We start from the raw sequence: 41115 nt of genomic DNA, 5'->3' as shown, positions 1-41115 counted from the left end.
CTGAGATCACCTGACTCACCTAAAACACCCGCTAAAGCAATCGCACTTATGCCAGTAATGGCAAGGATTTTGCTCGCATAGGGGATTCATTCAAGTACGGCTTTGGCTTCAGCTTCGATTCTCTGCAGCTGTGTGTTTGCTAAGTCATACTCCTCGAGAAGATGCTCAAGATGGAGTTTGTAAGCATATGTTGCCTGGGTAGACCCAACGCTCTTTTTGGCAAGATCGATGAGCAACTTAGCTCTACGCACACCTGAGTGTCGTTTCATGGACTTTTTCCATCCCGCAATCACATCATTAGGTTCTAATTTAGATAGATCGGCGGGGAGAGGAAACAACCTAAGAGTCTTCAATGCACCTTTGCAAGTTAAGATTTTAAAGACTTGTCTAAGTTCAGGGAACACAATGTCCACCCAGCGGTGAATTTGATTAACTGCGCTTACAAGCCGCTTAACAACGGTCTCTCGATTTGCCATAAGGACTCGCAGCTCTTCGTATTCTGCGGAATGAAAACGGACAGGGGAATAGTAGCCGTTTTTTACCATGTCAGCAATGACAAGCGCATCTTTTTTGTCACTTTTAGATCGTGTATTGTCACGGTTTTCTTTGTTCTTTTTGACTAGGTGAGGATTTACGAGTACAGCCTCGATCTCGGTATCTTTAAGCCAGTGTGCAAGGGCAAGCCAATAATGTCCTGTTGGCTCCATGCCGACGATTATTTGGCTTAGTTTGTACGAAGCCAACAAGTCTCGGATCCAGCGATCAAGAGATCGGAAGCCGACTTCATCATTGCTAAATTCCAGTGGATTACCCAAAGCGATACCACGGAAATTAACAGCTCTAGCAACGTGGGTCTCCTGAGCAATATCTACACCGACAACAAGGTGATTAGCGGTAATGTTTTCAATGAGTTGATTTTGTTTATCTTGTGCTTTAAACTTCATAGTAGAGCGACCTCCTGATGTGGGATTTTAAGGGCTGTAGACCCGTTACGTACTCCCATCGTACAGAGGCGCTCTTTTTTATGCAAACTCCAAATTATTCGTTCCACAGGAATTCTAACGGGAAACGATAGTTGAATACGAATACCACAACAGGCTACCGCAGATTTATCTCAGTAGCCTGTTCCGCTAACGGGCAGATTAATGGAGAAACCTCCATTAATTTGTATTAAGGGAATGCAACGTTTTCAGACACGATACGTCTATATTGTAATACCCCCCAAGAAGGAGATACCCCAATTGTCTAAGAAATATTTCATTGTATTTGCGATATTGATGTTTGCTGTTCTATTGTTCTTTCTCGGGAACACCATAATAAAATCAAGGTTCTACTTACCTGATTTACCAGTCGAGGGCTTAACGAAGAAGGAAGCGTATGAGAAGATATCAAATAGACATAATGATATCAGGTATCTTACTAATAATGACAACTTCAATTGGTATATTTATCAAGGAAGTCAAGAAACTTTTGGGAATGAACTCATAAAACAGTTCAATACATTAGGTGGATTTACTTTTTTAGAGCAAATCGGCTCTGGATATGTATTTGAATCAAAGGGAACAGGAGATAAGCTCATTATTGAATCACAAATGTGGACTGCTAATTACATTATTTTTAAGCTACCTGTTGAATTAAGGTTAGAGCATGGTAGTTCTAAAATGACATGATAGTTAAGAGTCTTGAACTAACGAGAAACGATAGCTCAATAGATGGTGACGTTTATATAGCCGAAAGGATTTCGAATAGGCGTTTTACTAGTTACAAAGGGTTTGAAAAGCAAACTTCCGTTGTTGATTAGAACAGGAACATGTTCAAAATAGTTCAGCTTCTATGTCGTATTTTCGCTTGTATTGAATAAAAAGCGGTCCTATGTTCAGGACCGCTTTATTCCAATTCTATTCTTGAAAATTACCCCAAAGGTTGTCCGGATGCTTTCCGTAAGGCATTTGCCAATCGGTGTACCTCATCCTGGGCTAAACCAGCGTTGTATAGACCCTTTAGTATTTCGATCAGTTTGTTTGCATCTTCAGCTGTCATGGTTTGTACCTCCTCCTTTAAAAATTGATTATAGTACTTGGTTACATCTTGAATTACGTCGGCCCATCTTTTACCGTGTTCCGCCAGATAATCGATGGGGTCAGTATGAGTGCTTTCGTGCCATTTTTCAGTACATTGTAAATGGGAGTTCAGTGTCTCGTTATCTATTACATCCAACGTTCTTTGATATAATTGGTACGCCGCTAACCAAACCCATCTATCATAAGCAGCAAGAAACTTTTTGTGATCATGGGTTTGACAAAGTTCATTACCCAGGTACCGCTCGTTTGCAGTATGTCCCGCATTCCACGAGATATAGTTAAAATCTGCGACCTGAAGAATCTGCGTATCATCAGTAAACGTATGAACGAAAGCATCTTCAAAATGTGTCGTTTCGTAATTCCTTTCTCCTGCGGGAGTGTCATTATAAACGGCTGTAGCATGCATAACTACGCCTTCATATTGCACGACACCCTTCCTAAAAGGTATCTGTGGCAAATTGGGGATAAAGTTTTGATTGATCTTATACTTTTCTATTGCGCGCATTCTCTTCATCTCCGTAACTAGTTTGTTTCTTTTATTCTATGAAGATTTATTAGATTGTGACTGGACAATCCTTGATTTAAAACTAAAACGTAAATCGTTATCCTAAAAAAAATGGTTCTAAATACATTGTAAAAGGTGTGTGGACGGGCAGGTTAGTATAGTAATAATCTAAGAATTGTATAAGGAAAGACTTTAAACTCTGAGGGGATATTATTTAACGATCAGGACCAGGCAATTAAGGGAAATAAAAGCGAAGGACTTTACGTGGAAGTGTACAACGATAAAGTTGTCGTTCGCGGACGCGATTTCGCTAAATGAAGCTGGAGTGCGGCAGCGCAGTATACTGTGGTGTTATAAGTAAGTAAAATAACCGCTGAAAACTAAGCAATATTACTGCATAGTTTTTAGCGGCTTTTGTTTTCAAACCCATCTTTTCATTTCACCACAATGCTGTTAATTAATCCGCCATAACTGCTGCCGCTTAAAATGACTTGGAAGGTAACGGTTCGGCTCTCACTTGGCAGCAACGCGAAGCTGTAATACTTCCAGTTGGACTTGTTAATTGCGCAACCACCAGTGCTGCCCAACACTTCGACAAACACATTCGAAAAGAAGTATGGCTGGGCTACCACTAGATTTACGGTACGGCTCCGATCCGTATCATTAGTTACGGTAAAGGTATAAGTGTTGCGGATGCCCCAGTTTCCCAAATTATCACCGTTGGCACACGTAAACGTTGTGTAGATTGGGTTGCTCGTATCCGTCAGTGGGCAGGTTATGCTTACCATATCGCTTCCCGGACAGTCATTTGTTTGCCAGGCGGCACTCTGCTGTAATAGAGACGACATGGGTTTGTTTAAGGCAGCGGCAGCAATAAATCCGGTTGCGATTCCTTTGTAGACAAGAGCCTCGTTTTGGCCGCTCGGATCGATTCGCGTTACATACCCCAAATATGTGGCTGTACCGTCAATATTTGCGAATTCGTCATATGCGTAATTAAATACATATACGCTGCCACCCGATACATCAAAGCCGACTGCGCCGTTAAAGATCGCACCCGGCGAAATGGAATTGTCGTTACGTTGGATCCATAATACTTCTTTCGGTTTAACCGTAAATGTACCTACCGTTCCCCCGCCTCCGCTCGTTTTGTTGAAAAACTGCGTCCAACATGTAAATGCGTTGTTTCCGAATCCGACCCCAGTCACTCGAATGCTTATAGGCGTTTCGTTCGGATTATAGATTTGTAATCCATATCCAATCGTGCGTCCTGTCATATTTTCATGCTCATAATAGGCTTGGCATTCTCCCGTCACCATTGACCATAAAAGATAATGGTTGCCAAATCCGGTTGCTTGATCGCCAAGATCGGAATCAAACAACTGCTCGGGATTGTTGCAGTACACAAATGTTCCATTATTGGGCGTGAAATTTAGAATTGTATTGGGCGCCGTTGGTGCTTTACGCATTCTCGTTCCACAGGACGAAAACATGGATTTCTACCTCCTTCTGCTCTTCTCATAGTATTTTATTAAACGTTCTAATTGCCTGAAACGGTTTTATATAAGGTAGTTATTGCACATTATTTGACTGAAATAATTTACTGTTGTTATTAGCGCGTCAAAACTGGGCCTCTTTCGTGGTCTCGCATTATTTTGCAAAATTAAGGTTATATGGGAGCAGCGTTACGCTAACGGGAGAACGTTTTCTTTGCCCCTAGCCTTACTTTGTCAACAGTCCCCGAGTGGAAGAGTGTGCATGTCAGTCGTCAATAGTACGCCGTAGTCTCGAATATCTATATTTGCTTGATCAAGTGCATTTTCTAGGTAAATATTCCCTTTTGATTCAATGAGATTTTCGGTATTCTTAGTAAAGCCCGTTAAAAAAGGAGATGAATTTATGAAAAAACGGATTGGAATTATAGGTAGTGGTGCAGCAGGACTGCAGCTTGCCTATTCCCTTAAAAATGATTTTGACGTAACGCTGCATCATTTCGAGGAACAGGATGAGGTTCGCCGTGGAAGAATACGATCGACCCAGGTTCATTTTCGTACGACGTTGGATCGCGAGAATCGCTTTCAAATGCTGGAAATGGATAAAGCTCCTTCCATTAAATCGGTCCACTTCAACATGGGCCAGCAGAAGCTATTTGTAGGGAGGCTGAGGGGCGAGGCAACGTCTGTCGATCAGCGAATGGCCTTCTCCAAGGCAATGGACGATTTGACGCAACAAGGTGTGCGTATGCGTAAGGCCCGCGTTTTGTCAAACGAGATTAAGACATTGGCTGAGTCTTATGATATCCTGATCGATGCCACCGGAAAATCAGGCCCGCTGCTTCCATTCCCAGTTGAAGCCGAACTGACGCCATTTCATACTCCGCAGCGTAAATGCATCGTCGGATATTTTAAGGGAGTAGCCTCGGTTCATCCTGAGGGGGTTTCGATAACGGTGCTTCCCGGGGCCGGTGAAATGTTTGAAATTCCCGCATTAACCGAACAGGGAACAGTAACCATTTTATTCATAGAGGCAGTGCCCGAGGGTCCGTTGGATGCTTTCAAAGGTGTAAGATCCGCTCAAGAATTTGAGGAAAGGATGAAGTGCATTCTAGTGGAACATTTCCCTGGGATTTACGAGCGCGTCGATCTGGATCGGTTCTCTCTGGTCGATGAAGCAGCTTATCTCCAAACAGCGATTACACCGTTTATTCGCCGGCCCTATCTGATGCTGAACGGCACTTTAGTGCTTGGATGCGGTGATAGTGTCTTCCTTGCAGATCCAATTACGGGTCAAGGCTGCAATACGGCCTCCTATTGTGCGGAACAGTTGTTTGAAACCCTTATGGCACACAAGGAATCCCCGTGGGATGAAAAAGTCGGAATCGAATACTGGAGCCGCATCCGCCCCTACTTGACTGCAGTGACAGAATGGACCAATGCTATGACAGGACCACTGCCCGAACCTATCATACAAATACTTTTGCAGGCAGCCATGGATCAACAGATCGCTGACCAAGTGGCCCATTGGTTCGAGAACCCCCCAAAAGCTCACGAAGCATTTTTCCGTCAATAAACGATAAATCTACAACAGGCTGCTGGTATTGGCAGCCTGTTGAGCTAACGCGGAACAAGAGTTCAATAAATAGACGCTATCGGCAGATGGGATTGGTGTTTAATTGAAAAGAATATTAATTAATGCACTTGGAGGAGCTGTTGCCTTTGGATTGGTTTGGAGTTTGTTATTTGATGATAAGCAAACCAATTACTCAGGCATTTACGGGGGCATATGTTATTTTGTAGTTAGTATGTTGATCGCCATTATTCCTAGAAGAAATTGAGCTAACTGTATAAAAAAGGACCAACTAACGGAATTGATGTTAAACCAGATCAACCAATACCGTGAAAAATACGGTCTAGGACTAGTCTAACATATCCCAAATTCATGAGTAACGAGGAACTTATGATCAAGTAAATTCAGTTAGAGGGAACGCGGAGTACTGGGAAACTAGTACGCTCCTTGTGGAGCAGGGGAAAAGCTGGAGATCACATCAAATGCTTACCTATTGCAAACCGATAGTTGTATAACAAGTTCTAGCAAGCTGCCGGTGATGAATTCGCTGGTTAATTCCGAGGGACGGGGCAGTTTAAAGCAAGTTTCTGACTGCTGGAGGAGTCAATAAAGATGTTATGAAATAGATATCATCAGAGCAGGTGGATAATTTGAAACGTTTACTCTCCCTGATAATGGCTTTTACAATGGTCTTTTTTTTTTCAAATGAACAAGATGTTAAAGCTTTGTCGTGCGTTGATGTGGGAAGTCCCCAAGCAGCTTTAGAAAGGTTTGGTGGAGCTGTTTACGGTGAAGTTAGGCAAATAAAGGCGGACTTGAAGCAAGAGGGGTTTACGGGGACAAAAGAGAAAATTAGATATATTTTAGTTGAAGTTGAACGAAGTTGGATTACTGAAGTTGATTCGCAAATTATTGTAACAACTGATTACACCTGGGGCTATGAATTCAAGGAAGGGAATAAATACTTAATATACATTAGCGAAGTGGATGGCGAATTAATCAGCAGTCCGTGCAGCACGACAATTGAAATGAATAACCCTAAGCAAGCAATTGAACTGTTCGGTGAAGGATTACGACCAAAACTACAAGTAAACTTAGAACACAAGATGTGGTTTATGTTTGAACAGGATATTGATGTGTACATTATTGTAGTAGCATTGGTGTTCGTAGTGATCGCTGTCAGTTTCATGAGAAGAGCAAGAAAGAAAAAAGGTTAAGGGTACGAACCGTAGCGAACATTGCGCTAACGGAAAACTTTCGCTCAATGAATATTAGGGAGGAGGAACTATAATCGAAACGGGAAGATGTATACTTGCCAAGATAAAAATTGATGATTTCGAAGACGTGAAAAAAATATATGTAAATGAAATGGTCAGAAGATACTTAGGTGGTGCGATCCCCGAAGAATATACAAGAACTAAGTTTATAGAGATCTTAAATCGCTCCCAAATTGATTCACACTTTTGGGTTGTTAGGCTAAAATAGACAATGAATTTATTGGCTTAGTCTCTTTAGATAAACATGTAGATGGTGGCACAGAGGTATCTTATGAATTTCTCCCTACTTGGTGGAGGTCTGGATACGCAACTGAGGTACTCAGTCAAGTAATTAATTTCTCTTTTAATGAGCTGGAATTATCCAGAGTAATAGCTGAGACACAGACTGCCAATGCTCCATCCTGCAGACTTCTAGAGCAGCTTAACGGGAAACTTTAGCTCAATAAACGACAATTCAAGGCTTCGGTCATCGGTAACTTTAAATGAAACAATCGAAATTGTAGTTCAGACAATACGAATCATTAGAAGGGAGGTCGCGTAAATAGGGGATAGCCACTCTTGATGATTTGTACAAACTAAAAGAAACCAAACCTTGGTAAAATGGATGTCTTGAGCAACCATCTTACTCATTGGAGAGGTTTCTTTTATTAGTTATAAACCAGGGATCTACATTTCTTGCCAATGAATTTGGAGGAAGATATTCCTGCTTAGCATCCTTTATACCCAAGCATTAGACGATGTACCCCTTAATCATTGTCCATTGAACTTGGAATTGTTCATCTAACAAGACAAGATCAGCATCAAAACCCCTGGAGATCCTACCTTTATTATCCAGGCCTAGTATTCGTGCAGGTGATCTTGAAGCCATTTTAACCGCGTCTATTAAAGAAATGCCGGTTTCTATGGTTAGACGAAGTGCCTCATTCATCGTAACCGTACTGGAGGCTAAAGTCCCATCCTCTAGGCGTGCTACACCTTCGGAAACTGTAACATGATGGCCACCGAACATATAATTTCCATCACCAAGTCCCATGGCTTGCAAAGCATCTGTGATAAGTACCATGCCATCTGGTCCTTTCAGACGATGCATCATTCGAACGATTGCAGGATGCAAATGAATGCCATCTACAATCGCTTGTAGGCTGACATGTTCTTCTTCAAAAGCGGCTACAACCAGACCGGGATCCCGATGATGAATCGGACGCATGCCATTGAAACAATGCGTAACATGACTCGCTCCTGCTTCAAAGGCTTGCTTGGCCTCCTCGTATGTGGCATCCGAATGCGCGACGGCAATAACTACGCCCATTTCCTTCAGAAAAGAGATGAGTTCCATCCCACCAGGTAATTCGGGGGCTATTGTAACCATCTTAATCAGTCCATCTGCTTCGTTAAAAATTTCTTTCATTTCAGTAAGATTCGGATGTCGTAAAAACCGTTCATTTTGCATACCTTTACGCTTCGGATTCAGGTAAGGACCTTCTAGATGAAGCCCTGCAATTTTGGCCCCGACTTCATGTCCTATGACACGTTTCACACTACGAATCATGGTTAATAATTCTTCAATAGTAGAGCTGACGGAAGTGACCAGAAACGAGGTGCAGCCGGTTTCTGCACAAGCCCGAGAAACCTCCTGAATACTTGTCTCACTTCCATCCATCATATCGAACCCGTTGGCACCGTGAATATGAACATCGATCATGCCTGGTATTAATAAATGTCCTTGACCATCCATAAGTTCATATTCGCCCTCAGGAAGAGAAGATAGGCCGCTTTCTATCTTTTCAATAATTCCATCTCGTATCCAAAGTATGGCAGATAGACCAGGGTCATCTTCTTGAATCACGTTTACATTGTGTAAAATTTTAAGACTCATCTCTGTTTTCCCCCTCGAATTTGTCTTTCTCCTCACATTGAATAATCGTTATATTTTTATTATGAAGTACTTCTCTTATTTCGATAGGCACCTCTTGATCGGTAATTAAAATGTCTACAAAGTCAAAATCTAAACGATAAACCGACTTGCTTGTAAACTTTGTGAAATCTGCCACAACAATGACCTGATCCGATCTGCGGGCCATCTCTTTTTTAACAGAAACATCATCTTCGTAAGGAAAGTAAAGCCCATCGGCTCGTATAGCTGTAGCTCCGATAAATGCCTTATCAGCTCTTAATTCTCTCAGCTTATCAATGACGGAGGGTCCAAATAACAACCGATTTTTGGCATGTAAATAGCCGCCGAGTACATATACTTGCAGATTTTCCCGACCTGATAGAATCCCTACAATGTCTATGGAATGTGTAACAGCCGTAATATTTTTAGCTGAAATTTGTTCTGCTACAGACTGTACCGTAGTTGAAACGTCTAAAATGACTGTTTCCCGATCTTGAACCAGTTTAGCTGCTAACTTCCCAATTTTTCTTTTACTGTCTGTTTCGTCAATTAAACGTTCCTGATAAGTGGCTATTTCCTTCTGCAATTGAGGCAGAGCGACACCTCCATGTGTACGAATAACGACCCCTTCTTGTACTAATTTAACAATATCTCTTCGGGCTGTATCCCTAGATACATCTAGAAGAGAACAGATATCCATAACACTCATCGCGTGGTGTTTATTAATATAGTCGAGTATTTTCAGTAATCGTTCTTCTTGATACATCAATCTCACCTCTTATAAGTAACTTTACCATATAATTTAAGTATATTAAAGTAATTTATAAGTATATATAAGCATTATATTGGATTTCCCAATTTCAATTGGCCGATATATGCTTGAATACCCATGGTTGGGTAATTATCACGAAAAAAGAAATGAGAAGAGAGTGTGGAGTTCAATGCATAATATTTCACATTTAAGCAGTGTTATTAAACCACTTCAAATACTATTTAGGGACGTCATACAAGGTATCTTTTGCCGTAAATATAGACAAGAACAAAGTATTATTGCTACAGCGTGAAATGGATCAACAAGCCTGTATATCTCATCAAAGCAATCTGTGTAGGTTGGTGGCAGGTCGGTAAACTGTTGAGCTAACGGGCAGGTTAGCGTGGAAATACCCTTCTCATGGGTATCCAAAATAAGGTAATATTGTAGGAGTGAATGTTCGCGGTTGACGACTTTAAACTGTCGTTGGAACAACTGTAGTAAATATAAAAGGTTAAGAACGGAGGTGCGTGGTAGAATGAAAATTATGTGCGAATGTGGTCATCCAATATATGATACAACTGATTACTTGTCATATAAGGCTCACTTGATATCAGATCAAGATTGGTTTGATTTCTTGGATGAGATTGATTCTGCAATCGAAAAATCAGGACCATCAGAAATAGATAAAGAAAAAGCATTAATGAAAATTAGAACGTTATCATCCAATCTAACTAAAAAAGTATATCAATGTAATAAATGTGGGATTGTGTTTATTAATAATAATCGGCTGGAAGTGTTTAGACCAAGTAGTGATAGTGTCAATAAGAAATTATTACGCTCAGCTCATGGCGATAAATGGAAAGGCTTTTTAGATGGTGATTGGATGGATAATAATCCAGTATGGAGAGTTAAAGGTTTTATAGCTGCATCATGCTTAGCTGAGGGAAAACAATATGACGATTGGGAAATTCTTGAAAAAGAATATTATTTAATCTTTAACGAGTTGAGGGAGAAAAATCTTTTGAGGTCAAGTAGCCTTAAAAAGAACGGTAATGTATTGCATGCATGGAAATTAACTGACGTAAATTAGCACCGTCTATGGAGATCGTTCAACTAACGGAGAACTATAGCTCAATGATTCATAAAGACAATTCTGTTAGGGAAGGGGAATACACTTGGCTGAAGAAGTAGTTATTGAAGAATATAAAACAGAGTGGCTCCAAGAGTTTGAGGATGAGAAGACGAAGATAAGTCAAACTTTACAAGGCAAGGCAGCTTATATTGAGCATATAGGAAGTACTTCAATAGTTGGGTTGCCCTCCAAACCAATATTGGATATCGCTGTTGGGGTGAACCATCTTGATGAAGCAGACTCGTTTATAGAACCTTTAAAAAAGCTTGGCTACGAATATGTTCCAAAAGTGGATTTTCCCAATCGTAAGTTTTTTCGTAAAGGAGAAAGGAGAAAGGGAACACATCACCTTCACGTTTATGAATTAAGCAGTGACGAATGGAACAATAACCTTCTATTTCGGAATTACCTCAGATGTCATCCGGAGAAAGTAGTAGAGTATGCGCAACTTAAGAAGCATCTTGCTTCCTTATATTTAGAAGATAGATCGACATATACCCAACAGAAAGCACCATTCATTCAATCAGTTATTGAATTGGCGATAAAGCTAACGAGAAACAAGTGTTAAGTAAATGTAACATAATTGAAATCTTATTTTCATGTGGCATTAATTAATCAAGCCTATAATAAAAGTCGACCCCCTTTAAAATATAAAACTTAGACCCTCAGCCCGTTGCTGTGGGTCCTTTTTTTGCTATTCAACTAAAGGGCAGGTTAGTTCCAATATGTGTTAATATAGTTTATGTAAGACCAATAAATTAACACGGGCTAACCCAGGTGATTTGTATTAGTTTAACCCACGAATTTTTCCTTCTAAGCAACGATTTTGATTTGAATGACAGATATGAGATTATACGGGGTGTAAAAAAAACGCCGGTGACCTTAAGCAGGTGGCCGGCGTTTCCATATTAGCGTTTCGGCATTTTGCTCTCATCCATGTACAGCAGGTTCCAGCGGTGACCGTCCAGGTCGGCAAATCCTGCGCCGTACATCCAGCCGTCAATTTCACTCGGTTTGCCAAAGATGCTTCCTCCGGCAAACTCTACTTTTTGAATAAAGGCATCTACTTCTTCTCTGCTTTCAGCGCCAATGGAAAATATTACTTCTGCGCTATGGGAAGTATCTGCGGTTTTTGAACCTGTAAATTTCTCAAACGCCGCATCCGGGAACAGCAGAATCGTTGTTTGGCCTATGGCAAGCTTGGCTCTCTCGTTACCAACGCTCACCGCATGGAATCCAATCTCATTGAAAAAGGCAGTTGACCTCTCAACATCTTTGACCGGCAGGTTAATCCAAATCTCCTGTGACATGGCTGTAGCCTCCTGGAATATATTTTCAACTACTCCTACTATACTCTACTTCTGGCAGCAGAAGCGAATCTTATAAAAGAAACCGCAAGGTATGACATTCCTGTCATGCATCCTGCGGTTTCTAAACTTATTTACTTGTCTGCTCCAGCATCGTCTCCGTCAAGGTATCTGGCAAAGAATGGATTTCGCATCAAAGTAGAAGTACGTTTTGTAATCCAGCGGATTGACATTGCCGTTCTTAACGGCCGGAAGTCCTTGCCAGATTTTGCTTTCTTTAAATTATAAACTGAGCGTCAGAGAATAAGCAGGGATAAAATGAAAAATGGAGGTATTATGAATAAACGAGAACGGATTAAAACAATCTTTTTATATGGTGTTTTCATTTGTTACATAGTTTTTTTAATTAAATTATTGTTCTTATCAAGAATTTCAATTTTGGAGATGTTTAATAGTCAAAGGACTTTAAATAGGTCAATCAATTTTATTCCTTTTTATAGTATAAAGGAATATATACTTGGCGGTTCTGCGACTATAAAAAAATTCGCTTTTAGTAATGTGGTTGGTAATATAGTTATTCTTATTCCTCTTGGTACTTATTTGTCATTATTCAAAAAGGACAAAAGAGTAATAACCAATCTGTTGTTTATATTCTTTGTGAGTTTATCTGTTGAAATCACTCAGGGGCTCTTAGGCATCGGAACATCAGACATTGATGATATAATTTTAAATTGTTAATCACAATAATATCTGCTATAGGATTACCTGTTATATTATATTTAATATTCATGGTGACATTGAGACTCTGAATTGCGCTAACGCAGAACGTTAGTATAAAGGGGATCACCGGCTGCAACGCAGTCGATGATCCCTTTGTTTTTGTTGAAGACGGGCAGATTAGTTTAATACCGAAAGCAGGAAAGATAACCTACTAATCGAACTATTTAAGTGGTAACAGCATTCATACGAATCAAGGAGATTCTCAAATGAGTTCAAATAATTCTACTGTGAACCATACACCTAGCAATGAAAATGAACATATTTAAGTTAGCCTTTTGATAAATAAAACAAGACGTGTTATTGGAGAGTTAGTATTGTTTGATGAGTCTCCAGTGGATCCAGAAATGGTTTTTCTCATAATCTCAAAGGGGCACATCCAAGAATGATAGTTAAAATTAACTACAAAATGAGGCTGCCGCGATATTGTTAGGCAGCCTCATTCCGCTAAATGGCAGTCTTGTCCTTAACTTAGATTTGATCTTGAGCTGTTCTTCCAATTGTTGTCTAAGAACGGAGCGTGATTTAAAGACAGTCATCTGAAATTTGAGTGAGTCTGACAAGCTTTTCTTTCACTTAACGGATGAAAATCAATTGGTTGCGGCATCCGCCGTATGCTTAAACGCGAAAATTGCCAATGATATTCGTCTCTCGGAAATGCTCATTCAGAAACAAGCGATACTCGATCCGAATGACTTAGTAGCAGTTGGAATCGAATTAATGACGGAACCATAAATGGACCTAGATTGGACGTCCAACAAGCCTTATGGGCTATGGAAGGGTTAGGAGAGAATGGTGAAGAATGATCCTTGGAGCAGAAATTCGAGGAAATTGCGGAAGCAGGATTCAAAGGGGTTAGCTATTTGTTGCCTTCTCTAGAAGACATGGATACTTGGCACCGTTTACTTGATCGCTACAAGCTAAGTTTCAGTGCCATTGCTTACCCTGCGAAACCACAAGATATGATTGGTATACTTCAGCATGCCAATCAATTTGGCAGATTGCAATACAGCAACTCGCAGGTGTCAGACTCTTTCGTCATTGATAAAGAAGCAGTTCATTTATTAGAGGGCTTGTTAAAAGTTTCTGAGGAATTTATAATTCCACACTTTATCGAGACTCACAGGTGGACTGTCACCCAAGATTTAATCTGAACAACTGGCTATGTAGAGGCCCTACCGGAGCTCCGATTGATGATCGACTTATCGCATTATGTAGTTGCGGGCGAAATCTTAGGAACTAGTGATAAAGTGGAGGACTATTTCGATAAGCTTCTAGAACGTTCAGCGGGTATGCACGCACGTGTCTCGAGCGGAGAATGGATCCAGGTAGATATAGGTGTGGACGGCGATCATCCTATGCTGGAACATTTTACACGCTGGTGGCGTAAAGGCATGGTGCATTAGCTCAAGCAACCGTAGCCAGGGGAATTGTTCCCGCTGGCAGCAAGCTTCACTACTTAAGAGGATCATAAGAGCAGTGGAGGAAAGCGCAAGACGAGTTATGAGATAAAATAGAAAAAAGCCCAGACATAGTGATGTTCCATTCCCGTAAATCAGGATACACTTCGCTTAAAGTAGATCATGTAAGCGCAATCAAAAGTTTAGTAAGATTACTCATATAAACCTGCAGCCGAAACATGTAAGCGTATTATTAATTGCTGCAGCAGTCTCTTCTATTATGAAAAGGAAATGAGTTGGGAAGGGAGAGGCTCTCACAACAAGCGTAAACATACGAGGTAATCGATTGATTTAGCAAACGAATCCGAAGAAAAAACGAAAGGGGTTTTAAAGAATGAAAAGGAAATTTGCAATGGCTCCTCTGGCAGCCGCCATCCTGATAGCGGGAGTATTGACCGGATGTGGCAGTTCCGAGAATGATAAGAAACCTTCAACTGGAGCATCAGTTTCCAGCGAGCCAACTAACTTAAAGGTGCTTCTCATACAACCAGGCGATCCGCCTAAATTGGATTTAAACAAAGCGAAGGAAGATATCGAGAAACGAGGCAACGTCAAGCTTGAACTCGAACTGGCTATCGAGGATGTATACAAAGATAAAATCAGCTTGGCAATGGCTAATTCGTCCACCTACGACCTCATTTTGTTCGATAACGGAAAAGACAGCGTGTTTGCCAATTACGTGAAACAGGGCGCTTTCCATGACCTTACCCCTTATCTGAAAGACAAAAAGAATCTGAGCCTGATCCCTGAAATCACTTGGACCCAAACGAAGGTTGACAACAAAGTATACGGTATCCCCCGCCCGCGTCAAATGTATGGTGCGCAGGGAAATATAGCGATACGTAAAGACTGGTTGGACAAGTACGGTTTGAAAACGCCGGAGACCCTGAGCGAATTTAACCAAGTAATGAAAACTTTCAAGGAAAAGGATCCGGCTGGTGGAGGGAAGACCGTGCCGATCGTCACCTACCCTACAAACTCGTATACGGTTTTCGGTTGGCTCGCACCGGTTCAGTTTGCATTAGGCATGCCTAATGGATGGAAAATCGAGAATGGCGCTCCTAAATATGCGATTCAAACACCGGAATATTTGACTTATTTAGATTGGGTAAAGCAAGCGTGGGCGGATGGACTTTTCGACAAGAACGCTCCAGTATTAAAATCCTCTCAGGCCCAAGCTCAATATCTTCAAGGTATTGTCGGATCCAGAGCCACGAATGTTTCGGAATTGAATGACAGCCCGAACGGCAACATGGCCCAAATTCGCAAAGCCGATCCCAACACGAACTTGGAACTCATTCCTGTGTTGAAGGGGCCAGATGGAAAAGGCGGTATTCAAAAGTCTGGCGGTTACTATGGATTATGGGCGATTCCGAGTACGACGCCAAAAGACAAGGTTCAGAAAATCGTCGATTATCTTGATTTCACGGCTAGTGAGGAAAATCAAGCGTATAGCCAAGCTGGGATAATCGGGATGCATTCTACAAGTTATAAGGACGGCAAGGTGGAGCAGTCGCCTGAGCAGATAAAACTGTACAAGGAAGAACAGCCAAACCTCTGGGCGCTTGAAAATCGTTATGATCCCTATTTATACGTCAAATCAGACGCTTCTGCTCCGGTTAGACAAATTATGAAAAATATCACTGACAGTTTTGAGAAAGTCGCTGTAGTGAATCCATTCGACGGATTGATTTCGGAAACGAATGCCAAAAATCCCGATAATCTGAAGAAGCTCAGTACTGCCGCATTGAAATATGTCATCGGCGAAGGCACTCTAGATACGGTAAAGGCCGAAATCGAAGGTTGGGAGAAAACATACGGTAACCAGATAGCGAAAGAGTATATGGAGCAGTATAACGCCCAGAAAAAGTAACACGGATCTTGGAGAATTGTCTTCCTGAAGTTGAGGACGGCAATTCTTCACTTTCTCATACCGGATGCAGATGAATAAGATAAGATTACATCATGGAATTAAGGAGGGCTGCAGATGGCTTTACAGGTGGGCGAACAATCGGCGCTACAAATGAAAGCGCAATATTCAGGCGCCACAGAGAAGTCCTATTTCAAGAAAAATGCAAAAAAATACTTGTGGTTTTATTTACTGGCTGCGCCGGGTATGATTTATTTTATAGTTTTTAAATATTTTCCGATGTGGGGCATCCTGCTCTCTTTTCAGGACTATAGTCCGTTTTTGGGATTTTGGAGAAGTCCATGGGTGGGCTTTAAGCATTTCCAGGAGTTTTTCACAAATGAAGCGTTCCTTCTTCTTCTAAAGAACACGCTGATGTTAAGCCTCTATAATTTGGCCTTTTATTTTCCGTTTGTCATTTTTCTGGCGATTATGTTGAGCGAGCTGCGTTCAGTGCTGATGAGAAAAATCGTGCAGACGGTCGTTTACTTGCCGCATTTTCTTTCTTGGGTCGTTGTCGTAGCGATTACGCTCATTTTCTTCGGGCCGTCAGGTGTCATTAACCATTATGTTGGGGAAGCCATCGGCAAAGGAATCGGGTTTATGACAAGTAATGAGTGGTTCCGGCCGCTCGCGGTACTTCAGGGGATTTGGAAGGAAGCGGGTTGGGGAACGGTCATCTTTCTTGCGGCGATTGCAGGCGTAAATCCTGACCTTTATGAAGCAGCCAAGATGGACGGTGCCGGAAGATGGCAGCGAATATGGCATGTTACCCTTCCCGGCATTAAGAGCACTATTATCATATTGTTAGTGCTGCGCATCGGCAGCATTATGGATTCGAACTTCATGCAGGTTTTTCTGATGAGCAACCAGCTCAATCAAGACGTCTCCGACGTGTTCGATCTCTATGTATACCGGGTCGGCTTAACGCAGTCCCAATTCAGCTACGGTATTGCGGCCGGATTGTTCAACTCGGTTATCGGATTGATTATGGTTATCGTCAGTAACTATTTGGCCAAAAAAGCGGGAGAAGACGGTGTATTTTAAGCCGGATCGAGGTAAACAAACGTGAGGATAAGAGATAAATTCACTATATTTGATGCAACGAATACATTGTTCATGCTGCTCTTCGGCATGCTTGTGTTTATTCCGTTTCTGTACGTCGTGGCCGTTTCATTTAGCGGCGGTGGAGAGTCGATGGGAGGAAATTTTTTTCTCGTACCGAAAGAATTCACACTGGAAGGATACAAGTATCTACTATCGACGAATCGATTCATTCATGCGATCGGCAATACGATGTATATCACGATAGTCGGAACGGCCATTAATCTGCTGTTTTCAGTAACGCTTGCCTATGCATTGTCCAAAAAGTTTTTGCCTGGCCGGCGTGCGATGATGCTGATCATTTTTTTCACGATGCTGTTCTCGGTCGGGTTAATACCGAATTATTTGCTGATAAAATCACTAGGGTTGCTTAATACTTACTGGGCGCTGATACTGCCAGGCGCTACAAATGCTTTCACGATTATGGTGATGAAAACTTTTTTCCAAGCACTTCCGGAAAGCTTGGACGAAGCGGCGCGAATCGACGGAGCGGGGGAAGTTCGGATTTTATGGTCGATCGTGCTTCCACTTTCGATGCCGGTTATGGCAACATTTGGACTCATGTTCATGGTCGGACACTGGAATGAGTTTTTTGGAGCCGTTATTTATTTGAGCAAGAGCAGCATGTGGACCGTACAAGTGCTATTAAGGCAAATGATTATCGTTGGCACAGCAAATATCAATAATGAATTTAGCTTGGAAGAGAAGAATATCGCTCAACTTGGCGACAGTATCAAAATGGCAGCGGTCATCATATCTATGATCCCGATAGTTGCTATTTATCCGTTTTTGCAAAAATATTTCGCACAGGGATCCATGCTGGGATCGATTAAAGAATAGATTGTTTGTCGGATTGCAGCATCGATGCCATTAGTGTCTAAATATGCGCTGATCAGCATCGCCGTACTGAATGCAGGTAAAAACGATGAGCAAGCGGAACAACATGAGGCTGAAAAGGCGGCGATGACAGGATGCGAACTTCGTTTTTAAGCTTTTTACGAAGAAGCTTTTTTGTGAAAGTAATTTTTATATTGTTTCTCGTTTCTGTCGTACCCCTGCTAATTTTCGCTTATTTGACTATAACCCTCTCCAATCAAACGGTCATAGACAAAGTCAAGATGCTCAATTTGCAGGTCGTGAGCCAAACAATGGAGCGTATCGACATCACGATGTCGCGCATGCAACAAGTTAGCTCTCAATATGGGATATCGCCAAGTATTATTAATTTAATGGATTCACAAAAGAACTTTTTCAATTATGTCATGCAAAATCAGGAGCTTCAGCGCGTATTGGATACGGGCAAAACGGCAATCGGGGACATCGACGATATCGTACTCTATTCAGTCGAGTCCGGCGAAGTGGTTTCTTCAATCGACGCGATTGTTCCGCTGAAACAGTCGCGTTACGCAGAACTGATTGAACGATTCGAGCAATCGAACAAGCCTTTTTTACTGGTTGTTGATCAGAATGACAGTGATCCCTTTTTGCAAAACAACAGCTTTTTCATGCGTAAAGTATCGTATTCCAATGGGAGCGGCTTTAAAGGAGTTATAATCATTACCCTGCCGAACAATGCGTTGAAGAAAACGATTCAGAACATCAATTTGGGACCGGAAGGCGCGATCTATATCCTTTCATCGGACAGGAAGATCATCGCCTCGACTAGCAGTGCAGATACTTTTGTCCTGAACGAACATATCGGGCAGCTTCTGGACAGCTGGCAACAAAGCAAACGGAGCGATCAGTTCACGTTAGGGCACTCACTTGTATCGGTGAAACAATCGAGAGATTTTCACGAATGGATAATCGTCTCGGAAATTCCGAATGCTCTTTTGTCGGAGAGTACGCATTTTATAACAAAATCCGCCTTGATCGCACTTTTCGTGCTGATGCTGCTCGGTCTGATCGTTTCGTTGGTAATCGGATACAGCCTATATAACCCTCTGAAAAGGCTTAAACATCATATGCAGCTTATTCAGATTGGCGATTTCACGACGCAAGACACGAAGTATCCAAACAACGAAATCGGCGATTTAGGTGTAATGTTGAACAAGATGGCTTCCCGACTTCAATTGCTTATGGAGGATTTACAGAAATCAGAGGAATTGAAGCGACGTAATGAAATCCGCGTACTGCAGTCGCAAATCAACCCGCACTTGATTTACAACACCTTGAACACGATCAGCGTGTACGCCACGCTTCGGGATTATAACAAAATCAAGTCGATGATGCGCAGTCTGATCTCGATCCTGCGCTATTCGATGGAAAACTACGAACAACTCGTTCCACTTTCCCAGGAGTTGAAATATATAACCGATTATGTGAGCATGATTCAGCTGCGGTATGATCGTCGTATTATCCTGAATTTAGAGATTGAAGAGCTTCTAAACGGAATGCTCATTCCAAAATTGCTTCTGCAGCCTTTGATCGAAAATTCATTGTTCCATGGTATTTTGGCCAAGGAGGACGAAGAGGGGATAATAACCGTTCGGGCTGTACAGGTTTCGAAAGAAACAGTCCTGCTGCAAATCGAAGATAACGGTATAGGAATTGATCCGGATCGGCTGAATGCACTCAACACGAATTTGGTACAAGGTCTGCAGAGTGAGAGCATCGGCGTAAAAAATGTATGGGAGCGGGTTAGATTGCTCTATGGCGAGCAAACGGAATTTCAAATTCATAGCAGTGCGAACGGAGCGATTGTGACAATCTTCATTCCTAGCGGGAAACTGGACTACGAAAGTATAGATACTTCATCTACGGAAGAAAGGATACTCCCAAATAATGGCACCATATAAAGTGATGATTGTCGAAGACGAGAAGCCGGCTCGCGAAGTGTATAAGCAGATGATCACCGAGGAGAACGAGCTGTTCCATGTTGTGGGGGAGGCGGCAAACGGGGAAAAAGGGTTGCAGTTGTGTAAAGAACACAAACCCCATTTTCTGGTAACAGATATCACAATGCCAGTTATGGATGGAATCGAGATGATGGTTGAACTCACCAAGCTGGAACAGGAAATGCCGCTTATGGTCATTTTAAGTTGCCATAGCGACTTTCATCTCGCGCAAAAGGCGATCGAACTAGGTGCTTCGTCGTATTTGTTAAAAGAAGACTGCTTGGCACAAGATACGTTGCTTGCCGAAACGTTAAAGAAGCTTATACCTAAGCTTGAAGAGCGCGTTCATGCTTCTCACAAAATGGAAGAGCGCCCGCCAATCAGTGATCCCGTCCCCGGATATCCGAACGACGTCATGAATGATGTCATTCGGCAGCTGCAAGCTGATGTTAGCAAGTCTTATCGCATGGAAGCAGTGGCCGCACAAGCCGGCTACAGCGCACCATATTTCAGCGCCATGTTCAAAAAAACAACGGGTCGAACATTTACTCAATACATCATGGAGCAGCGGGTCAACAAAGCCAAGCTACTGATTACAACTACAAATCTTCGGACAAACGAAATCGCTGAGCAGGTCGGGCTGGAAAATTACCGGCATTTCAATAAAATTTTCAAACGAATGCTTGGGATGAATCCAAGCGATTATCGTAACGTCGAGTTAAAAGAACAGCAGGGGAAAAAGGTAGATTCTTGAAAACCGTTCTCCCGATTAAGACTATTGAACCAAATGGAGGTCATTATAAAGTGGAAAACCAAACACAATCTGGTCCTCGTGTAAGCGATTACGAATTTTTCACATCGATCAATATGAACTTGCCGGGCCTTGAGTATGTAAAGAAAGCGGTCGAAAGCGAAGACTTCGGAAAGGCGCGCCAATTATTTTCTGAACATGTGCGGAAGTCTTTGCGTTCGGATCTGTATTTCCAGATCCCGTCTCACGAACTGCAAAACCTGTATTATCTTCCGGGTGAGACGATGGAAGAAATGGGCGAGCGCATATTATCGTTAAAGCTTGTATCTTGCGGTACGCCCCACCAATTCTCCGGAATGGTGGACTGGTCCAGCAATCCTACTTTCAATCATTATTTGGAATGGACCTGGCAGTTGAACCGCCATTGGGAATGGGAAGTGCTGGCGAGACGTTACAGGGAAACAGGAGACGAAAAATATGCCGAGGGACTCGTTAACTTGTTTACCAGCTGGGTTCAGCAGGTCGTTGTGCCAGAAAGTGGGCCGGGATACGGGTGGCGGACGATCGAGTGCGGGTTGCGTATGGGCAATGCCTGGCCGTACGCACTTCATGCCTGTTACCGTTCTCCCCATTTCACCGACGATGTGTTGATCGATTGGTATAAATCCTTACTGGAACATGCTATGCGGCTCCGTCACCATCACCGACAAGGCAACTGGCTGCTTATGGAGATGAATGGTCTGTCCCACATTGGCATACTTTGTCCCGAATTTAGGGAAGCGGAAAACTGGAAAAATTATGCTCAGGAGATGCTGATCAAAGAGTTGAACAGACAACTATACCCGGACGGATTTCAGTTCGAATTGAGCACGAATTATCACGAAGTTACGGTAATCAATTATTTTCAAGTCATTCAATTGTATGAAGCATACAGGCTCCCGATTGCTACCGAACTTGTTAACGCACTTGAAAATGCCTGCTCCCTCCATGTCAAGCTGATGATGCCGGACGGTCGCTTGCCGGATTTGAATGACGGCCGTTGGCTGAAAGTGTCGGCCGCAGCTTCCACGCCCGAGGCGGCACGTCGATATCCGCATCGACACGATTTTCTTTGGGCATTAACGGAAGGACAAGAAGGGAAACCGCCGATTGAAACGTCCATACCATTTACCTACAGTGGGTACTATGTCATGCGAAACGGTTGGGACCGACAAGCTGTATGGGCGATGTTCGACGCGGGGCCCTTCGGGAAAGGTCACCAGCATGAGGATAAATTGAATTTGCTGATTCATGCCTACGGTAAGCTATTACTAACCGAAGGAGGCAACTACGCTTATGACACCTCCGAGATGCGGAGCTATGTAGAGTCCACCCGCTCTCACAACACGGTTCTTGTAGACGGCTCGGATCAAAACCGGAGAGTGGCTTACCAATGGAAGGAGGACGACATCCATTTGCCGGCAGACGCAAAATGGCATTCCTCCGACAATTTCGATTATGCCCATGGATCCTATGATGAAGGCTATGGCGACCAGGCACAGCTAAGAGTCACGCACAGTCGAAGCGTGCTGTTTCTGAAAAACCATCCGCTCGTCGCTCCATGCTTTCTGGTGATCGATAGGCTGACGCCGCAAGACGGAAAAGAGCATAACTATGAATTCTTATGGCATCTGGATAGTGAATCGGCGGTTGTTCAGGGATTGAAGAGTGTTACCTTGAACGATGAAGGTCCGAATCTGACCCTAATGACTAACCGAATGGAAAATCTGGCTGGCAAAATCGTACAAGGGCAAACCGAACCGGAGTGGCAAGGGTGGAAAAACACCGATACTTTTGCGCAAGGGGCATATGCGCCTACTCCCACGGTTATCTATGATTTGACGGCTGAAGGTCCGGTTCGCGCGGTTACCCTATTGTTCCCGACAAACGCGGGAGAAAAGTGCCCGGTAGCGGAAGTTGAAGCTTCGGGAGACGTTCGCGATCGACAAATCAGGCTGAACCTGCTAAACGGTCAATCCATTGTGATAGATGAAAATGATTATTTGAAAAATGATATGTAAGATCAAAGAGTTGAACAATACTTTTTTATATACTGCCAAAGGGGTGTTTATCCAATGAAAAACAAATTTGCAGCTCAGTTGTTCACGCTTCGAAACGAGTTGGAGCAGGATTTTCCGGGCGTACTTCGCGAGTTGAAAGAAATGGGATGGGCCGGCGTTCAAATTTCCGGTCTGCGCGGCTACAAAGCCGAAGAAATCGCAGCGGTATTGAAGGAAACGGGGCTCGGCACCGCGGGTCTGCATATCGGGCTTGACCGGTTTCGCGGAGAGCTTGACAAGGTTGTGGAGGAAGCGCGTCTTTTTGGCACGAGAGACTTGATTTTGCCGTATATTCCGGTTCGCAGCGAAGAAGGCTTTCGGGCGATCCGCAGCGAAATGAACGAAATTGCGCGAAAGCTTGCTCCGCAGGGCTACCGGATCAGTTACCACAACCACTCTTGGGAGTTCGATACGGTGATCGAAGGCAAATCGTCACTCGAATTTTTGCTGGAGCCTTCCGCAGACAATGCGCTGCTTGCCGAAATCGACGTATTCTGGGTAAAAAAGGGCGGTAGAGATCCGGTATCGTTCATCGCTTCTTACGCGAACCGGATGCCGATCATTCACTTAAAGGATATGACGAACGACGAACGACAAACGTTCGCCGAAATCGGCACTGGCGTCATCGACTTTGTGCCGATTTTGACTTGGGGCGAGCGGAACGGCATCGAATGGTATTGCGTAGAGCAGGACGAATGCCCGGGCAAACCGATGGACAGCCTGCAAATCAGCTTGAATAATTTGAACTTTCTCGCTGACCGAATGATGTAAAAAAAGAACAATCCACCAAATTCGTTGGATTAGCAGGTGGAATCTGGAAGGAGAACTTTTATGTTACGCGTTAAAGACGAAGGAATTCAAGATATGAGGAAATATGACGATGCTCCTATTCTGACCAAATCTTTTTGCGAAGACGAGATTCAATACGTTTTATCGCAAATCGATCGTAATCTGGAGACTTTTACACACAAATTTCCGTCGCCGTCCAGTATAAAGAATGTGTACGAACCATGGGACAATATGGAATGGACCCCAGGGTTTTGGACGGGGATGCTGTGGCTGGCTTATGAAGTTACAGGAGATATGAAATATCGGTTAACAGCTGAAGGGCAGTTGGAAAGCTACCGGAAACGGCTAGAGGATAAAAAACATACGGCCACTCATGACCTGGGATTCCTCTATACGCTCTCTTGTGTCTCTGCCTACAAGTTGACCGGTAACGAGGAGGCGAAGCAAACGGCACTCCATGCGGCCGATTTGCTTCTTGAGCGGTATTTCGAGAAAGCGGGAATCATCCAGGCTTGGGGCAATCTGGATAACCCAAACCAGCGTGGTCGTATGATTATAGACTGCTGTATGAACTTGCCGCTGTTATATTGGGCTTACGAAATGACCGGTGAACAGAAATATTATACCGCAGCGGAAAATCACGTCAAGCAGGCAGCTGCTCATTTGATCAGAGACGATGCATCTAGTTACCATACTTTCTACATGGATGTGGAGACAGGTGAACCGAAATACGGCAAGACGGCGCAAGGATACTCCGATGATTCATGCTGGTCGAGAGGGCAAGCTTGGGCGATGTACGGTTTTCCACTCAGCTACATTTACGCAAGGGATTCCGCACTGCTCGACATAGGGCAAAAAGTGACGAATTACTTTTTGAACAGGCTTCCGGACGATTACGTGCCCTACTGGGATTTAATTTTCACTGAGGGAGACGAAGAAAGAGACAGCTCTGCGGCGGCCATCTCCGTATGCGGTATGCTGGAGCTTGCCAAGCATTTACCCTTGTCTGACATGAACAAGCGTAAATATGAAAATGCCTCGTTACTTATCCTTAAATCATTGGCTGACAAGTATACGGCAAGGAGTGATCCGCGTTCGAATGGGTTATTGCTGCATGGCGTTTACGGCAAGCCATTCCCTGGTAACGGAATCGATGAATGCTGCATTTGGGGGGACTATTATTACTTCGAAGCGCTTGTAAGGGTATATAAAGATTGGAAATTATACTGGTAAACGAAATCGGACATGTGATTGGGGAGATAACCATTGAATCCATCTATAGAAAAGAATAAAAGATCTCTTGATGCAGTAGGCCATAGTGAGTACGGCTTTGAGCGGTTGTATCAATTGCCGGAAAGGTGCTTCTCTGGAGAAGGGATCATCACGCATGAAGACTATCGATACTTGAGAGCAGGTAAGAGCGTTTCCTTGCGCTTTTCGGGAAACGATATCGGATGGAACGCGAGCGAGGGCCGGAGCTACAGATTAAGGCTCACTGGGGAAATTGACCTGCCACCTATCTGGATGACGGAACAGAACCATCCACCGCTTTACCGTTTGATCGACGACAGTTTGTGCGAATCTGTCACCCATCACAGTCGGTTCAGTCTGGACTTGAGATCTGAGGGCGAAGATTACCCGAGAGAAGCTTACACCAAAGTCGTCTGGAACGAGGTCGAAGGTGAACTCCCAGAAATAAGGAATGCCGGAGTTAAATCGTTAGAAATGTCGGTTTGGTGCAAAAAAGAACAAGTGGAGCTGTTGCAGGGCGGCTCACTCGAGATGGTGGCGGAAGTGTTTTATATCAAGGAAGGGAAGCATCCACGGGATATATCGGAAGTGCCTGACGCGACTTATCGGATCGACATTGGAGCAGGCACGTGCGGATGGGAGAAAAAAAACGTCGTCATCCCAGTCGAAGGCAAACTTGCCTGCTTGCTGATTCACGTAACCGGTTGCGACTATTCCGGAAACGTGTGGTTGGAAGATCCATGCTTGCAAGCGGAGGGATTCTGCAATCTGCTTCCTCCGTTTGCGCCGGCGGTTCCGTTCTCCCCTTCTTTTTCCTGGCTCGGGCGAAATTTGTCCAAGAAGGAATGGGTGTCGTTCCGTGTAGATATCGATGGACAGACTGTATTTGAGGGAGAACGCTTTCAGCGGATTTATCGCTGGCCAGTGTCCGAGTTCGAAATTCCACACGGCATTCTTCATTCGGGGAATCATGAAATGACGATCACACTCCAATCCGATTATCGGGATCCGCTTCCCTACAAGTTGAGATCGGTTGAATTCGTCAGCCGGCCATGTGATTTCGGTATTGTGTCGTGCCCGGACATTGTAACCGCTGGAGAAGCTTTTAGCGTATGGGTTCAATTGGGGAAGCCGGGTATCCAGGTTCAGGTTTCGGTGAGCGGTGGAACGCACATCCGGCCAGAACAAAGCGAATTTACCACGGAATGCAAAGGAATTAACGAGATCCGATTCTTCGCGGAACGTGCAGGAGGAAGCGCGACAATTGAGCTATGTACCGAATTCGGTTCATGGAGTGATACGGTAGAACGATCCGTCGAACGAGACGACGATCATGTGCTGACCGGAACGTCAGATGCAGTCTACATACCAGCGGATGCCGAAGAGATGACATATTTCTTCGCTTGGTATATGAATCAACAAATCGGTAACATGGCCACGTTCCGTCCCGTTTACCGGTGGTCGGGTACGAGGTCACTCAGAGAACGGGATTGGATTCAGACGAAGGAACTATGCGAAAAACTGGGTCTGCAATACGCTCTGATCGTCGAGAGCAGGGAATTGCCCGGAAGTGGTGTCAATCCGGAAAGAAAGATACTGGCTGGTCCAAACTTTCTAGGAAGCCAAGCGCATGAACGGGATGGAGTTTCCAGTTACTGGGGCGCGCGTTCTGGCGTAGAACGGGAGTTCTATTACGACCTGTTGAGCAGAATGTCACGCTTGGAAGGGAATATCGTATTTCAAATACCTGTGCGAACACCACATGGCATTTACTATAATTTGGATCCGCATGCGGCGACGGATATGGAACAGGCCGCTCTACAGTTCGTCAAGAACGTCGGGCTCGTTCCGCACTATGCGTCGAGGCATACAGGACCTTCTGTCTTGTTCAAATATTTATACCAGGCCGGCGTTTCTTGGCAAGGAGCGGAATTAATGTACGGTCCGCATGAAATCATTATTTCAGCGCTTCGAGGGGCATCTCGTGCATACGGTCGTGACAGTTTCGGCGCGCATCTAGCGGTGCAATGGTCAACGACGCCACATGATACGGAACAACGCTATCGTCGTTATCGGCTTGCTTTATATTTGTGTTACATGCACGGAGTCGATCAGATCAATACAGAAGAAGGACTATGGAGACTGGAAGAGCGTTTTGCTGATCTGGAGAGGTTTAGCGTGGCTTGTCGCCGTCATACGGACGAACAGCGGAATTTCTATAGGTTTGTTCGTACGCATACCCGGAGGGGGAGGCTGCACGGACCGATGGCGTTTTTGCATGGACAGAATGACGGGTGGACTTGTTTTGGACGAAGGAACGTATGGGCTCAGAATGGGGATGAATGGGCGTTTTCCGCTCCGGAAAAAAGCTGGGATCTATTAAATGTCTTCTATCCACGGTCTGTTCTTGCTCCAATTTACAAACATCCGTGCCCTGCTGAATCGACGGGCTACTATACCGGTACTCCGTATGGCATCGCGGACATCGTTCCCGTTGAGGCGGATGATCAGATACTTGGAAGCTACGCGTACATGGCCTTTCTTGGCTGGAATACAGCAGATGCGTCACAAATCCAAAAATGGATCAGGTACGTGCGGGAAGGCGGAACGCTACTCATCGGGTTGCCGCATCTGTACGCGTCCACAAGTCGTCCGGATGCTTTTGGAGATGCGCCAACTCTGGTTGATTCCTCAGACATTCAGCAATTGATCGGCGCCGAGATTACAGGATATCAAAGCACGAAGCTGGATACAGGGGAAACGCTCGAAATTGGAAGCTTAGAGAAATTGACTGCCACTGTCCTGATGACAAGCGTGAGTGGAGACCCGTTGATTCTTGAGCATCTGTTTGGAAAAGGAAAAGTTCTGTATGTAAATGCAAAAGCGTACCCTGCAGATCAGCGGGTTCGGGGATGGTATGAACAGGTGTTGCATAGCTTTGGGGCGTCTATAATGGAAATGGAACGTAAGCGAGGCTGGCTAGCCGGCAGCCCGGACATTGGGTTTACGGTATACGATCGGGAGGACGGCTTGCGCGTGATTTACACGCTTAATATCAATTGGTGGGAAGAAAGTTCTGCTCCAGTTGGAACAGCCTTACTGTGGGGAGACCAGGGGATCGAAGTTTCCGTCAATCGGGACAAGATGCATATGATCACCTTGTCCGACAATGTGGGGATCATGACAGCCGACAATGAAACGGACGTCATTGACTTGCGCGAGGACGAACAGGGAGCAAAGTTGACGGTTCAAGGCAGCGGAGACACAGAACTTACGGTGTTCGTTAGACATAATGATTCAAATAGCGTTCTGTATGCAACGACTGAATCGGGAGAAATGCTGCCGGTTCGCTGCGAATGTTCCCCGCATACGTGGAAACTGAACGTTCATCTGAAGGGAACTGAGATTATCAGACTGAGTTTGGAAGTGTGAGGAAGAAGAGTGGATTGGATATTGGGTTTACCGATCTTGCGGCTAATGTGGTTGACAAGTACATGAATAAGTTTATTCCGCAAGCCTTATCATTGTCTGAACGTATGGCAAGAGATGAAGGACGGTCGAAATTTATTTGGACAGTTGGGTCTTGGTTGATTGAGGAATATTTGCAATCTGCATCGGAAGAGCAGCGAATCCAAATGGAGCATGCGATTAGCAGAGGAGAAATTGCGTGGCACGGTCTTCCTTTTACAACCCATACGGAATTGATGGATAAAACACTACTTGAATATGGAACTTGATTAACTTAACAATAAAACCTATCCAATATTGACTGCTTTTCGTTATATTAGCATTGCCGAATTCTTCGATTAAATTGGAAATTTATTAATAACCTCGTTATATTCATTTTGCGCATCGGTAATCGCAAGCTTTCTGAAGATATTGATGTAAGGGGTCAAAGTGTATGTATCATTAAAGATGTCGTCACAACAGGAGTGATTCGATGAGCCAGTCTTCAACGGGAAAGTCTAATATTTTATTGTTCACGGTAGACCAGATGAGGTGGGATTGTCTAAGTATCATGGGGCATCCCGTAGTAGAAACGCCGAATTTGGACCAATTAGCTAAATCCGGTGTTTTATTCGACAGCGCTTATGCGGCTACTCCATCCTGCATTCCAGCGCGTGCGGCGATTTTTACCGGTATGAGCCAGCGCTCGAACGGGCGGGTAGGCTATCAGGATCGAGTGCCGTGGAGATATGAGCATACTCTGCCGGGAGAGCTTGCAAAAGCGGGCTACCATACACAATGCGTTGGCAAAATGCATGTTTATCCGGTACGCAATTTATGCGGCTTCCATAATGTCGTTCTTCACGATGGATACTTCCATCACAATCGCAATCGAACAGCCACTGCCTTTAGTTCTCATCTGGATCAATGCGATGATTATCTTGTTTGGCTTCGTCAGACCGCAGGAGCGGAACATGATCTTCTGGACCTGGGACTTGACTGCAACTCCTCTACTGTAACGCGCCCATGGCACTTGCCGGAGAGGCTTCATCCGACAAATTGGACAGTAGAACAATCTATTGACTTTTTGCGGCGCAGAGATCCGGATAAACCGTTCTTCTTATGGACGTCATTCGTTCGTCCGCATTCACCGCTTGACCCTCCGCAGGCCTATTTCGATATGTACAAAGACGTTGAAATGGATGAACCGCCGGTGGGCGACTGGGTGGATGAGGAGTTGGCTGCTGAAGGCGCCTACGAACCTACGACGATTTTTGGAAAAATACCGAAGCGCCGTCTGGATAGGGCGCGTGCCGGGTATTATGCGCTAATCTCCCATATTGACGATCAGGTTGGCAGATTGTTGAAGGTAATGAAGGAATACGGCTTGTATGAGAATACGACTATTTTGTTTACCTCCGATCATGGGGAGATGATGGGCGATCATCATTATTTCCGCAAGGCGCTCCCATATGAAGGAAGCGCAAAGGTGCCGTTCTTGCTTTACGATCCTTCCGGGAGGCTGGACTTCAAGGCTGGCAGCAGGGTTAGCGAGGTGGTTGAGCTTAGAGATATCATGCCGACTTTGCTTGATATCGCTGATGCACCCATTCCTTCCAACGTCGATGGACAAAGCGTCCTGCCTCTATGTCAGGGTGAGAATCCCTTCTGGCGCAATTATATTCACGGCGAGCACGCTTTTGGCCGCTTGTCCAATCATTTTGTAACGGATGGTCGAATCAAGTACATTTGGTATTCTCAAACCGGGGAAGAGCAGCTATTTAACCTGACAGAGGATCCTTCCGAAAAAATAAACCTTGCCCATTCGCCTCTGTATTCTTCCAAGTTGAGCGAGTGGAGAAGCTATTTGACACAGGAGCTGGAAGGCCGTGAAGAAGGGTATGTGCATCAAGGGTGCTTAATCGTGGGAAGAAAGCCTACAGCGGTTCTTAGTCATATTTTGTAAAGCTCGGGAAGGACAACATGAAATACTTGGAAATTATTGATAATGAATTATTCGATAATATTCTGAATTCGGCATATAGGGAATCGCTAAAGAATAAAGCCGTAATCCTGTCCTATGGACTGAGACTGGTAAGCAACCATACCTAGGAGGATGTAAACAAATGATCATATCGAAAACGAAAATTGGCGTTATTGGTGCCGGATCGATATCCGGCCTGCACTTGCAATCGTATCAGAAGCTGGAAGATGTAGAACTGTATGCGGTTTGCGATTTGAATCAAGTGCGGGCGGAGGAGAAAGCAAAGAAATATGGGATTCCTCATGTGTACACGGATTACAGGGAGCTTTTGGCTAATCCAGAAGTAGAAGCGGTTAGTATTTGTACGTGGAACAATACACATGCTGAGATCAGCATTGCCGCTTTGCGCGCTGGTAAGCATGTGTTGGTAGAGAAACCATTGTGCCGTACAGTCGAGGAAGCGCTTCAGATTCAAGAGGCGGTGCGTGAGACTGGCAAGACATTACAAGTTGGCTTCGTGCGCCGTTACGATGCAAATGCACAGCTCGTGAAACGGTTTATCGACAACGGCGAGCTGGGGGAAATATACTATGCGAAGGCTTCCTCCCTACGCAGGCTCGGTAATCCAGGAGGCTGGTTCGCGGATCAAGAGCGCTCTGGCGGGGGGCCTCTCATCGATATCGGTGTACATTTCATCGATCTGTGCTGGTATCTGATGGGGCGACCGAAGCCTGTTTCTGTCAGCGGTAATACATACAAGAAGTTGGGTAATCGCGCTCATGTTCGCAATCTGTCGTTCTACAAGGCTGCAGACTATGATCCAAACACGAATGGTGTCGAGGATATGGCAAACGCGTTGATCCGTTTCGAGAATGGGGCCTCTCTGCTCGTAGACGTTAGCTTTACGCTGCACGGTACGAAAGGTGAGTCTACTGTGAAATTATACGGAGATCAAGGTGGCGTAGAGTTGGAGCCAGAACTGATTTTAGTTACAGAGAAGCTTGACACGATTTTGAATGTATCACCGCAGACAAATGATAAATCGATCAATGTTTCAGAAGCGTTCTTTAACGAAGTTAGTCATTTCGTCTCCTGTTGCCGTACGGGGAGTACACCGATCAGTCCGGTTGAGGATGGCGTTACGATGATGAGAATGTTATGCGCTATCTATGAATCAGCAGACAAAGGGATAGAGATTCAGCTGTAACCAACCAATCATAAGGAAGTTGAGGGTGAAGAGGATGAAACTAGGCGTCAGTACATATAGTTTGTCCCGTGCTTTGAAATCTGGAGAATTGGACATTCTGGGTGTGATCGATTGGATTGCCGAGCAAGGAGGCGAGCATGTTGAGATCGTGCCGTCCGGATTCGAACTGGCAGGTAAGCCAGAGGTAGCTGATGCGATTCGGAGTAAGGCACAGTCGCGTGGAATCGATGTATCGAATTATGCGATCGGGGCTAACTTTGCAACCGACACACAGGAAGCCTATGAGCAGGAGATTGCGCGTGTGAAGGAGGAAGTCGATCTTGCGGCGAGACTAGGTGTTAAACGGATGCGGCATGACGTTGCGCGCAGTAGTGACAATTCCATAGGCAACTTTAACAGAGAGTTGGTTCGTTTAGTAGAGGCATGTAGGCAAATTGCGGATTACGCTGCACAGTACGACATCGTGACCAGCGTCGAGAACCACGGCTATTTCATACAGGCAAGTGATCGGGTGCAGGCACTGGTTCAAGCGGTCGATAGACCGAACTTCCGCACAACGCTGGATATCGGCAATTTCCTGTGCGTCGATGAAGATTCGGTCGCAGCTGTGAAGAACAATCTACCCTATGCCACTATGGTGCATGTGAAAGACTTTTATCTCCGTCCTTCTTATCTGAATCCGGGTGAAGGCTGGTTTAAGACCATAAGCGGCAATTATTTGCGCGGTGCCATTGTCGGTCACGGGGACATCGATATGAGGGAAGTACTTCGAGTGGTCAAAAACTCCGGCTATGACGGGTACATTTCGCTTGAATTCGAAGGGATAGAAGAATGCAAAACCGGTACGAAGATCGGTCTCGACAACATCAGAAGATTGTGGGAAGAGGTCTAGCGTGAAGTTACAGAATCCGATTGGTATTAAGATCGATAGACTACTCAGCTATGTGGGTTATAGTTATTCAAGCAGTTGAAGTGTAGTAGGAGAGCTTTTATGCTACGGGTTAAAGACGTAACGGATACGTTACTTAAATAGGGATCGCCGGCTGCCGCGCAGTTTGACGATCCCTATTTTGCTGAAGTAACGGGCAGATTAGTTGAAGATGAAGTGCAGGGAACCGTATCATAAATGACGGCTAAATTTTTTTGATAATTGAACAAAGAAACACTGCAATGTAGATTGCAACAATGGATCTTGAGGTTTGAATAGTTATATCAAGTGATCTGAGTATTTCGTACTGAGGTCTCTAGTTGTCATTTTGCAAATATAAGAATTTCAATGATATTTTAAGTCGGTTTTTCCTAATAAAGAATACCAATTTTCGATGTCAATTAAAAATCCCATGTTTCGTAATTTTAGCATCTACCTTTACTTCAAAGTTAACATTCTGGTATTCTTCTTTCCAATTGATTTTTTCCCAAGTATCATGATGAAAGGCGATAATTTGTCTCCCAATACTCAGGCTATCCGAATTCGCTTTTTGCATTTTTTTAATAATTTGATTTGCATTTTTCGTCATCTCTTGGGATATTTTGTTATTCAGATCATTGATTTTTTCCTCCGATTCTAGATGGTCTTCTGAATCCTCCAGGATTTCGACTTTTATATCTAATCGTAAGTTAACGGAAAAATGATCGGGATTTTGAGCGGTTACTTTTAACTCGCGTTTTGATTTTAACACATTGATATAAATGAAGTTTTTTCTCTGTGGTACTTGATTTTCATCGACTTTAACTTTGATCCATGCCTTTTTGCTCTTATGATTGGCCATCAACATATATAAAATTGATTCCTGAAGTGTTAAATAGTGCCCGGTATAATGACGCCCATTAAACATAGCCAATCCAATGATTTGCGCTTCTTTTTCTTGTGCTTCTATAAGGGGTAATACGATATCGGTTCCAGGATCAAAAAAATCGGAGAACATAGGCCTAGTTTGCCGCGGTATGACGGTGTTTACTTGAGCGCTTTCAAATACACCGTTCAGGTATTCACTCATGCTTGACTTCTCTTTGAGGTGGAGATTGAGCAGGTCAGCAGCTTGTCCTTTTACAACCGCGACATTTGCTACAAGGGAACCTCTCGGATCTCTGTAAAATACGTCAAGCCCGGAGTAAATGTCCTGCTTTGCGAATTCTTCTCCCACCAAGAGGACAATGAGTTTGGACGCATCAAATTCTCCTGAGATTTTAAGATTAATTTCTCTCCTTATATCCCTTGATGTATCGCCCTTCCCCGATACGACATGACTCACTGTTTCTTTCGTTCCTTCCCCGCCTCCTTTAAAAGTAGGAATGGTAATCGTATTCATTACTTTACCGTCCGATGTTAAATCGAACCCGGTCGTCATCACCAGTTTTACATCCTTTAGTATATTTTGATCCCAGCAGCCGGTTAAAAGGGAGACACACAGCCCAGCTAAAAGGAGCACTTTCGACATCTTCATGATTGAACATCTCCCGATAATTTTTTTTTACCCCGTACCATGGAGACGATTAAAAGGATGCAAGGTAATACGAAAATGAATACATATCTGGCTAGATCGATCAATTCACTTAATGATTTAATCACTTTTTCGTCCGTGGGTAGCGTTAGAGCACATATAATCATTAATGCCGCGGCGTAAAAAACGAGTAGGGAATGGTTCTTTTTACGAAACAAATGGGTTAAACCATTGGAAGTTAAATAAAGATACATCATAAACGAAGTTGCAACGGAAACAATCCAAATTGAAAAAAAGAGTAGATCCACTCTATCAATGATTTTGAAATATTTGAATTTCATGATGTATAAGATAGGTTCAGGGATGAACTTCATTGCCGAAGGGCCGAAATAAGTGAGAACAACCATTGTTAGATAGGTATAAAAGAAGGTGACAAATCCGTTTGCCAGGAAGGCAACCTTCAATTTCCCTACCCCTTTTCCCAAGCAATAGGGGAATACAACTAACAAGAGCTCAAAGCCTTGATAAGCGAAAGTTGCATTTGTCGCCCCTTTTACCATGTTGGGTAGGCCGCTTTGTCCTACTGGAAGAGTATAGAGATAGTTAAGATCCTTTAAAACGACCAATGTAAATGTGAACAAAACAATCAATAAGATCGAAACCACCACAAAAAAACGGGCCATTACTCTTAAATTTTCTTTTACACAAAGGACACTTATAACGATTAGGAGGACACTCACTATCCATATCGGCGTACGTGGGAGTATCCAAATATTGACCTTTTGTCCAAACTGTAAAATGATTAATATGGCTGTTGCGAAAAAATAAAAAATATAACCGATTTCCAACAAAAAGGCCACATGTTTTCCGACAATTTCACTCATCATTTCGAAAATAGTTAGAGCTTGGAATCGCCGATATAGTAACCAGATTAGATAAATAGCGATCTGCATTAGGCATCCTGCAACAAACACCGAAATCCACGCATCACTTTGTGAGATCTTAAACACATCATAGGGTAAAGATATCACCCCAATTCCAATTTGTGTTTGAATGATAATAAAGAAAAGTTGAAATTGCGTAATCTTGTTTTCACCTTTTATCATTTTTTTCCCACTCTCTTGATGCAGATTGTTGCTTCATTTTTTCAGGGTGAGGGTCTTTAGGTCTGCTATCCATCCGCCATATGGGTACTCTTACCACCGCATCCTTTAAATCTTTCCAGCGAAAAGGAGCAATGGGGGCGAAATAAGCGGACCCAAAAGATTCCAATTTACATAAATGGATTAACAAAGCCATCAGCCCAAATACAATTCCTACAAAGCCTAACATTGCAGCTGCAATCATCATCGGGAACCTCAATAATCGAATGGCAGAACTCATTTCATTCGAAGGCACGACATAGCAAGCAATAGCTGTCATTGCGACAACCACAATCATCGGATTCGATACTAATCCGGCCTTCACAATCGCATCTCCAATAACGAGACCTCCGACAATGCTTATGGTGGGTCCGATTGCAGAAGGGAGCCGTATCCCGGCTTCTCTGATCAATTCAATGGTTAATTCCATGATGAGGGCTTCGATTAATGGCGGGTACGGAATCTTATCAATCGATCCTTTGACGGTAATGACGAGTTGATACGGCAACACTTCAAAATGATAGCCGACCACTGCAATATAGATAGCGGGTAATGTAATGGCAATCATAAAACTGAATAGTCGAATGACTCGAATGAAAGTCCCAACGTACGATCGGCTGTTATAATCATCAGGCGATTGATAAAACGAAAAGAAGGTTACGGGTATTATGAGTACCGTTGGGGTTCCTTCCGTAAATAAAGCTATTCTACCCTCCATTAAATTGGCTTCTACTCGATCTGGGCGTTCCGTATTTAACATTTGAGGAAATGGAGAAGAAGAGGAGTCTTCAATGAATTCTTCTAAATATCCTGAGCTGAAAATCATATCTGTCGATATACTTTCTAATCTTCTTAGAGCTTCATTCACTACTTCTTCGTTAGCGATTCCTTTCATATACGCAATTGCAATTTTTGTGTTGGTTTTTTTGCCAAGGGTTATGTATTGAATATAGAGGTTTGGATCCTCAATTCTGTTACGAAGAAGGTTTAAATTGATGTTTAAATTTTCTGCAAACCCCTGATGAGAGCCCCTTATGACCTTTTCGTTCTGAGGCTCATCCGTGCTTCTCGCAATATTTGCAGCCGTGTCGATTAAAAATGCATGTTGGTCTCCATCGATATAGACAACTGAAAATCCGTTCAGCATTTTTCTGGTAATCTGATCTAAATTCGTTGAATCAGGAAAATGACCGAAGGTAAAAAAGCCTGCGATATTGTCGTTTGAGCATTCAGATAATGGCACAAAAAATCTTTGTTCAAGCTTGTCCTGATCAACAAGGGTTTCGAAATAAAAAACAATACACTCTTTCTGTTGAAACATAAATAGATGGGTCTTTAAATCCTGCGATTGGAGAAAAAATTCTTCCATGTAGGTAACATTTTCTATTAATGAGGGGAAAACTGGAGTGATTTCGGATTCAGATTTTTGTATCTTCTTATTATGATTACTCAAACGTAGAGATTTTTGTTTATGAAATCTCACATTTACACATCCCGGGGAATCAGTATGTAACGATTTATCATATATAAATTGTTACATTTTAGGGGAAATTATACCTATTCCTGTCCTGCAATTGGCATTATCGGGCAGAAAGCAGGCCTGTAATCGGATTAATCATGTGCTCGATCAGGTTGGGGATCGCTTTGCGCCCTTAGATATATAAATCCTATGCTCAAACATAACTTTGTGCTTGAGTATACAGCGGTGAACGGTAGGGTGGAGGAAGGAATAGATGAGGCCCGATTAGATTGTTTGGAGGCTAATACGGGCCTTATTATTCGAGATATTAATCTGAAGGGGAATTCGAGGTGTCGGACCTGCTATTTTTGGTTTGCAATTGCAATAGTTTTTCTCCCGGATAGTGAATGATTATTATTTTTCGTTATTTTTCGCACTTGTTTTAATCTCTCAATTTTTTAAAAATATTGATTTAGCTGCTTATTGGTCATTCTTATATTTACGACAATTAAGTACGATATATGTTCTTGTCAAAAGCCAATGACAAGAACATATATCGTTTGCCGAATGATGACAAGAACTTGTATTGTTATGCGTAACTGAAAAACTTTCTCAACACCTGTTAAATTGGATGAATTTGACACGTAAGCTGGAAAGGGGCAACGATTGAGCTAACGGCAGGATTGTGTAATCAATTCAACGAATACCAATTATTAAAGTTGAATAAGGGGTATTTCAAAAGAAATATTACTATACGTAATATAGAAAGGACGATATATAGGTAATGGAAGTAACTTACTGTGATGTATGGTCAATTTTACAAAAGAAGTAAGTGAGAGAATGGACTGCCTAAAAATATAATTAGAGTTTCGAAGTGAAAAATGGAAATAAAATCTTTTTAAGAACATGTCGGGTGACAAGAACATTGTCCCATTAATTGCCGCGTAAAACGCGGTCTTTTTATTTTATGAGATCAGGTCGGAGACTTTTTGTTGGCCAGTGGATCGACTGCCTTTTCTCAACTAACGGGCAGGATAACGGAATAAGCCAATCAAGCGTAGATGTATTATAGCCCGGTTTTATTAACTGGGGCTTGATCATTTAAGATGATATCTGAATTCGTGGTTTCAAAAAAAAGCTACAAAACACTGGTGAACTTTCTAATCCTGACAGACTATTGTCTACAATGAAAGTTTATTATACAAGTAAGAGCCTAATTACCCACAGGAGTTAAAGCATCGTATTCGTGGAACTGAAACATTTTATTAACCAGTTACCTTATTGAATTGGGGGGACAACAGTGAAACTTGAGCGACTTATGGCCATTACGATCCTTCTATTAAACCGCAAACGCGTACAGGCCCAAGAATTGGCTGATCGTCTGGAGGTTTCATTGCGTACGATTTATCGCGATTTGGAATCATTGAATCTAGCAGGAATTCCCATTATTTCGTACACGGGAGCAGAAGGCGGATTCGAAATCATGGAAAACTTTCGATTGGATCGGCAAATGCTTTCATTCAATGAACTTATTTCCCTCTCTACAGCTTTGCGAGGCCTTCAATCTACACAGGCATTTAGCAACCAAAATTTAGACGGGCTGCTCGACAAAGTTGGCGCATTGGTCTCGAAGGCAGAACAAGGTCGTATGGCTGGTGCTGATCAGGTCATCATAGACTTAAATCCGTGGAAAAGTAGCTCTTCAGAACGAAACAAGTATGACACGCTGCATAAAGCCGTAAGTGATAAAAGGCTGATCCGTTTTACATATACCAACGGACAAGGGGGAGAAACAGAACGTTGTATTGAACCTATGGGGCTGGTGCTCAAAGGCTACACGTGGTATCTTCACGGTTATTGCTTAAACCGAGATGATTACCGCATGTTCAGGCTTTCTCGGATCCGGAATCTACTCATTCTTGAGGATACGTTCCAGCGTCGAATGGTGACGCTGTCTGAGTTGAATGAAAATTGGGGTCCGCAGCGCGATTCCAAGATGGTCGATCTGGTGCTTAGATTTACAGGACCGGCTAAGGTTCCAGCAGAAGATCATTTTGATGCGGATGAAATTGAACGGCAACCCGATGGTTCGCTTATCGTTCGGGTCCGATACCCGGATAACGACTGGTTAATCGGCTTTTTACTTCATTTTAGAACGGATTTATTCATTCTTGAACCCTCGCATATTGCTGCAGCTGTACGGAAAAGTGCCTTGGAGATAGCTAAACTTTATATCGATTGTTGACACACTGTTGTCAATAAGCATGGTTTATTATGAGTTTAAATAGAGAGAACACATTAATCAGTTACAAGAAAATACAAAGAAATTTGAGGAGGCTTTCCAAAAATGACTCATTCAGAACAACAAAATGTACGCAGTGGCCACCATAGCACTGAGATCAAGCCTTTCCGTATCGATGTTCCGCAGGCTGATCTTGATGAATTACGAGACCGTTTAACCCGCACCCGTTGGCCGGATGCTTTGGCCGGTGTAGGCTGGGACTATGGTATTCCCGTTGATTACCTCAAGGAACTGGCGGAATACTGGAGATCCAAATATGACTGGCGCAAACACGAGGAATCTCTTAACAAATTCCCGCAGTTCACCACCACCATAGACGGACAGAACATACACTTTCTGCATGTACGTTCCCCTGAACCAGATGCAATGCCGTTGATCATCACACATGGTTGGCCCGGTTCGATCGTTGAGTTTATGAACATTATAGGACCGCTCACCAATCCCCGTGCTCATGGCGGTAATCCGGCAGATGCTTTCCATGTCGTCATACCTTCGCTACCCGGATTTGGCTTTTCTGGACCGACAAACGAGGTAGGGTGGAACATTAATCGAGTAGCCAGAGCTTGGGCTGAACTGATGCGTCGACTAGGTTATGAACGTTACGGCGCTCAAGGTGGTGACACCGGGGCAATGGTTTCTCCAGAGCTTGGACGATTTGCGCCAGACTCTGTCATTGGTATTCATGCAAACGGGCTTACAACATTCCCGTCCGGAGATCCCACAGAATCGCTTGATTTAACTGAAATCGAGCGAGCGCGCTACGATACGTTGACTCAACAAAGCTATGAGACAACGGGTTATGCAATTATACAATCTACACGACCTCAGACGCTTGCCTATGGTCTGACTGACTCGCCCGTCGGTCAGCTTGCTTGGATAGTAGAGAAGTTCAAGGAATGGACAGACCCTACAGCAAATCTTCCGGAAGATGCCGTTGATCTCGACCACATGCTAACAAATGTCTCATTGTATTGGTTGACCGGAACGGCAGGGTCATCGGCACGGATTTATAAAGAGGAGGCGAAATCCTGGGGCATGCCTGCTCAACGCTCTACGGTTCCTACTGGTGTCGCGGTTTTTCCGAAAGACATCTCGATCCGAGGTATTGTCGAACGTGAGCATAATGTCGTGCACTGGTCGGAATTCGATCGCGGTGGTCACTTTGCGGCAATGGAAGCACCTGACCTGTTAGTTAATGACATCCGAAAGTTTTTTGGTCAGCTTCGCTAAGACTACCCGGAATGTTGTTATGAAGCTCGAATCTAAAGTTAGAACATTCGAAATTAAATAGTAGGATGGAAGGAAGAATAATATGAATCTACAGGGGAAAGTTGTTATCGTTACCGGAGGCGCTAGAGGAATTGGAAGTGCTGCATCAAAATTATTGGCCCAACGGGGTGCGAAAGTCGTTGTTAATTATTTAAAAAATCAAAATGCTGCTGAAGCGGTGGTCTCCGATATTCGATCCAGCGGGGGAGAAGCCATTGCTCTCCGGGCGGATGTTCGTGATTCACACCAATTTACAAAGCTCGTAGACGCTACTTTAGAAGCTTTTAAGAAAATTGATATATTGGTCTGCAACGCGAATATGAGTTTCACTGCGAAGCCCTTTGCCGAAATGAATTGGGAGGAGTTCTCTCAGAAATTAAACGATGAACTAAAAGCAGCATTCGTGACGACTAAATCCGTTATTCCGTTCATGATCGAACAAAAGTTCGGACGTATCATTTATGTATCCAGCAGTTTAGGTAAGGATCCCTCGCCTTACATGATCGCTCATGGAACGGCAAAAGGAGGGTTGAATACCTTTTCCGACTATATTGCCCAAGAATTCGGTCCACAAGGGATTTCAGCCAACGTGGTTGCACCCGGATTAGTGCAAACCGATGCGACGGCCTTTTTGTCAGAGGAAGAGAAACAAACCATTAGTAGCTTCACACCACTGAGGCGTGTGGCGGAACCTGATGATATTGCAGGTGTTATTTCGTTCTTGGCAAGCGACGATTCGCGTTTTGTTACCGGATCGTATACCCCTGTTACTGGGGGGCTGTAACTGGAGTCCAGTGTCATCTGATACTACCAATGCCAAAGTACGTTTATGAGACACCCGAGAGAATGATAAAGTTAGCTAATCAACAGT

General features: G+C 43.6%; 36 protein-coding genes and 1 pseudogene. 28 read left to right on the top strand and 9 right to left on the bottom strand.

Annotation, left to right across the window (positions count from 1 at the left end):
* Window positions 1-944, bottom strand: a pseudogene (locus GC098_RS07825) (IS110 family RNA-guided transposase); the annotation flags it as partial.
* Between the two features lie 297 nt (window positions 945-1241).
* Here GC098_RS07825 and GC098_RS07820 point away from each other — a divergent pair.
* Window positions 1242-1670, top strand: a complete 429-nt coding sequence (locus GC098_RS07820) for a hypothetical protein (RefSeq protein WP_171642561.1) — start codon at window positions 1242-1244, stop codon at window positions 1668-1670.
* Between the two features lie 241 nt (window positions 1671-1911).
* On the opposite strand, the gene GC098_RS07815 is transcribed toward GC098_RS07820, so the two are convergent.
* Together GC098_RS07815 and GC098_RS07810 are read right to left on the bottom strand one after the other, a co-directional pair.
* Window positions 1912-2586 carry a peptidoglycan recognition protein family protein gene (locus GC098_RS07815; RefSeq protein WP_171642559.1) on the bottom strand — a complete coding sequence of 225 codons (675 nt, stop codon included), beginning with the start codon at window positions 2584-2586 and terminating at the stop codon, window positions 1912-1914.
* 434 nt (window positions 2587-3020) lie between these two features.
* Complete coding sequence (locus GC098_RS07810) at window positions 3021-4079, bottom strand: hypothetical protein (RefSeq protein WP_171642558.1); 1059 nt, start codon at window positions 4077-4079, stop codon at window positions 3021-3023.
* Window positions 4080-4485: 406 nt separating this feature from the next.
* Here GC098_RS07810 and GC098_RS07805 point away from each other — a divergent pair, with 406 nt between their 5' ends.
* From GC098_RS07805 to GC098_RS41480, 4 genes are all read left to right on the top strand, one after another.
* Window positions 4486-5655 carry a styrene monooxygenase/indole monooxygenase family protein gene (locus GC098_RS07805; RefSeq protein WP_171642556.1) on the top strand — a complete coding sequence of 390 codons (1170 nt, stop codon included), beginning with the start codon at window positions 4486-4488 and terminating at the stop codon, window positions 5653-5655.
* Window positions 5656-5758: 103 nt separating this feature from the next.
* Entirely contained in the window at window positions 5759-5920 is a 162-nt protein-coding gene (locus GC098_RS07800) for a hypothetical protein (RefSeq protein WP_171642554.1), read from the top strand.
* Between the two features lie 373 nt (window positions 5921-6293).
* The gene (locus GC098_RS07795; RefSeq protein WP_171642552.1) at window positions 6294-6869 is read left to right on the top strand and encodes a hypothetical protein; all 576 of its coding nucleotides are present in this window, start codon (window positions 6294-6296) and stop codon (window positions 6867-6869) included.
* Window positions 6870-7133: 264 nt separating this feature from the next.
* Window positions 7134-7367: a GNAT family N-acetyltransferase gene (locus GC098_RS41480; protein ID WP_171642573.1), complete on the top strand. Its 234-nt coding sequence runs from the start codon at window positions 7134-7136 to the stop codon at window positions 7365-7367.
* 292 nt (window positions 7368-7659) lie between these two features.
* Here GC098_RS41480 and nagA read toward each other — a convergent pair whose 3' ends face one another.
* Both nagA and GC098_RS07780 read right to left on the bottom strand, forming a co-directional pair.
* On the bottom strand, window positions 7660-8805 hold the full coding sequence (gene nagA / locus GC098_RS07785) for an N-acetylglucosamine-6-phosphate deacetylase (RefSeq protein WP_171642550.1): 1146 nt from the start codon (window positions 8803-8805) through the stop codon (window positions 7660-7662).
* Window positions 8795-9589, bottom strand: coding sequence for a DeoR/GlpR family DNA-binding transcription regulator (locus GC098_RS07780; RefSeq protein ID WP_171642548.1), 795 nt, complete (start codon window positions 9587-9589; stop codon window positions 8795-8797). Before GC098_RS07780 ends, nagA begins: the two co-directional genes overlap by 11 nt.
* Window positions 9590-10112: 523 nt before the next feature.
* Between GC098_RS07780 and GC098_RS07775 the strand changes: the two genes are divergently transcribed.
* Complete coding sequence (locus GC098_RS07775) at window positions 10113-10667, top strand: DUF8617 domain-containing protein (RefSeq protein WP_216625193.1); 555 nt, start codon at window positions 10113-10115, stop codon at window positions 10665-10667.
* Window positions 10668-10752: 85 nt separating this feature from the next.
* Window positions 10753-11277, top strand: coding sequence for a GrpB family protein (locus GC098_RS07770; RefSeq protein WP_171642546.1), 525 nt, complete (start codon window positions 10753-10755; stop codon window positions 11275-11277).
* Window positions 11278-11617: 340 nt separating this feature from the next.
* On the opposite strand, the gene GC098_RS07765 is transcribed toward GC098_RS07770, so the two are convergent.
* A complete protein-coding gene (locus GC098_RS07765) occupies window positions 11618-12019 on the bottom strand; it encodes a VOC family protein (protein ID WP_129731953.1) in 402 nt (133 codons plus the stop codon).
* A gap of 315 nt (window positions 12020-12334) precedes the next feature.
* On the opposite strand from GC098_RS07765, the gene GC098_RS07760 reads away from it, so the two are divergent.
* The 18 genes from GC098_RS07760 (at window position 12335) to GC098_RS07680 (ending at window position 32523) form a co-directional block, all read left to right on the top strand.
* Complete coding sequence (locus GC098_RS07760; protein ID WP_246358490.1) at window positions 12335-12754, top strand: VanZ family protein; 420 nt, start codon at window positions 12335-12337, stop codon at window positions 12752-12754.
* A gap of 585 nt (window positions 12755-13339) precedes the next feature.
* Entirely contained in the window at window positions 13340-13528 is a 189-nt protein-coding gene (locus tag GC098_RS07755) for a hypothetical protein (RefSeq protein ID WP_171642544.1), read from the top strand.
* A gap of 74 nt (window positions 13529-13602) precedes the next feature.
* Entirely contained in the window at window positions 13603-13947 is a 345-nt protein-coding gene (locus GC098_RS07750) for a hypothetical protein (RefSeq protein WP_171642542.1), read from the top strand.
* A 39-nt stretch (window positions 13948-13986) separates the two neighbouring features.
* Complete coding sequence (locus GC098_RS07745; protein ID WP_171642540.1) at window positions 13987-14199, top strand: hypothetical protein; 213 nt, start codon at window positions 13987-13989, stop codon at window positions 14197-14199.
* 388 nt (window positions 14200-14587) lie between these two features.
* Window positions 14588-16126 carry a type 2 periplasmic-binding domain-containing protein gene (locus GC098_RS07740; RefSeq protein ID WP_171642538.1) on the top strand — a complete coding sequence of 513 codons (1539 nt, stop codon included), beginning with the start codon at window positions 14588-14590 and terminating at the stop codon, window positions 16124-16126.
* Window positions 16127-16240: 114 nt separating this feature from the next.
* Window positions 16241-17209 carry an ABC transporter permease gene (locus GC098_RS07735; RefSeq protein WP_246358489.1) on the top strand — a complete coding sequence of 323 codons (969 nt, stop codon included), beginning with the start codon at window positions 16241-16243 and terminating at the stop codon, window positions 17207-17209.
* 21 nt (window positions 17210-17230) lie between these two features.
* Window positions 17231-18106: a carbohydrate ABC transporter permease gene (locus GC098_RS07730; RefSeq protein ID WP_312880016.1), complete on the top strand. Its 876-nt coding sequence runs from the start codon at window positions 17231-17233 to the stop codon at window positions 18104-18106.
* Window positions 18107-18130: 24 nt separating this feature from the next.
* Entirely contained in the window at window positions 18131-18256 is a 126-nt protein-coding gene (locus GC098_RS40765) for a hypothetical protein (protein WP_281366928.1), read from the top strand.
* A gap of 23 nt (window positions 18257-18279) precedes the next feature.
* The gene (locus GC098_RS41155) at window positions 18280-20064 is read left to right on the top strand and encodes a sensor histidine kinase (RefSeq protein WP_171642536.1); all 1785 of its coding nucleotides are present in this window, start codon (window positions 18280-18282) and stop codon (window positions 20062-20064) included.
* A complete protein-coding gene (locus tag GC098_RS07720) occupies window positions 20051-20857 on the top strand; it encodes a response regulator transcription factor (RefSeq protein WP_171642534.1) in 807 nt (268 codons plus the stop codon). Before GC098_RS41155 ends, GC098_RS07720 begins: the two co-directional genes overlap by 14 nt.
* A 50-nt stretch (window positions 20858-20907) precedes the next feature.
* Window positions 20908-22914, top strand: a complete 2007-nt coding sequence (locus GC098_RS07715; RefSeq protein ID WP_171642532.1) for an alginate lyase family protein — start codon at window positions 20908-20910, stop codon at window positions 22912-22914.
* A 54-nt stretch (window positions 22915-22968) separates the two neighbouring features.
* Window positions 22969-23724 (top strand): sugar phosphate isomerase/epimerase family protein, encoded by a 756-nt coding sequence (locus tag GC098_RS07710; RefSeq protein WP_171642530.1) that lies wholly within the window; start codon window positions 22969-22971, stop codon window positions 23722-23724.
* 60 nt (window positions 23725-23784) lie between these two features.
* On the top strand, window positions 23785-24975 hold the full coding sequence (locus GC098_RS07705) for a glycoside hydrolase family 88 protein (RefSeq protein WP_171642527.1): 1191 nt from the start codon (window positions 23785-23787) through the stop codon (window positions 24973-24975).
* Window positions 24976-25008: 33 nt separating this feature from the next.
* Window positions 25009-28425, top strand: coding sequence for a type 1 glutamine amidotransferase family protein (locus GC098_RS07700; protein WP_171642525.1), 3417 nt, complete (start codon window positions 25009-25011; stop codon window positions 28423-28425).
* A complete protein-coding gene (locus GC098_RS07695; protein ID WP_171642523.1) occupies window positions 28422-28730 on the top strand; it encodes a polysaccharide deacetylase family protein in 309 nt (102 codons plus the stop codon). The genes GC098_RS07700 and GC098_RS07695 overlap by 4 nt, the downstream gene beginning before the upstream one ends.
* 203 nt (window positions 28731-28933) lie before the next feature.
* Entirely contained in the window at window positions 28934-30406 is a 1473-nt protein-coding gene (locus tag GC098_RS07690; protein ID WP_171642521.1) for an arylsulfatase, read from the top strand.
* Window positions 30407-30566: 160 nt separating this feature from the next.
* Entirely contained in the window at window positions 30567-31631 is a 1065-nt protein-coding gene (locus tag GC098_RS07685) for a Gfo/Idh/MocA family protein (protein WP_171642519.1), read from the top strand.
* A 34-nt stretch (window positions 31632-31665) separates the two neighbouring features.
* The gene (locus GC098_RS07680) at window positions 31666-32523 is read left to right on the top strand and encodes a sugar phosphate isomerase/epimerase family protein (RefSeq protein WP_171642565.1); all 858 of its coding nucleotides are present in this window, start codon (window positions 31666-31668) and stop codon (window positions 32521-32523) included.
* Window positions 32524-32956: 433 nt separating this feature from the next.
* On the opposite strand, the gene GC098_RS07675 is transcribed toward GC098_RS07680, so the two are convergent.
* From GC098_RS07675 to GC098_RS07665, 3 genes are read right to left on the bottom strand one after another with little or no spacing between them, the layout of a single operon-like run.
* Entirely contained in the window at window positions 32957-34069 is a 1113-nt protein-coding gene (locus GC098_RS07675) for a Ger(x)C family spore germination protein (RefSeq protein WP_246358492.1), read from the bottom strand.
* 2 nt (window positions 34070-34071) lie between these two features.
* On the bottom strand, window positions 34072-35178 hold the full coding sequence (locus GC098_RS07670; protein ID WP_171642515.1) for a GerAB/ArcD/ProY family transporter: 1107 nt from the start codon (window positions 35176-35178) through the stop codon (window positions 34072-34074).
* A complete protein-coding gene (locus GC098_RS07665) occupies window positions 35165-36697 on the bottom strand; it encodes a spore germination protein (RefSeq protein ID WP_312880015.1) in 1533 nt (510 codons plus the stop codon). The genes GC098_RS07670 and GC098_RS07665 overlap by 14 nt, the downstream gene beginning before the upstream one ends.
* Before the next feature lie 1276 nt (window positions 36698-37973).
* Between GC098_RS07665 and GC098_RS07660 the strand changes: the two genes are divergently transcribed.
* The 3 genes from GC098_RS07660 (at window position 37974) to GC098_RS07650 (ending at window position 41028) form a co-directional block, all read left to right on the top strand.
* On the top strand, window positions 37974-38918 hold the full coding sequence (locus tag GC098_RS07660; RefSeq protein ID WP_171642513.1) for a helix-turn-helix transcriptional regulator: 945 nt from the start codon (window positions 37974-37976) through the stop codon (window positions 38916-38918).
* A gap of 102 nt (window positions 38919-39020) precedes the next feature.
* Window positions 39021-40205, top strand: a complete 1185-nt coding sequence (locus tag GC098_RS07655) for an epoxide hydrolase family protein (protein ID WP_171642511.1) — start codon at window positions 39021-39023, stop codon at window positions 40203-40205.
* A gap of 82 nt (window positions 40206-40287) precedes the next feature.
* Complete coding sequence (locus tag GC098_RS07650) at window positions 40288-41028, top strand: SDR family NAD(P)-dependent oxidoreductase (RefSeq protein WP_171642509.1); 741 nt, start codon at window positions 40288-40290, stop codon at window positions 41026-41028.
* The last annotated feature ends 87 nt before the right edge of the window (window positions 41029-41115 follow it).

The organism is Paenibacillus phytorum (genome assembly GCF_013141715.1).
GTDB lineage: Bacteria > Bacillota > Bacilli > Paenibacillales > NBRC-103111 > Paenibacillus_E > Paenibacillus_E phytorum.
This window is presented reverse-complemented; position numbering and strand designations above follow the sequence as displayed.

Coding starts and splice junctions, on each gene's coding strand:
- GC098_RS07815 (WP_171642559.1), bottom strand. CDS start 2,586: ATGCGCGCAATAGAAAAGTATAAGATCAATCAAAACTTTATCCCCAAT.
- GC098_RS07810 (WP_171642558.1), bottom strand. CDS start 4,079: ATGTTTTCGTCCTGTGGAACGAGAATGCGTAAAGCACCAACGGCGCCC.
- GC098_RS07805 (WP_171642556.1), top strand. CDS start 4,486: ATGAAAAAACGGATTGGAATTATAGGTAGTGGTGCAGCAGGACTGCAG.
- nagA (WP_171642550.1), bottom strand. CDS start 8,805: ATGAGTCTTAAAATTTTACACAATGTAAACGTGATTCAAGAAGATGAC.
- GC098_RS07780 (WP_171642548.1), bottom strand. CDS start 9,589: ATGTATCAAGAAGAACGATTACTGAAAATACTCGACTATATTAATAAA.
- GC098_RS07775 (WP_216625193.1), top strand. CDS start 10,113: ATGAAAATTATGTGCGAATGTGGTCATCCAATATATGATACAACTGAT.
- GC098_RS07765 (WP_129731953.1), bottom strand. CDS start 12,019: ATGTCACAGGAGATTTGGATTAACCTGCCGGTCAAAGATGTTGAGAGG.
- GC098_RS07760 (WP_246358490.1), top strand. CDS start 12,335: ATGAAAAATGGAGGTATTATGAATAAACGAGAACGGATTAAAACAATC.
- GC098_RS07745 (WP_171642540.1), top strand. CDS start 13,987: ATGATCGACTTATCGCATTATGTAGTTGCGGGCGAAATCTTAGGAACT.
- GC098_RS07740 (WP_171642538.1), top strand. CDS start 14,588: ATGAAAAGGAAATTTGCAATGGCTCCTCTGGCAGCCGCCATCCTGATA.
- GC098_RS07735 (WP_246358489.1), top strand. CDS start 16,241: ATGGCTTTACAGGTGGGCGAACAATCGGCGCTACAAATGAAAGCGCAA.
- GC098_RS40765 (WP_281366928.1), top strand. CDS start 18,131: ATGCCATTAGTGTCTAAATATGCGCTGATCAGCATCGCCGTACTGAAT.
- GC098_RS07720 (WP_171642534.1), top strand. CDS start 20,051: ATGGCACCATATAAAGTGATGATTGTCGAAGACGAGAAGCCGGCTCGC.
- GC098_RS07710 (WP_171642530.1), top strand. CDS start 22,969: ATGAAAAACAAATTTGCAGCTCAGTTGTTCACGCTTCGAAACGAGTTG.
- GC098_RS07705 (WP_171642527.1), top strand. CDS start 23,785: ATGTTACGCGTTAAAGACGAAGGAATTCAAGATATGAGGAAATATGAC.
- GC098_RS07690 (WP_171642521.1), top strand. CDS start 28,934: ATGAGCCAGTCTTCAACGGGAAAGTCTAATATTTTATTGTTCACGGTA.
- GC098_RS07685 (WP_171642519.1), top strand. CDS start 30,567: ATGATCATATCGAAAACGAAAATTGGCGTTATTGGTGCCGGATCGATA.
- GC098_RS07680 (WP_171642565.1), top strand. CDS start 31,666: ATGAAACTAGGCGTCAGTACATATAGTTTGTCCCGTGCTTTGAAATCT.
- GC098_RS07675 (WP_246358492.1), bottom strand. CDS start 34,069: ATGTCGAAAGTGCTCCTTTTAGCTGGGCTGTGTGTCTCCCTTTTAACC.
- GC098_RS07670 (WP_171642515.1), bottom strand. CDS start 35,178: ATGATAAAAGGTGAAAACAAGATTACGCAATTTCAACTTTTCTTTATT.
- GC098_RS07655 (WP_171642511.1), top strand. CDS start 39,021: ATGACTCATTCAGAACAACAAAATGTACGCAGTGGCCACCATAGCACT.
- GC098_RS07650 (WP_171642509.1), top strand. CDS start 40,288: ATGAATCTACAGGGGAAAGTTGTTATCGTTACCGGAGGCGCTAGAGGA.